Source organism: Anaeroglomus insulsum (genome assembly GCF_050689095.1).
In the GTDB taxonomy this organism is placed as follows: Bacteria; Planctomycetota; Phycisphaerae; order Sedimentisphaerales; family Anaerohalosphaeraceae; genus Anaeroglomus; species Anaeroglomus insulsum.
In genome coordinates this window covers 1-57671 of record NZ_JBOGCL010000012.1, presented here as the reverse complement: position 1 = coordinate 57671, position 57671 = coordinate 1, and the positions used below count along the sequence as shown (strand labels likewise).

The following is a 57671-nucleotide window of genomic DNA, read 5'->3' as shown; positions in this document are numbered from 1 at the left end:
ACCATATTGCTGTCTGCAACGATGATTACCACAGAACGTGAAGCACAAAGCTGGCCGATTTTGATGGCAACCCCGCTGACGTCAGGGCAGATTCTGTTTGGCAAGGCCGCCGGTGTGGTTCGCAAAAGTATCCCGGCCTGGTTTCTGCTGGCCGTACATGTGCTGATTTTTACGCTGGTTGGCTATCTGCATCCTGCGGTTGCGCTGCACCTGGGTATTATTGGAGCAGGCATTGGATTTTTTACACTGTGCTCAGGCCTGTTTTTCAGCAGGATATGCCGCAAAACGACCACCGCCGTGATGGCCAATGCGGCACTGGCAGGGGGACTGTGGCTGGGTATCCCGATCTTGGCCGGGTTGACCGGCGAGGAAGAATTGATTGAGCTGGTCTTTGCTTTCCATCCGATTGTGCATGTGGGTATTGCCCTGGCCGGCGGAGGCGGAGAGGTTCATGCGGCCCGCTCCTTTGCATCACTGAATTACGACTGGCCGTCGCTGACCGGAATGGAATGGTCGGGCTTTATGGCAACGACCATCGTGATGGCGGTTACATCCCTGGTGTATGCCTGTGCGGGACTGGGTTTTTATCAAATAACAAAACAGAAATTACGTGACCGTATTTTCGGCTGAGCAAAATGACTCTGAACCATATCGGTGAAATCGCTGTCAAATTAATCAACCCCGTGCGGCTGATGGGTCCTGTTTTGGATAAGGAAATGCGCGTCTCCAGCCGCCGCAAACGAACCTATCTGCTGCGGTCGCTGTATCTGTTGTTGCTGCTTTTGTTTGTCGTCCTGATATGGATGGAGGTAATTGACACAAGCATATATACCAATCCAGTCTATCAGGTATCACGGATGTCCGAGGCTGGCTTGATTATTTCAACCCTGATTGTCTGGTTTCAGTTTCTCGCCGCCCAGATCATCCTGGGCATCTCGCTGAGCACCGCCATCAGCGACGAAATTTACAGCCGGACGCTGGGGGTGCTGATGACCACGCCGATTACCAGCGTCCAGATTGTGCTGGGTAAATTGTTCAGTAAATTATTAATCGTGCTCCAGTTGATCCTGGTTTCTGTCCCGATGCTTGGCATTGTCCGCATATTTGGCGGTATCCCCTGGATGTATATTCTGAGCAGTCTGTATTTGACAATTACCACGGCACTGGTGGTCGGCTCGATTGGCCTGCTGTGCTCCATCTTCTGCCGCCGTGCCTATGTGTCTATGATTGCAACGGTTCTGACGGTGGGGGCGATATTCGGCCTGCCTGCCCTGTTTTTTCTTATTATGATTGAGATCTTTGATTTAGACAGAACGCTGGGGATGCCGTTTATCTTTAACTTTTTCTATGTAACCAATCCTTATGCGACCTATATTTTCAATAGCATTCATTATGTCGAGCCGGGAGGCGTCGGCCAGCAAATCGTGCATCACTGGGTTTTGAATGGAATCGTCATGTTGTGTCTGGCTGCGGTATTGCTGTGCCTGGCCTTTATCCTGGTGCGCAGGGCCGCCCTGGCCCAGATTGCCGGCGATCAAACGGCACAATCCGAGGCAAAACGGCGTCGCACCCGTCCTCCACGGGACATCCCGCTGCGCACGGTATCCGGCAATCCGGTCCTGTGGAAAGAATGCAGTGCACCGCTATTGGGCCGGCGAAAAAAGAGGATGTTTTGTCTGATTGTCGCGGGGCTGGCTCTTGTTTTATTGAGCTATATCCTGCTGGGGGCCATGTCGTTTAAGCCGCTCAATGACGAGCAAACACACCTGTTTTATCTCTATGTATTTCTCGGACTGGGGATGTTGTTTTCCCTGATTATCCCCGCCACAACCATCAGCTCGGAAAAAGAAAGCAATAGCTGGATGATCCTGTTGGCATCACCGCTGACGGCCAGACAAATTGTCTGGTCCAAATATATCGGCAGCATCCGGCGGTGTCTGCCTGCATGGATGTTTTTGTTTTTGCATCTGGTGGTATTTGTCTCCAAAGGGACGATTCATCCTGTTGCACTTCTTCAGATATCCATGTTGTCTATCGGAATGATTGCTTTTTTGACGGGAACGGGTATCTATTTCAGCCATCGTTTCCGACATACGACGACCGCAGTCATCTGGAACATATCATTTGCGGCAGCGATATGGTTATTGATACCCTTTATCAGTATCGTATTTTGCAATATCCTGCCCGGGAGCGTGGGCGATGATCTGGCTGAAATCTATATGGATACCAATCCGTTTGTGCAGGGTGTTACAGTGATTCTGGCCACGATTCAAAGTGATTGGGAGTCAGAATTAAGATACCTATGGATCAATTCCGCCTTACCCTCCGATGTCTGGACAGCCAATCTCTGGATACTCTTTACCATGCTGGGTTATATGATTATCGGCTGGGCCTTTGTCTGGTGGACGTGCCGACGATTGAGAAAACGAATCCTGTAATATGGATAAATGATTACCCATAAACGCAATTGGCTGTACAATACATTTTTTGTGTGATTCTTATTCCGGAGTTGCGGGAACTTTTTTAACGAAAGCCCTCCTTTTTACCCGATAAAAGAAGCAGACTATTTTCTTTATATTAACATTTATAGACCCGGAATTAATAAAATAGCGGGGGCGGACTTTCGCTTGACAGGGATTCCTTTTGTGCGATACTGACGGAACTCTGCGATAATAATGGATTTATGACTAAGAAAATCGCCATTTTGGGTTCAACCGGCTCGATAGGACAAAGTGCCTTGAGTGTAATCGAGGCTCTGGGTCCGGAATACGAAGTCTTTGCGCTGACTGCACATAGTAAAGTCGAAATGCTGGCCGAACAGGCCAGTCGATTTCGTCCTGTGGTTGCTGCGCTGACGAACTCAAAGGGTACCGCCGGAGTAGAGTACCTGAAAAAACGATTTTCGGGTACCATTCTGACCGGCGCTGGGGCTTTGGTTGATATTGCCAGAATGTCTGAGGTAGATATTGTGTTGTTTGGGGTGGTTGGTGCGGCGGGGTTGCCTGCGGTGATGGCAGCAGCACAGGCCGGAAAAGTCCTGGCAATTGCCAACAAAGAGCCGTTAGTCATTGCCGGGCAGATACTTATGGAAACCGCTCGCCGGCATGGTGCAACGATTCTCCCCGTCGACAGTGAACATTCGGCCATTTTTCAATCGCTTCAGGCCGGAAAAGCCAGCGAGGTCAAAAAGATTATTTTAACCGCCTCTGGCGGCCCGTTTCGCAAAGCCACCGCAGAAACCTTTGCCAACGCTACCAAGGAGCAGGCACTGGCTCACCCGACATGGGCGATGGGGCCTAAGATTACCATTGATTCCGCAACCATGATGAATAAGGCTCTTGAGGTCATCGAAGCGGTTCGCCTGTTTGAAACGCCGCCGGAAAAGGTGGACGTACTGGTCCATCCAGAGTCCATTGTTCATTCCATGGTGGAATATGTAGATGGCTCGGTCATCGCACAACTGGGTACTCCGGACATGAAAACTCCGATTCAGTATGCATTGACCTATCCCAAACGTGTTCCGGGAATTGCTAAAGGATTGGATTTAGCGCATTTGGGTCGATTGACGTTTGAATTACCCAATCGGTCAATTTTCCGTTCTCTGGACCTGGGATTTGAGGCTGCCTGCGTTGGGGGATCCGCACCTGCGGTATTCAATGCCGCCAATGAAGCGGCGGTGGAACAGTTTTTATCAGGCCGGATACGGCTGGGGACTATTCTTGAGTTAGTCGAACATTGCCTGCAGGTTCATACCGTCAGGCAGGGGTTGGGGCTTGAGGAGCTAATCGATGTGGATCGCTGGGCAAGAGCGGAAGTGGAACAGGTATTGAAAAACCGCCGACAACTGATGGTATAACCTCAGAGAAGGCATATATTTGGAGAAATTAGCATGACGGAACAGAAACCAACACAGGACCCGAATCAACCCGTCCAGAAAAGTCAAATGGACAAGCTATTCAATATTATTCTGGTTCTGATTATTGTTGCAGGCATTCTCTATCTTGTAATGCAGCGTCCAGCGATGACCGGTAAGATACTTCTCGTGATGCTGGGCTTTGGTGCGGTGGTGATGATTCATGAACTGGGTCATTTTTTGATGGCCAAATTTTGCGGCATCAAAGTAGAGATGTTTTCGATCGGTTTTCCGCCCATTCTGGTGGGTATTCGGAAAACCAGGAAAGGCTTTCGTTTTCGTCTGTTGCCTCAGTCCGGTTCGACGGATATTCTTGAAGAAGGGGATTCCGATACAGAATATTGTATTGGGGCATTGCCTTTTGGAGGCTTCGTCAAAATGCTGGGGCAGTCTGATTCTGGCCCGGTGGAAAAAACCGATGATCCGCGGTCGTTTTTAAATAAACCCATCTGGCAGCGGATTGTTGTGGTGGCAGGCGGTGTCGCATTCAATGCCATTGGTGCGATGATTTTATTTATGGCCTTATTCATGCATGGTTTACAGTTAATGCCTGCCGTCGTGGGCAATGTTATTCCCGGTTCCCCGGCCGATGTGGCCGGACTCAAGGCAGGAGACCGGATTGTCGAAATTGATGATGAAAAGTTCATTGATTTTACAACTGTTATCCTCTCTGCGGCCTTGTCGGACAAGGACCGTGGCGTCAAAATCAAGGTTGATCGGGCCGGCAGTCCTGAATTTGAGACCCGGCTTGTCGCGGCCAAGATGGTTAACGATACCACCGGCATTCGAGCTTTTGGAATTGGTCAGCCGACGACTTTGACTATTAGCCCTGAAATCAAAGATCCGGAGGAGATCGATTATTTATATAAACAATCGGGATTTCGTCCCGGCGACACCATTATTGCGATCAATGGAAAACCACTGACCAAGGCCTGGCAGTTTGACCAGCAGGTTGAATCGTCATTAACCCCCAAAATTGTATTTACAGTATCTCGAACCTATCCGGCTGGAAGCACTCCGACGACAGCCGAAGTCGAAATGTCCTTATTATGCGGTCCTTTGCTGCCCAATTTCCAGAACGAATTTGATTTGGCTCATATCTATTCTATGGTGCCTCGTTTGAAAGTAAAAGATGTATTATTTGAGGCTGCCAAAGGCGGACTGCAGAAAGGCGATATTATTCTGAAGATTGCCGACATTGAAAATCCTACATACAAGGACCTGCGAGACAAAACGACTGCTTATAAGGATAAAGATCTGGACATGGTGGTTCTGCGCACGAATGCTGCAGGTCAGGAGGTGCCGGAGTCGGTGAGAGTGCAGCCGAAGGCTCGTCCCGGAGACAAAGGGCGTGCGACTCTGGGGATTCTTGTTGAACTGGACATGGAACATCCCGTAGTGGCTCAGACGATTTACTCATCGACCGGGCCGGGCGCTTTGGGTATTCCCTCAGGGGCTGTGATTACGGCGGTGGATGGTCAGCCGGTTCAGAGTTTTTATGATGTGATTGCCCTGATTCGCAAGAACAGCGGACAGCATATCAGTATTGATTATCGATTGGGCCAGGATGGCGGCGGCACAGGGCTGGATGTGCCGGAACAAGATGCGCTGCATATCCGCTCTACGCTGCGTGCGGCGGATGTCATGCAATTTGAGACATTGCGGGAGACATTTAAGGCCTCCAATCCCGGCAGGGCTATTGTCTGGGGTGTCAAACGCACCAAACAGTATATCATGCAGTCGGTGATGACCTTGATTGGTTTATTTACCAAAACGGTGCCGGCGTCGTCGCTGAGCGGCCCTGTGGGAATTGCTTCCATCAGTTACAAAATGGCCGGACAGGGGATTCTGGACCTGCTGAATTTCCTGGGATTGGTCAGTTCGTGTCTTGTGGTGATGAATCTGCTGCCGCTGCCGATTGTCGATGGCGGGCTGATTGTTCTGCTGATTATTGAAAAGATTCGCGGTGTTCCCCTGGCCCAGAAAACCCAGGAAATCATCACCTGGATCGGGCTGGTTTTGTTATTGAGTGTATTTCTGTGGGTGACCTATAATGACATCCTGCGCTGGGTCTTGCCCGGCAGATAAGTCGGCTGACAGGATATGAAAATCAGTGTTGTCATTCCGGCCTATAATGCAGCGGCAACCATCGAACGGACGGTGCGAAGTGTGCTGGCTCAGACGCGTCCGGCGGATGAAATTATTATCGTGGATGACGGTTCCGGGGATGATACGGCCCAGATTGCTGGACGCATTGACCAATGTATTCAAGTCATTCGACAGGCCAACGCAGGCTCCAGTGTGGCTCGCAACAGGGGCATTGAAGCCGCTTCGGGCGACTGGATTGCATTTCTGGACGCCGACGATGAATGGCTGCCCGCAAAGCTTCAGATGCAGGAGGCCTTTTTATTGGCCAATCCCGATTTGGTTTGGGAATACGGCAATTATCTGTCCGCTCATACAGGAGTTGTTTCGAAGAAGCCTGTGCTTCCACATCGAGAATCGGAGAATATGGTATTTGATGATTATCTCCAGGCATTCTGTGAGGGATTCTATGCGTGGACCAGTACCTTGATGATTTATCGAGGTGTATTTGGCAAAGCCGGATTGTTTGTGCCCGGGATGAAACGCGGTCAGGATACCGACCTGTGGTTTCGAATTGCCTATCATTATCCCCGGATAGGATATATTTCAGCTCCCTTGGCGATCTATCACCGGGATACACCGAACAGCTCAACCAAGGTCAATATTCATTATCAGTATATGATTGATCACATCCAGCGGCATATTCAACTGTCCCAGCAGGCGGGCAGAAAACAGGCCTACCTGGCTTGTGCCTCCAAAATGCTGCAGGATTGGATTCGCGAGCTTGTTGAGCAGCGGCAATTTGCCCAGGCACAGGACTTGCTGACACGATTTGAACAGTATGTTCCTGTGCGATTCTATCGGGAAATAGTCTGGCGCATCAAACTGCCCTGGGCAGGCAGTGTGGTCGATTGTTATCTAAAATGCAAAGATTGCCTGAAGACCGTTGGCCGCGGGAGAACAATTTAATGGTGATCAGCGTCATCATTCCAGCCTATAATGCCGCCCCTTACCTTGAACGTGCGATACACAGTGTCCTGGTTCAGACCCGGCCGGCAGATGAGATTATTCTGGTGGATGACGGCTCAACCGATAACACGGCTGAAGTTGCAGCCCGATTTGGTGCGAAAGTCAAATTGATTTGTCAGGCCAATGCCGGCGTCAGTGCTGCGCGTAATGCAGGAATCCGCGCCGCCAAAGGCGATTGGATTGCGTTTCTGGATGCCGACGATGAATGGCTTCCGGACCGGCTGCGTCTGCAATGTGAATTGCTGGACCAGCAGAAGGATTTGAGCTGGGTGACAGGCAATTTTCTGTATTGCCGCTGCAGTCAGGGACATCAGACGTATCCGGCACTGGCTGAGACGAAACTGATGAAAGTGATGGAAAGGCTGGGGCCAACAGCTGTATTTGGCTCGTTCTTTGAAGCCTATGCCCTTCAGGCAAACGGAAATACCGATACGATTCTGGTTCGCAAAGATAAACTTTTTGATGCCGGGCTGTTTGTGGAAGGCCAGCGAATCATCGAGGACGAAGATATGTGGATGAAGCTGGGTTACCTGGGATTGCGGCTGGGTTTCATTCCCGAACCGATATCGGTGTATCATATCCAGGTGCCTGAGAGTGCCATGCAGACGATCCCTGATTCAAGCGATGTCGAGGCTTTTTTACAACGCCATTTGGAGCTGGCAAAGAAGACTGGCTGTCCGCAGGGTTATGATTATTGTCTGAAGATGATTTTGGGATATTGGGTATCCAGGCTGCTGACGGCAGGCAAAACCAGGCCGGCGAGGCGATTATTGCGAAAGTATGGTTTCTTGCTGGGATGGTATTGCGCTGTAACGTCCTATATCGGTTCTTATTGTCCGGCGCTGTGGCAATGGAATGAAAAACGAAAACATCCGGTTCGGGAGAGTTAATGGCATCGGTGGACATTATCATCCCGCTCTATAACAAACGGGCAACGATTGAACAGGCCATTCGTTCGGTTCAATCCCAGACGATGACGGACTGGCGATTGATCGTGGTGGATGATGGTTCAACCGATGGCGGAGTCGATATTGTCCGGCGATTGCAGGCCCGGGATTCGCGAATTGAATTGATCCAGCAGCCCAATGCCGGTCCCGGTGCGGCACGGAACGCCGGCATTCGAGCGGCATCGGCGGACTATGTTGCGTTTCTGGATGCCGATGACCAGTGGTATCCTGAGCATTTAAAGACGGCTCTGGAGGCGATGACGCACAATCCTGTTGCCATGGTGGGGACGATGTATTGTCAATGGCCTCGACAGATCAGCAGTCAGAGTCACTGGGTCCACAGAGGCATCCAGCCCGGCGTTTACACTCTCCATGGGGATGAAAACCCCGAATGGGTGGAGAGTTTTATTGTCCTGTTTCATGTGAATACGACATTGATCAAAACCGATATTGCCCGCAGATACGGTTTTTACGAGGCCGGCTGTAAATATGGGGAAGATTTGATATTTTTCGCCAAAGTCATTTTTAATACGGCGTTTATGCTGGTTGGCGGACCGCCCACGGCCCAGTATAATCGACAGCACAGCGAATTGACCGGACATTATGCCTTTGCTTTGCCCCCGATGCTGGTTGATCCGGAGATTCTGCTGGCGGAATGTCCGCCGGAAAAGAGAAATCTGGCCCGACGTGTTCTGGCCCGTTTAGCTCTGCGAACGGCCTATCACAAGGCCAGAAATGGGTATAAAGAGGATGCTCTGAAACTGATTCAATCCCATCCATTGATGAAGGAATTTGTGCCGGCCTGGCGGCAATGTCAATGGGCCGTGCGTTTGAGCTGGATCTTGCCGTATTGGGTTCGTTTCAAATGCTGGCTTGAGCCCAAAGTGCGGTCGATTATCAAATCACAGAGTACTTCAATATCAAGGACTCAATGAATTCAGCGGCCTGAACCATGGAAAACACATATCACATTACAGTTGTGATTCCGGCCTACAATGCCGCCCGTTATATTGAACGAGCGATTCGCAGCGTGCTGGCCCAGACTTATCCGGCCGATGAAGTCATTGTCGTCAATGACGGCTCGATTGACACGACCTCCGAAAAGGTGCGGCAATTTGGCGACCGGATCAAGCTGATTGAACAGACCAACGCCGGGGTCAGCGCCGCCCGAAACGCCGGTATCCAGGCCGCTTCGGGGGAATGGATCGCCTTTCTTGATGCCGATGATGAATGGCTGCCGAATCATCTCGAAAGGCACTGTACCCTCCTGTCGCAGAATCCGTTTCTCGTCTGGAGCACGGGTAATTACCTGACCTGTTCGTGTCTGGAACAGCGGCAGGCGGCATTTGTGACACCGCAGTATGCCAATCGAATACTGGGTTCAAAACCCTATCTTGACGATTATCTGGTCGGCTGCCAAAAAGAGATGGGAGGGTGTTCCGACACCATGGTTATTCAGCGTCGGATTCTGATGGAGGCAGGGCTTTTTGCCGTCGGCGTCGGACGAGGAGAAGACCTGGATTTATGGTGGCGAATTGCCTATCGCCATCCGCAAGTCGGTTTTGTTGCTGAGCCGACGGCCATCTACCATGTTGGAGTTACCGAGAGCAGTACCAAAAAAACAGGTGAGATCACGGAGTTTATAAATCCCCTCCGGCGCCATCTTGAATTATCTCGCCTGGCCGGACGGCAGGAGGCATTTGTACCTGTGGCACAGCACTATCTTCGGCTCTGGATTCGAAGCATGTTGTTCGATGAACGGAGCGGGGATATTCGACGGCTGATAAGCGAATTTCCGCATTTATATTCATTTGGATACAAGGTCTGTATCCATCTGCTGACTCTGTTTCCCAGTCTGACGGCGGCAGGGTGCCGGATGATTTCCAAAGTGGTTCGCACGCTGCATCTTCGCCGAAGGCTTGTAGCACCTCCCCGAAAAATCAAATCCGAAAATTAATGTGTGGACGTGGTGTTGAGAACACGAACATAGACAGACTCCATTTTTTCAATGAATTGATCGGTGGAAAACTGAGATGTAAATGCGTGGGCATTTTCAATAAGCTGTTGACGCAATGAGGGGTTTTGAGTCAGGGTCATAATCTTGGACGTGATTTCAGCAGGTGAAATCTGTTCCAGAATCAGGGCGTTGGAGCCATTTCCGGCAATTTCTCCGAGGCCGTCAACACGGCTGCAGATAAGCGGGATTTTCATACGCATCATTTCAATAGCCGCTAATCCAAAAGACTCAAATCGTGAGGGCATGCATCCAATATCCATTGCATTCAGAATCTCTGCCACATTTGTACGAAATCCAAGGAATCGTATGGCATCATCCAGCCCGGCTTGTTGTGTGCGTTTTTGCAGAGAAGCAAGGATTGATCCGTCGCCGACAAATACCGCTCGATAACGCGGATTCATTTGCAGCAGGGATATCATCGCATCCAGGAGTACATCGACCCCCTTGATGCGTTCCATACGGCCGACGAATCCGATGACAATGTGCTCATCGGTAAAATGCAGGTCGCTGCGAATTTGTTTTCGGATTTCAGGGTTGGGTTTGAATTCATCCAGATCGATGCTGTTATAAATTGTGGACAGCATCGATGGACAGCGGCCGACAATATTGCTGATCCGACAGGCTGCCGCATTGGATACAGCAATAATGGCGGCCGCTCGCCGGTACAAGAAGCGAAACAAAACACGATACAGGTCGTATTGAAATCCCGGCAGCAAAATCGAACCATGTTCATGTACAACGACAGGGATATCGAGGAAAAAAGTGCTGAATAATCCTGCAACAGCGTCTTTGTGAAGATGAGTGTGGATGATATCAATCTTATGTTCACGACAGATACGCAGGATATCCAAAAATTTCCGGGGATCATAATTCCGATACGAATTGGATATCACCCGTGTTGCGATGGAAACAGTCTGATTCCCGGATCGCAGCGGATACACAAAATGTTCAAACTGGTCAGGATTGCTGTGTTTGACGATCCGCTGAAGCACAACCTGTGCCCCGCCCAGGCCGAGACTGCCGATAATGTGAAGAACGCGTATCATGATTTTAGGTTATCCAATATGTCTGATCATCGGCTTCTTGTTTTCTCAATACGTATCACTCATTTAAATCCGTTATGCCGCACCTGAAAACGATCTGTCCTGAGAATTTACTGTGTCTGGGGTTTCTGTTCTGCCAGGCGAATAAATACCGCCTTATATTGCTCGACAATTTTACGGATATCATGATTTTCCTGTGCATATTTCCGTCCGTTTTTGCCGATTTCGACATATCGCTGGCTATCCAACAGAAATGCCAGCCCGGTTTTCATTTTGTCCATATCTCCCCGGCAGCATAACCCGCAATTGTACCGCGTCAAAAACTCATCCGGGTTGACCGCAAACGATAAAATCGCCGTTCCTGCCGCCGCAGCCTGAACAAACGTATTGGGAAAACCTTCGGAGTCAGAGGTGTTAACAAGCACTTTTGCATTTTGAAAATACATGCCGATTTCGTCGAAATTGACGCGTTCCAGAAAGGTGAGATTTGAAATCTGCTGTGCCTGGTGTTTTAGTGTTGAATACGAGAGGTCTTGAGTTGCAGGCGGGCAAATCATCACACATTGCTGGTCGGGAAAATGACGGGCCAATTCAAGAAAACGATAAGGGCCTTTGATTCCATCGCTTCGCCCAACCCATAAAATACTTGTTTTATTCTGGTTCTCTATCCGCGGCAGAGGCAGGCCGTTGGGTATCTGTACCGAATCAATATTTAAAGAGGCCTTCAAGCCGGCCTGATCCTGTTGATTTTGGGAGACTACCATCCTGGCATTCCGCAGTCCCCAGGCGAAGGATTTCCCAACCCAGTAATGGTCTTTTATATACTGACCATTTGTTTCCAGCATACTGGCAGTACGATAGACGAAGCTTTTCCGATATAGCTTGCAAAAGCCTGCTGTCAGTGCCACCCCAGGAGAAGCAGATTCAAGAACATAGATATCTGCATTGATTTTTTTCATCGCTTGCCAGAGTGTCCACGCGCCCACCAGTGGATTTTGATGGACTTTCAAGCTCTTAAGAACGTGGATATTCCGGAGATACTGTTCGGTCGGCTGGCCATAATCCGCTGTAATAAAATGAACTCCAAATTCGCTGTCTTTGGCCAATTCTGTTCCCAGCAGATATAAATCCACCTCGGCACCGCCGAAGGTGGCCGGACAGGAAGGATCCAGCAGCGGGTATGCTTTGGGACAGACAAAGCATACATGAATTCTGGTTTTATTGGTCGTTTGTTTCATAGGGCCTGCCATGATCATACACCATAAGCTACTTCCTGCCGCAGTGTACCGTATGCCACCATGCGTTGAAAACAAAAATCAGCCACAGCCGGCGGGCGTGGTCTTTCCGGCGGTTCAAATGTTCTGTAAGTAATTGGCAGACATGATCATACCGCACAAAGCCATGCTCATAATAAGCCCGGTTCCGGAGATACTCTGCCAACAACTCGGACTGCCTGAGCCATCCGGAAATCGGGACGGTGAAGCCTCTTTTTTTACGGTGAATAATTGCCGCCGGCAGCAGCTCTGCTGCTATCTGTTTGAGGAGCCATTTGGTCCTGAAATACCGTATTTTGTACGCATCCGGAAGCGACAGCACCATTGGCACGAGCCGATAATCCAGAAACGGTACCCGTACCTCCAGCGAATACATCATCGATGCCAAATCCACCTTTTTCAGGATATCTTCGGGCAAATACCCCGCAAAATCATTCAACTGCATCCCCGTCAGATCCCTGCGTCCGGCAGGATGGATAAACGCATCGGCCCTGACAAACTGGTGCCCCAAAAGTCTTTCCCGGTCACGATCGGTAAATGTCGCCATCCAATTCAGATGTCGCCACTCCGGATTGTCGTGATAATCCTCGACAAATTTCTGTATTTTGAATGCCAGATGAAGTTTTTTATCCGATGGCGGCAGCAGGTTGACCAGAGGTCGGCTCAGCCGAACTGCTCCGGCCGGGACATACTGTGCAAGCTGCCAGGCCTTATACGAATCATATCCCCCGAAGACCTCATCCCCAGCATCGCCGGAAAGAGACACCGTTACCGACTTGCGGGTCATCTGCGACAGCAGTGCCGTCGGCAGCAGCGAAGCATCTCCCAGCGGTTCATCCATACAGCTGATGACATGCTTAATGAACGGTTCGTCAATGGCTAAGTATTCAACGTGGTGCTGTGTCTGGATATACTCAGCGACTTGTTTGGAGAACGGTACTTCATCGTACGATTCATCCCGGAAGCCGATTGAAAACGTCTGAAAGTTCTGGCGCTGTCGGGCGATAATGGCGGAGATAACCGACGAATCCACCCCCCCCGACAGAAAACTGCCCACCGGTACATCCGCAACCAATCGTCTGCGGACCGCGTCCGGAAGAATGCTTTTTATCGCCTCCAGCCGTTCTGAAAGGCCCAGTTGGCGGCATGTTTCCACTCGCTCGGGTAAATCGAAATAGGTGCTTGTGTGCAGTTGCCGAGTCTGCAGATCAAAGATCAGATTTTCTGCTGGTTTCAGTTTATAACACTGCTGATAAATCGTTCGATCGGAACCTATGTATTTCTGATAAAAGAAATAATTGACGGCTGTCGTATCGATTGTCAGAGATTTCACCAGCGGCCGAATGGCCTTCAGTTCCGAAGCAAAAATAAACCGGCTTCCATCAAAATAATAATACAGCGGCTTGACGCCGAACCGGTCGCGGGACAGCAGCAGTATTTTTTTTTGTGCATCATAAATGCAGAATGCCCACATACCGTTAAAGCGATTGACGCAATCGGCCCCCCAGTGATGATACGCCAGCAGGATGACCTCCGTGTCGGTGCCCGAATGGAACCGGTACCCCGCCGATTCGAGTTCCTTCCGCAATTCCAGATAATTATAGACTTCGCCATTGTAAACAATCTGGAGATGCTCAAACTGCATGGGCTGATGGCCGCGCGGGGATGTGTCGATAATTGACAGCCGCCGATGACCGAGACTGACCCGCTCATCGCAATAAAACCCGGCATCATCAGGCCCGCGATGTCGGATGGCATCGGTCATCTGCCTGATCTGCTCAGGATGATTCCAGTTAAAGCCGGCGATCCCGCACATTCAGTGAATCCCCCTGGCTGTACCCTGTCGCTGATGGATAAGCCGCTGATACTGTTCGATATAGCTGTCGGCCACTGCCGACCAGGAAAAGTGTTCGGCAGTCTTGCGGCCCGCATGGGCCATCGCCCGATAGGTTTCTGTGTCCGAGGTAATGGTCTTTATCGCTGCTGCAAAGCCCTCCATATCCGGATAATTGATGATGATGCCGTTTTCACCAATCAGTTCTTCCACCCCTTCGCAGGCGGTCGTAACCACCGGCAGGCCCGAGGCAATCGCCTCCAGCATGGCATTGCTCATCCCCTCGTGTTCGCTGGCCATTACAAAGATATCGTTTGCCCGGTACAGCTCAGGCATTTGATCGCGTGGTACCAGGCCCTTGAAAATGACCCGCTCGGATAAATTCATGGCTGCCGCCTTGTGCTGCAGTGGACCAAGCAGGTTGCCTTGTCCCACGACATTAAGCTGGATATCCAGCCCCTGCTTGACGGCATATCCCACCGCATCCATCAGCCAGTCAATGCGTTTGCGGCTGATCAGACGTCCCACGCTGAGCAGGTTCACCGGCCTGCCGGGCAGGGGATTGGGTCTTGGATGATACTGATGAATATCTACCCCGTTGGGGATGTTGGCAATGTCCAGTTCCGGCATAAACTGCCTGGCCAGATCACGCAGCCCGGTGCTGTTGGCCGCAATCAGGGAAGCCTTTTTCCATATCCTGCGAAATAACCCCCCCAGCAGGATATAATCCAGTCCGAGCCGCACATTGTAGCCGGGCACGTCAGAACCACGCAGCGAAAGAATATACGGAATACGGTCGGCGGTCTGGTAGCACAGCCAGCCGGTAGGGAAAGCAAAAAAAGCATGAACTAAATCATACGGGTTTTCATCCAGCAGCCGCAGGTACTGTCGTCGTGACTTGAAAAGCCATTCGATGACCTCCAGCTTGCGCCAATAATGCGGATTGGTTTTGTGAATGCCGATTTTGAAAATGCGAATGGAAGGTGCGAACTGTTCCTGAATGAATCCTGCCTGGCAGCTGCTGGTCAGCACATCAACCTGCAAATCCCCTCGGCGTGCATATTCGCCCAGCAGACAGTGATGGGCATGACCCGCGCCGCCGCCGATCGGCGGAAATTCATAATTCAGCATCAAAATCTTCATGGTTTTTCTGCCGACGGCTTGCGCTCAAATAAAACATGCATATTGCCGTAAACCCCGATGACCTTATAGTGCCCCATCACATAGTCCCGCAGAGGCTTCATGGCTTCAAATCGCAGGTATTCCTCCGGCGAAATAGCGGCATACTGTTGTTTTAAAAAGGCCGAAAACGAGGCTTCAAACCGTTGTACCGTCTGCGGGTCTGTGGATAGAAATCCCGGATAGCCCCCCGCCAATTCTTTGGGGGCCTGGGGCCATAATTCCAGCGGCGGGACTTTCCAGGGGAATTCGCGTTTGCGCGTATCCACGATAAACCGCGGCGGATTTTTCTCAAACGCGTTCACAAGTTCTTTGACTTCGTTTTCCAGCATCTGAGGCGTATAGATATGCATATGCGATTCAAATGCCTTGGGCGATGAGCTGAGCCGTCCGGCCTTGACGTAAATCCCCGGATACCAGCCCCAGACATAAATCGTGTCCTGCGGGGTGGTGTGAGCCTTGATATAGTCGGCCAGCGTTTCCCACGCCTGAATCGCTCTGCCCTGCCGACGGGCTTTGGTTTCGTTCCAGAGCTGAGCATAGCCGCGCGAGGGGGTGCTGTACGGTTCTCCCGAAAACGGGCTGTGGGTAATTCCCGCAAAGATGGGAAAGGCCATAAAAACAAAGACCAGCCCCGCCGCCGGACAGAGGCATCTCCCCAGCAGACTGCTTGCCGGGTTCCAGTTGATCATACAGCGCCAGACGGCGTATCCACCCAGCGTTGCTGCGGAAGCACATAACGGCAGATAATACTGCTCATAGGAGCGAGGACTAATCCAGACAAAGGCCATATCCAGTATCCACCAGACCGCCAAAAACCACACCAGCCAGTCCTGCGGTGCCAGCGGCATTCGACTGTGATGTTTGCGCCATCGCAGCAGGAGCCGTGCAGTCGCTGTGCCGACCGACAGCAGAGCCAGGGTAATCGGCAGTTTCAGCTCTTTATAATACCGCAGCACCATAGGGGCCTGTTCCTTAAGCCCCATATATTGCCGGCTGCCGGTCAAATAAATATCATTGGTGCCCAGAGTTTTCCAAAGTTTACGGCTGAAAGACTGAGCTTGAGTAGCAGCCCAATAGGGTACGCCGATGGGGGGGGTGGCTTTGAGATACTCGGCAAGATCATGGAGTCTTTGGGTGCCCCGATACGGCCATGACCGGACCAGGACCAGCGTCATGCACAGAACATACATCAGGCATATCGCAGCCAGACCCGATTTCCAATAATGTGCCGGAACCGTTTTGATTTTTGAGATCAGTTGATACTTCTGCCAGGTCGTCCACATCATCTTTCCTGCCAGAATGAGGCCTGCGGTGACGATGGCCAGTTGAATCAGCAGTACGGGTGTGGTCTTGAGAATCTGTACGGTATGGGGTGCGGATTTCTGGTATAAGAACACGACCAGGGGACACAGCCCGAGAATCGCTCCGCCTGCCAGAAGAAGAAGTCTGGTTGCCAGTTGATCAAGGCTTTGATATCGGAATACGGTGATCAGTACGACGAAAAATCCTGCCGCGGTGATAATCGAAAGACCGGTTGGCTTGAAATAAAAGGGCCAGACTATAAAAGCTCCGGCTGCCGCCCACAGCCAGGGTTTTCGGGTTTGGACCGCCAGCATCAGACAGCAGGCAGCCAGGACCATAAAGGCGATCATATATTGTTCTTTGACGTTGCCGTATTTGGCAATCAATGGGGCTGACAGATAAATGGAGGCGACCGCTGTTGAAAGCTGTGCGGCGATTTTGCCAAAACATCTGCGTGCCGTAAAGAACAGAAGTCCTAACGCCCCCAGCTGCAGCAGCATTTGGATGATTTCCGGCCCCAGCTCACGGAAGCCAAACAGAGCGACACCGAGATAATTGACCAGCAGCGTTGCCGGTTGGGCGGAGATGATTTCATCCCCCCAGATTGTGGCTCCCTGATAAATATGCCACGCCGAGTAGGTATATGCTCCCCCGTCATAGGGATCAGGCTGATTGAATTCAAAGTACTTGCCCAAGCAGAACGGAATTCCTGCCAGCAGCAGGACTGCAGCCAGTTCCACAGTCCAAATCGGAAATCGCTTGGAGCCGGGTAACATCGATTCAGAGTGCTGGACGGGCTGTCTTGCTTTGCGCCGACTCATAGACATTCCTGTGTAAAAAAGGCGTTATATTTCTTCCTCTCGCTGCGGCGTTGACCCATATATCTTGTCGATGATATAGGTGGGGCGGTCCTGGGATTCATGATAGGTTCGTACAAGGATCTCGGCCAGCAGTCCCATCAGGACAAACTGGACTGATGTGGTTATCAAAATCAGCGACACAATCAGCAGCGGATTCCGATTCATGGACAGATGTTCGGGGGAGATATATTTATAGTATAAGACCCCAAGAAATCCCACAAGGGAACCTGCAAAACAAACTCCGCCTAATCCTCCGAATACATAAATCGGCTTGGTCGAGAACGAGGACAAAAATTTAATCGTGATCAGGTCCAGTATTACTTTAAAAGTGCGATTCAGCCCATATTTGGTTTTACCGTGGGTCCGGGGGCGATGGTTAACCGGCATTTCCGTCACGTTCTCGCCACCCCAGCTTGCCAGGGCGGGGATAAACCGATGCATTTCCCCATACAGCCGAATCGGGGCCAGGGATTCAGCCCGATAAGCCTTGAGAGTACAGCCGTAATCATGCAGCTTGACACCGGTGATTTTGCCTATCAGCCAGTTGGCGATTCGGGATGGCAGCGTCCGGGTCATCGGATTATCCTGCCGGTCTTTCCGCCAGCCGCTGACAATGTCATACCCTTCGTTCAGTTTGCTGACCAGGGCGGGAATGTCAGCCGGGTCATTTTGGCCGTCCCCGTCCAGCGGAACAACGATATTTCCCCTGGCATATTTAAAACCGGCACTTAATGCCGCAGTTTGACCAAAATTTCTGCGAAAGCGAATCACACGGGTATTAGGGTCTTTTTGGGCGATATCAATCAGGCGAGACAGACTGTTATCGGAGCTGCCATCATCGATATAAATAATTTCATAGCTGAACCGCCCCTTAAGAACCTGCGTAATTTCAGAATGAAGGGGGCCGATGTTGTCCGCCTCGTTAAATACGGGTATCACTATTGATATCAGGGTTTTGCCTGATTCTGTCATCAAAAAACTCCGCTAAAAAAACGTCATAAAGTACGGCAATGATTTTACTTAGATATCAGGTTCTTGTAAAGTTCTATCCGGTTAAGAACCGAAAACAAAGTTGTTTATCTTTTATAATATGCTACAGTATATAACTTGTTTATCGACAAAAAAGGGATATTAAAAAATGTTTTTTGTGAGGACCAAAACAATGATTATGGCACAACGTTTGGTTTCAGTTTGGACAATCCTGATAATGGTTTCTGGTTTGGTGCTGACAGGTTGTCAAAAGGAAACGGCGTCGGCTGCGGTTACACCATCTCAACCAGCCACTGTTCAAGCAGCAGACACTCCGGGCAAGGTTGATAAACCGACTCCTAATACTCTTACTCCAGAGCTTCAGCCTGCAGCGACGTCGGCAGAGGCACCTTCAATACAAATCGAAAAAGCCGAGTATGATTTTGGAGTGATTGGGCCCGAAACGTATAACAAATGTCAGTATAAGTTTTCAAATACCGGCAAAGGTGTATTGAAGATAGACCATATCCAAAGCACGTGCGGCTGTACGGTCCCCGAACTGACTAAAAAAGAATATGCTCCGGGTGAGAATGGTGTGATTGACGTTACTTTTCATTCCCCATCTTATTCCGGCCCGACTTCAAAACATTTGTATATTGTCAGTAATGACCCTGTAAACCCACGGGCAGAGTTGGTTATCAAGGCTACGGTAGAGGTAAAAGTGGTTGTCGATCCGAATCGGATTGAATTGTATCTCAACAAAGACAACGCTGGAATTCCACAAATCAAGGTCAAATGCCTCGACAATGTGCCGTTTGCCATAACCAGTTTCACCTCAAATGGACAGGCCATATCGGCTGAATTCGACTCCAGAAAGAAAGCGACAGAGCATGTTCTTTCTCCGAAAGTGGATATTTCCAAGCTCCAGGAGCTTACCACAGGGGTTATTCAAATTGGCGTGGATCACCCCCAGGCCAAACAAGTCTTGATCAGCTATACCGCCTTGCCGGCCTTTGAGCTCCGTCCGCCGCGAATTGTGCTGCAGAATGCCGAACCCGGCGTCGCCATCACACGTGAGGTCTGGATTGTTAATAATTATGGTCAACCCTTTGAAATCGAAAGCATCCAATCGCGAAGCGGATATATGAAGGTCCTCAATCAGAAGAAAGATGATAAAGATAATTTAGGTCTCGAAATTGAGATCACACCGCCTAAACAGGAAGGTCCTGTTCGCCGATATATTACCGACGAATTGAATATTAAGATCAAAAATGGACCGACTTTGACGGTTCGCTGCAGTGGGTGGTTTAAACTCTGAGAATGCTTCCGGGATGAATAATCCGAAATGGAACCTTCTGAGCTGACAACTGTCTAATTGAGATAGCGAGGCAGTCAAGGAATTGCCATAAAAGAAGGTAACTTTCGGGGTAACAATATGTTACGAACATTACGCATAACCAGTTTCATCAGTGTGATCGCGGCGGTGGGGGCGGTGGTGTTTGTGATGATTTTTGGCTGGCGGCAAAACGCCGAGGTCCAGGCTTTTCTGGAACAGCCGTCGATTGTCGAACAGATGAAAAAGACCGCTAACAATACCACTGCCCAGAAAGTGGATGCGGTTTCTCCGTTAGTGACACAGGCCGCGGCATTTGCCCTGCGGATTGATCCGCCTCCGCCGCCCCCTCCGCCTCCACAGCCCAAAGCGGTTGTTGAAACCCCTCAGCCTCCGGCCCAGCCGCCGGTAACACCCCAAGGGGCAGGAATTACTCCGCCGCCGAAGACCGTCAAATTTGATTTGGTAGCGACTGCCAAATACAAAAGTCATCCTGAAAAGTCTCTGGCTTTGCTGAATATGGTGTCGGAAGGCTACAAATGGTATCGTCAGGGTGAGACGGTCGGGCGATTTACGATTCATGAGGTTAAAGAGGGCAGTATTGTTCTCTATCAAGATGGTAAAAAAGATACAGAATTATTTGTTCCCCCCCCGACACCTGTCAAGTCGCTGCTAAAAGCTGACCAGAAAGCAACGACTGTCGCAAGAGGGCCGTCTTCGGTTTCTGAACAGCCGGCGGCGGGAGCGGCCCAGCCTGCAACAAGCCAGCCGGCAGCAGGAGCAGGGCCGGTTTTATCGGACGCAGGCAGCAGGGATTCAACAGGCACCGTGCGTATAACGCATACGGCCAGCCCGACTCCAACCTCTGTTGTTCCCATCCGTCAACCCCGACAGCCTGAGCCAGAGCCGACCATTGAAGACAGAAAACAATCCTTGAATGAAAGTATTGCCGGAATCAAACAATTGATGGGAGAAGCTCGGGAAGGCCAGACGGAGGCTGAACGCCAGGAGGAAAACAAGGCCTGGATTGAACTGTTGAAAATCCTGGAACAGGAAAAAGTCAACCTTGAAAAAGAAGCCGCTGCAGAAGCCAGCAAGCCGGCTGATTCTGCTCAAAGCAAGGCCAAGTAAATCCGGAAACGACGAGGTGAGGTAAAAAAGCGAAAAAGCCATAGAAAATCGTTGCAAATAAGGATAGATGCTTCGGTTTTTTGACGAAAAATAATGATGCGAGACGAGTGTTTCGCAGGGACGAAAGGACTCGGTTATAAAAGCCGGAACCAGCCGGCTTCTTTTTTGTCTATTAAGGATAGCTCTAATAGGAAAGAATCGGCCTCAAGAAGCACAAGAGGGATTCAACCGAAGTGTGATGGCAGCAGAATTAAGGACCTGTAAAGCCCTTTATGATATAGGGCAAGGATCAACCCTGGAGTGGTATATGGTTTTGAAAAAAGGTTTATGGATGCAGTCGAAACGGAGATCGATAGCGGGGATTCTGGTTGTACTGGCAGGGATGGTGCTTTTGTCGGTCCTGCCGACGAATGTGCGGGGGGAGTCTGCTCTTCGCAGCCGGGTCTATGGGTTCCGCAACACAGACAACACCCGGGCTGTCCAATTGGTGAATCAGCTTGGCATCAATGTTACGATGGATGTCCACTCGCCGTCGGTGGTGGTATTGACCAGCGATGATGCGGCTGAGCTGAGTCGGGCTTACAATCTGATGGAAGTGTTAGACCGTAAAGAACCGGTTGAGATGAAAGTCCTTGCCCAGATTCCCGAACAAGAGTCCAAAGCCCTGCTGAACCAGCTTCAGAGCAAGCTCAAGAAGCTGCTGCCGGGGACATTGCTTGATCCGCCTGCCAAAGGAGGCAGTACCAAGCCTGTCATTATCGATATATATAAAGGCCAGCTTCTGGCCATGGCGCCTGCCGCTGAGATGGCCCAGGTGGAGGCCGCCTGGCAAGCCCAGCAAGCTCAGTATCCGACGATCAGCGCCACACCGCCGGCTGCCATTGCAACGGAGCCAGTGAAAGCCGCAGAGCCGAATCAGCCCGTTGAAGTCCCGGTTACACCCGTGTCGCGTCCGGCAGAGCCCAATGCGGTGTTGTCTGAACCCCAGCCGTCGGATAATCAAATGCCGCAGACAGAGAACCAGGAGCCAGAAGGCGACGAGTCTGATCTGGCCGTTACTCCTATTCCCATGGCGGGGCAGTCAACTCTGATCCCGGTGGATGCCAATGACCTTGAGCCGGCTGAGGATGAAGATGATGCGGCATTGAAAAAGATTGTTGAGCAATTGATGAAACAAGCGGCTGAAGAGGAAAAAAAAGCAGCTGACGCGGAAGCGGCCGCTGTGAAATCCCAGCAGCCGGAGTCCTCCAAGCAGCCAGAACCCACCCCGAAGAAAATCGAGACCGCCGTTGCCGACAAAGCTGCTGATACTGCCGCCGAGCAGTCCGTTTCGACTCCGCCGGCGATTTCCAAAGAAGAGGAGGAACTGGAGCTGACCATTACGCTGCCGGAAAAGGTGGAAATCAAACAGCTCCTGGAGCTGGTGGGCAAGCAGCTGGGATTGAATTATATGTATGATGACACCCAGGTACGCGGCGAAGTGATGCTCAAGATTCATGACGGCAGAATCAAAGTCCGGGACTGTTATGCCCTGCTGGAGTCTGTCCTGCGGTACAGGGGGTTTGTGATGACCCGTCGCGGCAATCTTGTGACGATTCTGCCGGTGGCACAGATGCCGCAGTTCGGCGACCCCAAGATCCGCAGGGAAGATGAACCGATCGAGCGAGGGGATGTGATTATCAGCAGTGTCTTTGAGCTCAAACATATCAATGTCAACAATGCCAACAATATTCTTCGGCAGATGAATCTCGGTGTGGCCAATCCGCCTCCGATCCTGATTGCGGAAACCAATACAATGATCATTACGGACTATGCCTATCGGATGGATAAAATTGCTGAGGTTTTGCGGCTGATTGATGTGCCGGGTAGGCCGAAGAAATTTATGCATCGTCAGCTTCAATATATGCAGGCTGGCGAGCTGATTCCGCGGCTTCAAAAGCTGGCCTCTCAGCTTCAGAACCTGAACATAACCGTCGGCACCAGCCCGGCTGCGACTGTTCCGACGGTTCGGCCGGCAGTGGTGCCCGGCCAGCCGACTCAGCCTGGCCAGCCGGTACAGCCGCAGCCTGTGCCGCAGGCGGTGACCACCAGCGGCTCAAGTGAGAATACCGTTTATCTGGATGCAGATGAGCGAACCAATCGAGTCCTGATGATCGGCAATGACGAACAGCTTAAAATGGTCGAAAACCTGATCGACAGTCTTGATGTCAAACAGTATAACCTGCGGCGGGTCAAGGAATATGAGATTAAAAATGTCGATGCTGCCGAGGTGATTAATGTGCTCAATGAACTGGGGCTGGCCAAAGTCAGCGTCAGCAAGCAGTCTTCGCAGCAGGCGACCGGCATCAGCCGGCCCACGGTACCGGGCCAGCCGGTGCAGCAGGTGGTCCCTCAGGCCGCTACCCAGCAGACCACCACGGGGGCGGATCAGCCGTTTATTTCCATTCGTCCCAACACCAATTCGCTGCTGGTCAATGCGACGGCTGAACAGCACGAAGATATTGAGCTGGTCATCAAGCATATCGACGTCGAGCAGAAAGACCAGCGTACCATCCGGGAGTATGAAATTCAGAATGTCGATGCGATGGAAATCGTCAGTACTCTGGGTGATCTGGGGATCATCTCCAAGGACTCTGTGTCTTCCATAACCAGTTCCAAAGGTTCGATGTACGGCAGCAGTTCCACGTCGCGAATGAGTTCTTCGTATGGAGCTACCAGCGGCACTTCCCGCACGATACCGGGGCAAATGACCCAGCCGGGTGTTCAGCAGCCCGGCCAGGAACAGACGGCATTTCTGAGTTTGCCGACAGCTGAGGGCGGCACGGTCAGAGAATTGGTGACTTCTGAACCGCAGATTTCGATCCTTGAATCCACCAATTCACTGCTGATTCATGCCACGCCGCGTCAGCATGCGGCGGTCTCACTGGTGATTTCCCATGTGGACCGGATTCTGGAACAGGTGACCACGCCCTATGTGGTCTATCAACTGGAAAACCAGAAGCCCGACGAGCTGGTTGCGACGCTTGAGGATTTGATTTCCGAAACCCAGGAACGAGCCGCAAGGACGACGGCGACCAGTTCTCCGGATGCCAAGATTCAGACCGCACAGACCTCCAGCCCTTCGCCGAGTCTGCCGAATTTGCAGGGCGAACGTATTCGCATTATTGCGGATAAAGCCTCCAATTCGCTGATTGTCTATGCCAATAAGAAAAATCAGCTCTGGATATCGGAGTTAATCAAGGAACTGGATGCCTATCGTCCCCAGGTGCTGCTGGATTGCACGCTGGTGGAGATTACCAAGGATGATCAGTTTACGATGGATTTGGATGTCATCTCCAAGAAATATGGTCTTACGACGCCGTTTAAACAACTGACCAATCCGATTACCGGTACCAAAGCGGTGACCAATACGGGCGGCACCGCACTGGAAGGTACGTTCAGTTCCGGCTCTGAAACCAATCCGTTTACAGCGTTTTATGGAGATAACAATATCCAGGCCCTTTTAACCCTGATGGACAAGAAGAATTACGGTCGGGTTCTGGCGCGTCCGTCGATCTTAGTCAAAGATAATGAAGAGGGCGTTATTAAATCGGAGAAAGTCACTTATGTGGCGGAACAAAAAAGCTCGGTGATTACCGGGGAAGGGGGGCAGCTTTCTGAGAGTACGGATGTGTCCTTCAAAGACTATACGGCCGGCATCACCCTGACGATCACGCCGCACATTTCTTCGGAAAAAATCATGCAGCTTGAAATTGAGCTGGATCGAACGGACTTTATTCCCGGAGAGTCGACGACCAAGATAGGCAATACGGAATACCCCAAACCTCTGGATACCACCAGCAGTAATGTCAAGACATGGTCGATTGTGCCATCGGGAGCAACGATTATTCTGGGTGGGATTGAAACTGTCACGCAGAATAAAACCAATACCAAGATTCCTATTCTGGGAGATATTCCTCTGGTTGGTCTTTTGTTCCGCGGCATCAATCAGACGGACAATCAGTCCAAGCTGTATATATTTGTCAAGGCCAATATTGTCAAACCGGGCGACGAACTGACGGGAATGTCTGATATTGAGCGGATTTCGCAGAAAAAACGCAGGGCGTTTGAAGAAGATGAATCCCGATTCCAGGGACTGGATGCTCTGCCTGGTTTCAAACCGAATCCGATGTATCCCGGCAAAGTGCTGGAAGACGACGAATACATTGAACATCTCAAGCAAAAGCAGGCCGATTCGCCGAGCCATTCAGTGACGGTGGAGGTTCGATAACAACCGACTTCAATGACTCGATACAAGATCCCAGAGAAACCATGAAAGAACTGCTGATACAAACCGCCCAACAGACCGGCATCCTGGATGCGGGGGCACTGAAGCGTTATTTCGACGAGCATGCCGAAGACAAGCGGCGGGTCGATCAGCTTCTGCTGATGGCCCCCAGCTTTACCGAGGATGCGGTTCTGAAGCTGTTTGCTGCGGCCCTGAAGATGGACTATATCGACGAAATTCACGGCAGCGATGTCCCCAAGTCGTTTGTCGAGGCGGTGCCTGCCACCTATGCCCAGCATCATTATCTGATTGGCCTGGAACGGCCCGAGGATCATGGTTCTCTGACGGTGGTCGTGTCGTCACCGCTGGCGGTGGCGATTGTGGATAATGTGTCCAAGATGCTGGCCCGGCCGGTGCGGACGGCGCTGGCAACGCGGGCCGCGATTACGGCGGCGATCGATATTGCCTACGAACAGAAAAATACGGTCATCGAGGAAGTTGCCGAGGAGCTGGACCAGCAGAATCTTGACCAGTTGGTCGATGAAGCCCAGAGCAGCGACGACCTGCTGGACGTGGTCAACCGCCCGCCGGTGATTCGCCTGGTCAATGATATTCTGTTTCGTGCCCTGCAGATGCGGGCCAGCGATATTCACATTCACCCTTACGAAACCAAAATTCAGGTGCGGTATCGTGTGGATGGCATTTTGTATGACACCTTGTCGCTGAACCGCAACGTTCTGTCGCTGATTATCTCGCGTATCAAGGTGATGGCCGGGATGGATATTGCCGAACGACGTATGCCGCAGGATGGCCGGTGCAGCGTGCGTGTCGGTCAGCGTGAAATCGACCTGCGTGTCAGTACCGTGCCGACCAGCTATGGTGAACGGGCGGTGCTGCGTATTCTGGATAAAAGCACGGGCGTTTTGTCGCTGGAGGAACTGGGCTTCTGGGAAGAAGACCGCGAAGTCTTTGACCGGATGATTAACCGTTCGCATGGTGTGATTTTTGTGACCGGGCCGACCGGCAGCGGGAAAAGTACGACACTGTATGCCTGTCTGAACCGGATTGATTCCAAGGTCAAGAATATCATGACCGTCGAAGATCCGATTGAATACCAGCTTGAAGGCATCAGTCAGATGCAGGTATCCAGCAAGAAAGGCATGACCTTTGTCAATTCGCTGCGGCATATCCTGCGTCAGGACCCGGATGTCATCATGGTTGGTGAAGTCCGTGACCGGGAAACTGCGGCCATGGCAATTCAGTCGTCGCTGACAGGCCACCTTGTATTTTCGACGCTTCATACCAACGATGCGGCCGGTGCAGTCAGCCGTTTGCTGGATTTTGGCGTCGAGCCGTACCTGGTCAGTTCGTCTTTGATTTGTGTGCTGGCTCAGCGTCTGGTCCGGCGGATTTGTCCGGACTGCAAGCAGGCCTATGTTCCGCCGCTGCACGAGCTACGGGAATTGGGAATTGCCGAAAACGCCGATGGAACGCATTTTTATACCGGAGCAGGCTGTGCCAAGTGTTTTGAGACGGGCTATCGCGGGCGAACCGGAATCTATGAACTGATGACGGTGACCGAAGAAATTCGCGAGATGATTTATCAGCGACAAAGTGCCGGAGCCATCAAGAAAAAGGCCCTTGAGCAGGGGATGCAGACCCTGCGCATGGATGGTGCCCGCAAGGTGCTGTCCGGCACGACTACGATTGCTGAAGTGTTGCGCGTGACACAGGCGGACGCGGGATAGAGAGTTTAAATTGTACATTTGAAATTGTAAAATGAACAAAAATGAATTGAAATTCCGAACAGGCCAGTTTGCACATCGCTGTGTGAAATTGGCAATATCTCTACCCAATTCAATATACAATATACAATATACAATATAAAATGCCCAGATTCAGTTACATTGCCATTAACTCCGCCAAAAAGACCGACAAAGGCATCATTACGGCTGAAAGCGCCTTTGCGGCCCGCAAGCATCTTCGAGCCAAGGGGCTGCACCCTACCGATATTCGGGAGGTGGCGGCCAGCGAAGCGAGACGCCGGTTTTCGCTGTTCGGCAAAAGTGCCCGCGGAGCGGTGACGGCATTTACCAAGGAACTGTCCACCATGCTGTCGGCGGGGATCAAACTGACTGACGCATTGACGGTACTGATTACCCAGATTGGCGACAATGGATTGCGGGTTGCCGTGACTGACATTCGTGATCGGGTTGTCACCGGCGAATCTTTTGCCGAAACGCTGACCGAGTATGGGCAGTATTTCGATGTGATTTATGTCAGTATGATGCGGGTTGGCGAGGTGACCGGGACGCTTGATAAAAGTCTGGCCACTACGGCTGCGTTTATGGAAAAACGTCAGCGTCTGGAGGCCAAGATGACGACGGCGATGATTTATCCGGCCCTGTTGATTGTTGGTTCGATCGGGGCTGTGCTGATTATCACCATCAAAGTGATTCCGATTATTGCCGAACAGATATCGAAAACCGGACAGGATTTGCCCTGGATTACCAAGGCCCTGGTTTCCACCTCGGAAATTTTGACCAGCTGGTGGGTGGTCCCGATTCTGGCGGGTTTGTTTGGTATCGGCTGGGGATATAAGAAGATAATGAAGACCGCCAAAGGGTCTTATGTACGGGATAAATTGCTTTTGAGTCTGCCGGGGATTGGGCCGCTGGTCAAACAGCGGATAGTGTCTCGTTTCGCATCGACTCTGGCGACATTGCTGGGGGCGGGTTTGTCGATGGCCGAGAGCCTGCGGGTGGTTTCGCAGGTGACTGGCAACCAGATTATGAACGACGCGGTCAAGCAGGCCCGCGACCGGATTCTGGCTGGTGCGGATATTGCCACCCCCCTGCGCGACAGCGGGGTGATTGACCCGTCGGTGGCTCATATGGTGGCTGTCGGCGAAAAAAGCGGCGAACTGGAACAGATGCTCAAGATTATCAGTGAGAATCTGGATGCCTCCAGTGACCTGGTCATTGAGCGGCTCAGTGCGGCTATTGAGCCGGTGATTATTGTGGTGATGGCGCTGATTATTGGCGTCATTGCCTATGCGACGATGATGCCGCTGATTAAATTCTCGGCAGGACAATTTTAATGGATGATTATCGATGGATGATTCTTGATTTGCACTTGTCAATCTGCAATCCAAAAAATCATCAATACAGAAATGAGGTGACTATGAAAAGTAAAACATGGAATCGGAGGTCTCACGGATTTACGCTGGTGGAGGTGATGGCAGTCATTGTCATCATCGGTCTTTTGGCGGCAGTTGCGGCTCGCAATTTTATTGGACGCATCGAGGTGGGCAAGGTGACCACAACCAAAGCATCCTTAAAAGTGCTTCATCAGGCTGTGGTGGATTTTAAAATGGATACAGGTCGATATCCCACTGAAGAAGCCGGGCTGATTGAGCTGATTGAAAAGCCCACGGATGTCGAGGGCTGGGCGCCGGATGGTTATCTGGAAAGCACGACATTGCCGAAAGACGGCTGGAAGAACGACTTTGTCTATCAATTAAACCCCGAAAGTGGCAAGCCTTTTGTGATTATCAGCTATGGCGCCGATGGCAAGGAAGGCGGCGAAGGCTATGATGCTGACTTGTACAGCACCGATACGAATTAATTCGCGATGGCGATATCGTTGTGCTGCGGGATTGGTTCTGGTTGAGCTGCTTGTCGGATTGGCACTGATTGGTTTGATTCTGTCGATTGCCACGATAAGCTTTTCATCGGTGTACGGCAGAAGCTACTTTCGCCAGCGGGCCTATATGCTGGTTCAGGCCTTTCAGTCGGCTTATCATGCTGCTCAACAGAGCGATCGCCGTTATGCGGTGGTGCTGAATTTTTCCGACGGCGTGTGGGTCTTGCGGCAGTTTAGCCGTCTGGATTTTGAGGGCATCCCCGAGGAAGAAGCGATTATTAAGACCGGGACCTTTGACGACCGGTTTTATCTGGATTATGTCTATTATGATGACCAGGATGACACCCGCTTTCCCAAAGACGGCCAGATGGTTACTGAGGCCCGCTTCTATGCCGGCCATAGCGGCTGGCAGCACGGCGGCAAGGTGGTATTGCGGGATGAAGACGGCAATCCCTGGTCGATTTTGATTTATCGTGCCGGCAAGCCGGTTGAGCTGGTCGAAGGCGACGTGGCGATGTATTTGCCGCTGGAGCCGTCGCAGATGCCGTTCTGAGTGATGGAGTTCCAAACGGAGCTGACGCTTCCAGCTTCAGATGATACCCAAAACCGAAGCAGGATGTTTCGGCTGTGTTGCAATCAATCCTGTCATTTGCGTTCCCTGCTGCTGTCGGGCCGCATCGAAACAGGAAAATACAAGCAGAATTTTTAGCGTGTCGGATGAGTGTTTTGCATAGACATCAAGACCCATCGAGAAAGCCGGGCTTTACTCTTGTCGAAGTGGCCGCGGCGCTGGTTATTTTGTCGATGCTCATCAGTTCGGCACTGGTGGTTATGAGCCGGATAACATCGGGGATGGTTGATTTGCAGTCCGAGACCCAGGCATTTTCCATTGCCCGCCAGAATCTGGAAAAACTGCTGTCGGCGACGACGGTCTCCGACATGACCGAATACGGCATCGTGGAAACCAATCCCGATATGGACTGGGAACTTGTTGTCGAGCCGTTCTATGAGCCGATCAGCAACCGGATGTGGATTCGCGGCCTCAGCTCCGCCAGCTACACGAACAGTGCGGGCGAACGCAAGACCGTCGAACTGACCTGCTGGCTGACCGGCCTGACCGCTCAGCAAGTTCGCCAAATCCTGGAACAGCAGAAGCGTCAGGAAGAATTTATGAAGCAGTATTCCGAGTCTGAAGAAGGCCAGCAGCTTGCCAGGCAGCGGGCCCTGACCCGGGCCTATCTGGAGCAAAATGACCTTGATGTGGCTGCCTATGACGAATTCATCGAGCGTCTTGATCGCCGTCGGCTGGATTATATCGCCGATCATGGTTTCGATGGGGGGTATTATGACTTTCTGGAGCAGTTAAGTCAGGAAGAAAGTGATTACCTGTATCGTCTGGGTGTGGATTATAATAAATACATGCAATTTTATGACAAATATAAAGATGTTGTTGTGCCCGAGGAAATAGCGTCAGGCACAGAACCCCAAGAGAATGACCCCCAGAAGCCGGAGGATACCTCAAGTGAGTCTGATTCAAAGAAGGAACCAGAATCCGACGATACCAACGAGACGGCACTGGATGAGGAATTGATTCGAAAACTGATTGAAATATTCGGTTGGACCAGAGAACAGGCTGTTCGATTCTTGACTCAATGAGTGTTGGACTAAAACAATTTGATCGCCCCCGACAGATCGGTTTTTCCCTTGTGGAAATTCTGGTGGTGCTGACGTTGTCGGCGATGATTCTGGCCTCGACGATGATGATTTATGGTCGGGTGCGGACCAGTGCTGCTGTCATTAACGCCCGGCTGGACAGGTATGGCCTGCCTGAAGAGATTCTCCAGAAAATTGCCGAGGATATTGACCGTCTGGCATCGCCGGGCTTTGATGCGGTTATCACCATTCGCAACAAGCTCGAAAACGGCTACAATTCCGCCCAGTTGGTCATTGAAAACCGCTATTACGGCAACGGCACGCCGCCGGCGCCTGGGGTTTATGAACGTATTGTCTGGCAGACGTCCTATATCCCCGAAGAAGACCGGCTGACTCTGTACCGCTTTCATGGCGGTCTGAATCTCGAAGACAAACTCGTCAGCGGTGTCAAAACCGACGAAGATCGCCAGAAGCTGGAAGTGTTTGTGCCGGTCTGCCCCGGCCTGACGCATTTGTTTATCGGTGCCCTTGACGAAGGCGAAGAGCCCCTTCCGAACTGGACGAACCAGAAAATGCCCTATGGGATTGTTCTGGGGATTTCGTTTGCCCCGCTGGTCCAGCTTCAGGACGGCTCGTATTATCTGCCGGAAGAAAGCATCGTCTGGCGAACGGTGGCAGTGGATCGGACCCGCCCGATTGCCTACAAATTTGTCGCCAAGACGTTTGATACCGCCGACCCCAACGGGATGTCGGAAAACGCTGATCCTAACACGTCCGGCGGGAAGACGCCGTCCACACGTTCGTCATCGACCTCATCTTCAGGGAGGAGCCGATGAAAACCTGCTTATTCATACAATCCTGTTCGCGGCGGCATCATCCCGGCTTTGCCCTGGCGATTACACTGGTGGTGCTGGTTGTGCTGTCGGTAACGACGACCATTCTGGCGGTGCGGGTGGCCCAGGTCCGTCAGCGTCAGCGTTACATCATGGACTACCAGAAGGCCCGCTATGGTCTGGATTCGGCGATGAAGTACATCCTGGCGGTTATGCCCGAAAAAACCATCTCCCTGGTTGATCGCAAGGATGCCCCGGACTTTTCCGATTTATTCTGGCTGACTCGCGAGCAGTATCTGGACTACATTCGTGCCTGGATTGAAACGGCAGAGCCGGAGCAGATCGAAAAGTACCTCAAGCCCGCAGAGCAAACCGAGGAGGTTTCTGAAGATACTGCATCCCTTTTTGCCAAACTGATTGCCAAAATCATGAGCCAGGACCAGCAGGCCGACCCCAATCGTCCGAATGGTGATGAACCCGCGCAGGACGTTCAGTATGTGGATCCGGAACAGATTATTGTCCCCGGCCCATACGGTCCTCCCTGGCCCTATGTCATGGAACCGATCGAGCTGACCATTGGTGACAGCCGGATTACGATTACCATCGAAGATGAAAACGCCAAGATGCCGTTAAGCTGGGCGGTAACCAGCAATATCAATGTCAACAAGCAGGCCCGTGCGGCCATGCTGAACTTTTCCGAATGGATGACCATGGATGAGCAGACGGTGGAAAATCTGTTCACCGAGTTGAACGAACTGGGCAAACGCAAAGTGTTCCAGTTGAATCCGACGCCTGTGATGCTGGCTGTGCAGCCGACCCAGCCGCAGCAGGCGCAGGCTCAGACCCGTCAGTTTACCACCTCCCGCACCACCCCGCGTCGGGCGACGACCCAGCCGGCGGTTCAACCGCAACCGCAAACCCAGCAGCAGGCTCGTCCTGCGGTGGGCCATGCCGCCGATTTTGCCAAGCTGTTTCACAGTTCTTTGCTGGATCTGGAGACCCTGTCGGTACCGCTGCCGGACAAGGCTTTCAATGATGAAAGTCCCCTGAAATATCTTGCCTTGTGGGGCAGTCAGCGGGTCAATGTCAATACCGCCCCCCGGCAGGTTCTGGAAGCGGCCTTTACCTTCGGCGGAAAGCCCGAAGAAATCGCCGACAAAATTATTCGTCTGCGCAGGGAAAAACCGTTTAAGACGCTGGCCGATCTGCGGGATCAGATGTTTGGCGAGCTGAATATCATTGATCGGGCGGCCCCCTATATTGATGTTAAAAGCAATTTCTTTTCGATCCGGATTACCAGTCGCTGCGGCAACGCCACAACCTCGGCGGTTGCGGCAGTGATTAAGGAAGGCAAACAAGTCGAACGGCTGATTATTTTATACGGCCGTTGATAAACCAGGAGTGCACAGCGTGGAACAACAAAATAGTATTGGTATCTATCTTATGCCGGAAGGGGCGTATTGTGCTGCCGTTTCCGCCAAAGGTTCCGGTGCCGGGATGCGATGCATATTTGTTCCGATTGGCGGAACCGAACAGGGACAGGTCGTCCTGACGGCGATGGCTCGCGAGATTCTGCGGCAGGCAGGCCCGTTTGACCAGGCTGCCGTGGCGGTTCGCAGCAACCTGATCAGTCAGTATTATCATCATTCGGAATTTGCCGAGGCCAAACAGGTCGAAAGTACCATTCGTTTTGATACCGAAGAAGTTGCCGCCACGGATGCATCGACCCTGGCGATAGCCTTCGAAATCACCGCTTCCGGTCCTGGCGGATCGGATGTGACGATCTTTACGGCAAGCCGGCAGACTCTGACAGATATTCTGCTGGATATCCAGGCGGGGGGACTGGACCCGTCTGTGATGGAGCCGGATGTGGTATGTCTGACCCGCTGCCTGGAACGTATTGACGGTTTTCGTGAGCCGGGTGCTATGTACCTGCTGGTTTTTGGCAGGACCTGTTATCTGGTTACTCCGGTTCATCCGGACTTTGCCCCCCGCGTTCGCACGTTTTTATTGCCCGAAGATCCGGACAAAACCGGGTCGCTTGCCCGGCAGATTATCCTGACTATCGCGGGCCTCAGCGAGATGGTGGCCGTCAAAAAACTGGTGCTGGTCGGTTACAGTGAAGGGATTGATAAGGCTCAGATGAATGCTCTCACCGGCCTGGCTGTCGAGACCGTGGATTTATCCAGACTGCTGACGCTGGAAATTCCGCACGACGTCAAACCCGATCAGCTCAACGGCTTTCTTTTTGCTGCCGGTTCGGCACTAGCCCTGACCGGCCGAACGCATCGTGCTGATTTTCGGCGTGATTTCATGCCTTATCAGGGCCGCCGCAGGATTCTCCAGCGAAGCCTTCAGGTTGTCAGCGTATCTGTGACTATCTTGTTTCTGGCGATGGGCCTGTATTTCCAGGTCAAGGCATGGCGAAACAGGGAGGATTATTCCCGGCTGCAGCAGAAGCTCAACGAGTCCTATAGTGCTGCGATGTACGGTGCCAAACGTCCGTCCAGTGAACCCATCTTGTCCAAGCTGCGGCGTACACTCAATACCGTCAAACAGCAGGCCTCGGGCATCCTGGATGAAAGCTCCGTGACCGGGCGACTGACCTATGTCCTTGAGTCAATCAATAATAGCCCTAAAACGGTGGATGTGAATATCAAAACCATAACCATCAGCGACCGGCTGATTACGATCGTCGGTGATACCAACAGCCGCACCAGCACACGAGAGTTGTTTGATGCCTTCAAAAAGCATAAGATGCTGGAAGTCACTGACGAACGGTTTAATACCGCCAAGAATCGGGATGAATTTGTCTTGACCCTCAAAGCCAAGGAGTCGCAATCGAAATGAAAGACTATATGAAAAATCCGATGGTCTATACCGTAGCAGTGCCGCTGCTGGCCGGATTGTGGCTGCTGTATACGTGGGCGGTGGCCTTTCCGGGGTCTGTCAAACTGTTGAATCAGGGAAAAGCCGATTACGAGGAAGCTGAAAAGCTGTTGGGCCAGATTCTGACGCTCGAACCGCAGCGGCTGTCCTATCAGCAGGAAAAGGGCAAGGCCAGCGAGTTTGATTATACCAATGTCATCGACCAGTTTACCAAGCAGTTTGCCATCGCCCCCGGCGATTACACGCTCAGTGTTCGTGGTGCCACTCGAAAGGCAGGGCAAACGATTAAGGGGGCTGACTTGTCGATTAAAACGATCGACATCGAAAAACTCAGTAAATTTATCTCGGCTTTGCTGATTCGCTGGCCGGAACTGGAATGCGAACGGCTGGCGGTGGAAAAGCTGCCCACCGGGAAAAACAACTGGAAAGTGACCCTCCGTCTGACTTATAAATATTAGGACGTCCACGCATCTGTATCAGGAGACCCTGTATGGCTAAGCCCAACCCGAAAAAAGCATCGCAAATTTGTATCCTGACTGTGACCGGCAGGGACAAGGTCGGAATTATCGCCCGGATAGCCGTGGCCATGTCCAAAGCCAATATCAATATTGTCGATGTCAGCCAGAAGATTATGAACGATTATTTTGTGATGAGTCTGGCCTGCGATATTGCCGAGGCGACACTCGATATGCCTGACATCCACAAGCAGCTCCAGAAAATCGCCAAGGACATGGAACTGAACATTACCTTCCAGCATGAAAATATCTTCAAAATGATGCACCGGGTATAAAGGAAAACCAATGTCAATTACAGTAGAAGAAATTTTCGAAACGGTCAATATGACCCTTCGGCAGCATTTTGATATCCGTACCGTCACCCTCGGCATCAATTTAAAAGACTGCATGGATCGTGACCTCGACCATTTCTGCGGGCGCATTCACCACCGCGTCAGCGAAAAAGGCATTCAATTGAACGCGATTGCCGATCGCATTGAGCACAAATACGGCATCCCGATTACCAACCGTCGTGTGGCGGTTACGCCGGCCTCGATTCTGCTGGAGCCGCTGCCGCGGACCCAGACCGTTGCGGTCCGGCTGGCTAAAACCCTGGACAACGCTGCTGCCAAAGCGGACATCGATTTTATCGGCGGCTTTGGCGCTCTCGTTCACAAAGGGGCCACCAGTGCGGATGAGAATCTGATGCTGTCGCTGCCGGCGGCATTGTCCCAGACTAAACGTGTCTGTGCCTTTTTCAATCTGGCCAGCACCCAGACCGGGATGAACATGACCGTCATCGAACAGTTTGGCCATATTCTCAAAGACCTTGCCCGCCGAAGCAAAACCGGTATCGGCTGTGCCAAAGTGGCTGTCTTTGCCAATGTTCCCGAAGACAATCCATTTATGGCCGGTGCTCATCACGGTATGGGGGAGCCGGATTATTCGCTCAATATCGGCATCTCCGGCCCCGGCGTCGTCAAGGCTGTCATCGAACAAAATCCCGACTGCGACCTGACGGAATTATCCGAAGTGATTAAGCGGACAGTATTTAAAATTACCCGTGCCGGTGAACTGATTGGTCGGGAAGTGGCGGAAATGATGGGTGTGCCCTTTGGTATTGTGGATATTTCACTGGCTGCGACGCCTGCGGCGGGCGATTCGGTTGCTGAAATCATCGAAGCCATGGGTGTGTCGCGAATGGGGCGTCCCGGCAGCACGGCAGCCCTGGCCCTGTTAATTGATGCCGTCAAAAAAGGCGGCTCCATGGCCTCCGGGAATGTGGGCGGCCTGTCGGGGACCTTTATTCCGGTCAGCGAAGACGCCGGGATGATTCGTGCCGTGAAAGAAGGGGCCTTGACCCTTGAAAAACTGGAGGCCCTGACCAGCGTTTGTTCTGTGGGAATGGATATGTTTGCCGTACCCGGCAGCACCCCCGCCGAGGTCATCAGTGCGATCATCGCTGACGAATTAGCGATTGGTGTCGCAAATAATAAGACCACCAGTGTCCGCATTATTCCTGTTCCCGGCAAACGTGCCGGGCAGATGGTGCATTTTGGCGGTCTTTTGGGGTCAGCACCCATTATGCCTGTCGCAAAAATAGCCAGCCCTAAATTTATTGCACGCAAAGGGCGAATGCCGGCTCCAATTTGTGCTTTAAGAAATTAACACAGTTTAATAATGTGATTTCTTTCACAGCATTTAATGGAGATATAGTGGCGTTGTAGGGGGTCAGTATAAATACCTAATTTAAACCACCCGAGCAGAAAACCATTGAGTTTTCTGCTCGTTTTTTTTATCATAACCATAGTCAGGCTTCGCATATCAAGGATTGGTTGACCTCGCAGTACACAGCAGAAGGATATACGGAGATAGTATTGCCGGAGGGACCCATGATCAGAGCAAGACGATATCACCACAAGGAACCGTGGTTGTTTTGCCATAAGTTCGTTTTGCATGTCTTGTTTCCAATCCTTTTTTCACAGGAGGGTTTATTATGAACAGAATCCTATCCATCATTTTGCTTGCTTTCATGCTGATTAGCCTGGTGGGTATCACGGCATTAGTCGCCCAGGAAGGTCAGCGGGTTGATCTATCCGTGCAGCCCGTTCCCGAAATGCAGCCTGAAGGCGATAATCGTTCACCTTCACAGGACGAGGTTGAAGAGATAGCTGCAGCATCCGAACCTCAGGGCATTGAGGGGGGAACCTTTGTTGCTGTTGCCGATAACGACCGCTATCCGGGCACAATCGCCGGCAAGCGATATCATGTCTGCGAAGACGGGACAGTCGAAGAGGTTATTGACACCGAAGACAAAACGAATTGGCGTTACGGCAAGATACACCCGCGGCTGCTGGCGGATGAAATCGGCAAGCCTCAGAAGAAAGTCCTCATCCAATTGCACAATGGCTTTGCCTTTCAGGCTGCCGAACCCGTGCGTCTGAGTTATCAGGCCTCCATCGAGACCTTAAGCGATCAAATCCGCCAGAAGATTCGTCAGCATCAGCAGCTTCGTACCCGGCAGGGGGCCGAGGAGTCTGTTGATACCGAACTTGACCCTTATCCCCGGCAGCTTCGAGATGAATTGGTTGTGTTGCATCGGCAACTTGACCAACAATTGGATCAGAAGCGCACGCATATCGCTCAGGTGATTTGTCAGCAAATGGCTCCGCGTATGGATGCGATCCGCCAATGGCTTCAGATGCGTCAGTGCAGAATTGATTCTGAGAGTGCTCTGGCCGGCTGCTTTGGCTGTGAGATGACCCCGGCGGACATTGAAGCCGCCGCATTGCTGGCTGATGTCGAAAACCTCACTCCGGACTCGGAATGCTCCTATGACCTCGACCAAAGCAACTGTATGCTGGGATCTTCGGGCTTCTGGAACGCCGGCTATGACGGAGGGGCCTACGACGTGGCCATCATCGACAGCGGCATTCGTGAGACACATACCTATTTGAAATACCGCAATCCGCCGGATAGCAATCCCCGCGATATCTACAAAAAGACCCCGGGGTATGATAGCAGCCATGGCACTCGTACCGCCGGCGTAGTGGCCAGCACGCACTCAACATTTAAAGGCGTTGCCTTTGGCCTTGATAAGATATTTGATGCCCGCAGTGGTTCGATGGCGACTTCGATGGCATCGATCGACTGGGTTCTCAACCATTCCTCCGGTGACAGCCCTGAAGCCATTAACCACAGCTTCAGTTATTATGAGTATGATGACGAATTTGGCGACTATGAGCGTTTTCTGGATGCGGTCGTTTATGCGATGGACACGATGGTGACCAAATCCGCCGGCAACGCAGGCCTGGTGGAACTGGGTTATCCCCAGTCTGCCAATGTCATGTCCGTCGCCAATCTGAGCATCTATGATACCTGTACCACCAGCGATGATGTCATCCGCTCCTCCAGCAGCCGTGGTCCCACGGATTCCGGCCGCCGCAAACCCGACATTACTGCTCCCGGCGCTGACACCTGGAGTACGGACACGGCAAGCAATACGGCGTTTGCCAATCACGGCGGCACCAGTGCTGCAGCACCCCATGTCGCCGGTGCGATCCTGCTGCTTCAGGATGCCGGCGTGACCAGCCCCATCGCTCAGAAGGCCATTTTGATTAATACCGCCACCACCTGGTCGGATAATGATACGCTGGATACCTATGGAGACGATGGCCCTGTTGACGGTGACCGCTGGGACAAAAGTTACGGGTGGGGTGTGATGAACCTGGCTCATGCCAATTTTCATCGTACGGATTTTTTTATTGACAGTGTGGTTGCTCGCAACGACACACCTGCTGCCGACGATTACAAATTGTACAAAGGCTATATGTATGCCAATGAAAAGGCCACTGTGGTCTGGAATCGCCGCGTCGCGTACAATGGTTCATCCAATCCAACGACTTATTATGCCACGACCGATATCAATCTTCGCGCCTACGATGAAACCACGGGATCTCAGTTTGACAGTGACCTTGTCCATAGCGGCAACAACGTTCACCAGATTTCTACCAGCACCGCTCGCAGTGTCATCATCAAGGTCTATTGCTGGAGCAGCAGCATCAGCGGGGCTTCTTCAGAAACATTTGCCCTGGCCACTGAAGAAAACTTTCAACGTGTTTCGCCGCCGTCATTTTCCACGACTCTAACCATGCCGTCTCTGATTTATTTCAATACCCAGTTTGTTGTCAAGGCCAATATCACTAATACCGGCGGCGTGATGGCTCAGAATGTCTCGGTTGATCTGACTCTTCCGGCCGGATTTTCCCTCGTCTCAGGCGCCGACCCGCAAATCGTCGGCGATATTCAGGCCGGACAAACCGCACAGGCCACCTGGACGGTTCAATCCGGTGGTACGATGGGGACGTTTACCATCTCAACTGCCATCAGCAGTTCCTGCTATGCGGAGACCTATACCGGTTTTGCATCCCGGACGATCACCGTCAGTTCATCGGCCCTGCCGAACCTGACTTATACCACAGAAACCGGCTGGAGCTATCCGATTGTCCCCCGAAATCTCGGCGATTCAGGCGGGACGGACTGTCTGATTACCGCAACCCTGCCGGGCAATACCGACGACACCTATTTCAACTGGGTCGTCCGCAATGCCGGTTCCGTGGCTGCGGGGGCCTACCAGATGCGGCTGTATGTGGATGACCGTCTCTTTGAATCAAGCAATCTGACCAGTCACCCCGCAATGCACAATTACCGATGGCTTAATCAGCTGTATCCCGGCAATACCATTACCGGCGGAAGACATACGGTATCGTACTGGCTGGATGTCAACGATACCGTCGGAGAAACCAATGAAACCGACAACGAATGGGCCAGACAATTTATCTGGAGTCCCTATGCCCTGTCTGATGATACTCCCTTATTACGCAACGCCCCGCCGGTCAGTGATGGCGGGTGGGACCGCTTGACCGGTACCAAATGGTATAATAACGATGGCTTTAGTTTTGTCCTGGGGTATTCCGGATCAAACAAGTGGTGGTCGGCCGTCGGCATCCTGCCTGCCGCGGATACGGCCAACTACGATTTGCGATTATGGGACATCGGCAGTTATACCGGAAGCGAGGGCGGCTTCGGCAGCGGCTATCTCGAATATTCCACCTATGGCGGCAGTGCCTCCGATTTTGTTATCGTCAACGATAACAAAGCAGCGGCCGGCACCTATTATGTCGGGGTTATCAATGCCAATACAGCCGCCTCCCAATATCGCATCGAAGAAAGCACCAGTTTGCCGCTGGGCCGTCGTCCCGGTACCGAGTGGAATGGCCCCTATGTCCAGGCCATGACCAATGTCCTGGATATGTACGAGGTTTATCTGCCGACGGGTACCTATTATATCCTGCTGGACCAGACTGCCGGCTCCTGTGATCTGGGCATGAGTCTCTACGCCCCGTCAACCGTTACCGCCCGCAAGAATGAATACCTGACCGATGCCTATGCCAACAATCTGGCCGAGGGTGCAGATGAATCTTTCCAATTAACCATTACCACTGCCGGATATTATGGCCTGGCTGTCTGGAAGGTCGATTCTTCCGATTACAACAAGTCGACGACCTACCGAATCGCAGTTGGCAATCCTGCGGTAAAACTGTTATCTCCCAACGGCGGCGAAGTGATACCCGCCAATACCCTCAGGACCATTACCTGGGATAATTTCGGCAATCTGGACCACACGGTCCGTCTGGAACTGAGCCGCAATAACGGTACCACCTGGACTCCTATCATCAACAGCACGGATAACGACGGCAGTTATACCTGGAATGTTCCGCTGCCCGGCTCCACACAATGTCTGATTCGTGTAACCAGCAATGCCGATCCGGCCTATACCGATATCAGCGATGCCGTCTTCACCATTGACGGCAGTGGAATTCCTGCCGATATCCATGTTCGCCAGGATTCTGCGAACATCCTCTCCGGGGGAAGTTTTGATTTTGCCCGGGTTAATCTCGGATTCTATCGCGATGTCGAATTTACCATCAACAACCTCGGCGGCGTCAATCTGAATCTGACCGGTTCGCCGTATGTCCAGATTACCGGCCCTGATGCAGCCGCCTTTGTTGTTACTGCCCAGCCTGCCACACCGATTGGTTCCATGGAAAGCAATTCCTTCACGATTCGCTTTTCACCTGCGGCGGTGCGGACGTACCTGGCAACGGTTCAAATCGCCAGTTCCGATCCGGATGAAAATCCCTACACCTTCACCTTGAAAGGGATCGGTTCTCTGCCGTGGACCTTCTATGTGGATGACGATGCTCCCTCCGATCCCGGCCCAAACAACCCCGGACTCAGCGATCCGCTCGAAGACGGCAGCAGCGACCATCCCTTCGACACGATACAGGAGGCCATCCAGGCCGCCTCTCATGCTGATACCGTGATTGTCCGCATCGGAACCTACAACGAAAATATCAACTTCCTCGGCAAGAATATCACCGTCGAAAGCACTAATCCGCTGAACTGGACCACTGTGTCCAGCACTGTTATTGATGCCAAAGGCATCGGGTCCGTTGTGACCTTTGTCTCCGGTGAAACCAGCCAGTGCGTCCTGTCCGGATTCAATATCCGCAACGGCGGCGGCACCGAAGTCACATTTGTCGGAATGCCCACCGTCGCCGGCGGCGGCATCTTCGCCAAAGACAGCAATCCAACCATTGCCAACAGCATCATTGCTTACAATAATGCCGAACTGGGCGGCGGTCTCTATGCGTCCAGTGCCGATGTGGATCTGCTCAATTGCCATCTCTACAGAAACCGCGCCACCAATTATCACGGCGGCGGCCTCTATCTGACCGATAATTCCAACGTCTCGATAGAAGCCTGCAAGCTCTACACCAATACAGCGGTTTCCGCCGGTGGCGCTATTGCCATCCAAATGGGATCCAATGCAGGCATTGAGGATTGCGATATCTATCTTAATACGGCTGATTCCGGCGGCGGTATCTATGTTGCCAACTCCGCCAAGACTTCGCTGAACCACTGCCGTATCTTCAACAATTCCGTAACCGGAAGAAATGGCAAGGGCGGCGGTATAAAACTGTGGAGCGCCCCCATCAAGGTCTATAACACGACCTTCTACGGCAACAGTGCCGCTGTCGAAGGCGGTGCCGTTCAGTGTGCTTATACAGACGGAGTCCTCCTCAATAGCTGCATCTTCTGGAACAACACCGCACCGTCCGGCCCCAATGTCTATCTCCGGTACACCGAAAGCAGTGTATCCTATGCCTCCGTTATGACGATTAAATACAGTGATGTCATGAACGGTCTGGCAAGCTGTGTGGTCGATGCCGGCTGCACGCTGAATTATGATCGCTCCAACTTCGACAAAGACCCGCTGTTTGCCACGCCGGGGGGCGATTTCCACCTCCTGTCCAAAGCCGGACGATGGAACCCGACGTTGAACGCCTGGGTCAAGGACGCTACGACCAGTGCCTGTATCGATGCCGGCGACCCGACCCTGAAGTGGGCCGCCGAACTCTGGCCGCACGGCAAACGCATCAATGTCGGCGGCTACGGCGGTACCCCGCAGGCCAGCATGTCTCCCTCATCCGTGGGTCTGCTGTGCGACTTTGACAACGACGGCCTCGTTGAAATCGACGATCTCCGCCGGATGGCCGATGTCTGGCTGGAAGCCGATCTCCTGCTGGAAGAAAACACCACCCGCAGCGGACGTGTCGATCTGGCCGATTTCAGTCTGTGCTCAAGCCAATGGCTGCTGACCGAATAACAGCAGTACAGGCAGAGTTTAACATATTGGTGTCGCCCCCCGGATGGTGTGCCGTCCGGGGGGATTTTTATTTCTTTGTCGCAATCCGCTGTTACCTTGACCGCCGCCGACACGTCCTTGCTATGGTGTATCTGCAAAAGGCTTGACAATGATTCAAAAAGGAATTGTTTTGACGGTTTTGATGACGGCATTTACCGCCGTCCTGTATCGCGAGCTGCCTGCGATGGATTATTACGCCGATACCTGGCCGGCCGTCGATGCCCTCGGTCGCACACTCCCCGACCACGCCGAATGCGGTGACCCCAAAGAAAACCGCACCGTTGGCATCTTCTATTTCCTCTGGCTGGGCAACCACGGCAGCTATGGCCCCTGGGACATCACCGAATTGCTCAAGGCCAACCCCGACGCCCCCCAATACGGCGCCCCCGGCCAGTTTCATTTCTGGGGCAAACCCGAGCTGGGCTATTACACCTCCGACAGCGATTACGCCATCATTACCCACGCCCGCCAGCTTTCCCAGGCCGGCATTGATGTCCTGATCTTCGATGCGACCAACACCTTCACCTATCACCAAACCTATCTGAAAGTGTGCAAACTCTACACATGGATTCGTCAGCAGGGTGAGCCGACCCCGCAAATCTGCTTTGTTACCCACAGTGCCAGCAAACAGACCATCGAAACACTCTACGACGAGTTTTATTCCAAAAATCTCTATCCCGAACTATGGTTCCGGTGGAAAGGCAAACCGCTCATGCTCGGCGACCAAGCCGATTTCCCAAAGCTTGCTCCCGCTGTCCGCGATTTCTTCACTCTGCGTCACTGCTGGGCCTGGACTGCCGGCAAAGACACCTGGAACTGGGTCGAAAACTGGCCCCAGCAGTACAGCTGGACCGAATCCAAAGACAAGCCCGAAGAATTATCCGTCGCTGTTGCCCAGCACCCGGTATCCAACATCGGCCGCAGCCATTTCAACAATAAACAGCCGCCAACCGACCGCTACGGCCTGACCCGCTTTACCGACAAGGGCCTGTATTTCTCCCAGCAGATTCAGCGGGCCCTGGAAGTTGCGCCCGAATTTGCCTTCATCACCGGCTGGAATGAATGGGTTGCTCAGCGATTTATAAAAGAAGAAACCAACGGAGCTGACCAAATGCTGGGCAGGCCTCTCAAGACCGGCGACACCTTCTTCGTGGATCAGTACAATCAGGAATACAGCCGCGACATCGAACCCATGGAAGACGGCCATACCGATAATTATTATTATCAGATGATTGGCTTCATCCGAAAATACAAAGGTGTCCGTCCTGTCCCCGTTGCCGGCCCCGAAACGACCATCGCTATCGACGGCCGCTTCGACGACTGGACCGGCGTTACCCCTGACTATGCCGACAGCCGCCTGGATTGCATGACCCGCAACGAAAAAGGCTTCGGCGATGCCGGCCCCTACATCAACACCACCGGCCGCAACAATTTTATCTGCCTCAAAGTCGCCTCCGATGCCCAAAACCTCTATTTCTATGCCCGCTGCGAAAAGCCCATCACCCCCCATACCGATCCCAACTGGATGCTGTTGTTTATCAATAGCGACGAAAATCCCGACACCGGCTGGGAAGGCTACGACTATCGCATCAACGGCAAAGTCGTCGATGCCGCCTCGACCACCCTGCAATCCGCCCGGCCCGACGGACTCTGGCAGGATAAGACAACGTTACGCTATTGCGTCAGAGGCAATGAAATGGAACTCCGCCTGCCCAAAGACCAGATAGGACTCTCCAGCCCGAAATTCAGCTTTCAATTCCACTGGGCCGACAACATCCAAAAACCCGGCGACATCCTCGAATTTGCCCGCAGCGGCGACAGCGCCCCCGAACGCCGCTTCAACTACCACTACATCCGAAAATAAGAAATGAGTTACAGGATGATGTATGTATCTACCATCAATGCTGCTTTACCGGCTTTGGGTAGGCTATGTCCGCAGGACAATGAATTCGATAAAAATGCTTATCTTGCACGATGCAGAATCCCTTTTTCCATGTCCTGGATTCTGCATGGAAACAAAAAATGGGTCACAACGCAATCCGAAGCATCAATACGATGCCTCGCTGCTGCGATTGGTCACACTGGCATACTGAGGACGCGATTCTTCAACGCAGTTCATCAAATCCACGGCCTCGGGATATTTGCCGCTTTCAACCAGAGGATCCAGCAGCAGTCTGGCGTGCTGATAGTTGCCTTGCTCAATATATTGACGTGCGTAGTCGAGTTTTGCCTGTTCAATGGTCTTTTGCCACCGTTGTTCGGCGGACTGCTGATACGCGGCCTTCATATCACAGCCTGTGAGGGCCACAACCACAAGGACCATCACGGCCACAAAGGTCGTTTTGACTGTCGAGAGTTTCATAATTTCTCTCCTTGTCTTGATTGCCGATAAAGCCATGACGGTATCTGCAGAACGCTGCCTCTTTTCGCCCTTGGCAAAACAAAGCAGCTTGGCTGGTATCATCATGTTCATCGGCTGAAAAACCTTTGTTACTGTTTGGCTGTCGTTTTCTGAAAGTAGTATCTCTACCCGTATGACGCTTTACTATACTATACTAAATAAACAGGCACAAAGTTACACCAGTTTGAAAAAAGTCCACAAATCCAGGGCTGCTGTATCTGTTTTCGACCATCAATCCCCGTTTTCTTTGCAAAAAAGGCCTTCATAAATGAGTTTTAAGGCGATTTAAAAGACAAAATAAACGGTTGTATCGATAAGATAAATTCCTTTATAATAGCCTTAAAATAACCCCCACGTTATCGGACGAACAGTGGATTATAAAATGGTTTTGTTAAGGGGAAATGAAGGTGAATCGCAGAACGTTCCTGAAAAACACCGGACTTGGATTGCTGGGATTGACCGTTTTAGGCAATTCCACACTATATGCAGATTCCGACCAGCGTCGTCCCCCCAACATCTTGTTTATCTTTTCCGATGACCATGCATTGCAGGCCCTGGGCTGTTATCCAACGCGACTTCAGGACTTTATCCGTCGCCATCACATTACCCCATCCATCGACCGAATTGCAGCCGAAGGTGCTGTCTTCGAACACAGCTTCTGCTGCAATTCCATCTGCGGCCCCAGTCGGGCCGCTGTGCTGACCGGCAAACACAGCCACATCAACGGATTCATTGATAATTCAAACAAGCCCTTTGACGGCAGCCAATGGACATTCCCCAAAGCATTTCAGGCCGCCGGCTATCAAACCGCGCTGTTTGGCAAATGGCATCTGATCAGTAACCCCACTGGATTTGATCGCTGGGAAATATTGCCCGATCAGGGACAGTATTATAATCCTGTCTTCATTTCACCTGCAGGCCGAAAGCAGCAGTATGGTTATGTGACTGACATCATCACCGACAAGACGATCGACTGGCTCTCGCACCGTGATACCACAAAGCCATTTATGGTTATGTGTCAGCACAAGGCTCCGCATCGCCCATGGCTGCCGCCGTTGCAGTATCTGGACCTGCTCAAAGACCAGACTGTCCCCGAACCCGAAACCCTGTTTGATGATTATCAGAATCGAGCTTCGCCTGCTTCGCAACAGGAAATGACCATTGATCAGCACATGACGCTCACCTCCGACCTGAAGGTATTGCCCACGACCATCAGCAATCCCAATCAAATCCCCGGCGAGATTGCCCGCATGACCCCCCAGCAGCGTAAGGCCTGGGATGCCTATTATAACCTGCGAAACGAGGCCTTCCGCAAAGCCAATCTGCAGGGCAAAGAACTGGTGCAGTGGAAATATCAGCAATACCTCAAGGATTATCTGGGATGCATCAAATCCATCGACGACAATGTCGGTCGGCTTCTGGCCTGGCTGGATGAATCCGGCCTGTCGGATAATACCATCGTCATCTACTGTGCCGACCAGGGCTTCTATCTGGGCGAACACGGCTGGTATGACAAGCGATGGATGTACGAAGAGTCGCTGGCGATGCCATTCATTATTCGCTGGCCCGGCGTCGTCAAGGCTGGCAGTCGTTTCAAACCTATGATACAAAACATCGATTATGCCCCCACGTTTCTGGAGATTGCGGGATTGACGATACCACCAGAAATACAAGGTCGATCCTTTGTATCAATACTGAAAGGGCAGATTCCAGACGATTGGCGCAAGAGTGTGTACTATCATTACTATGAATTCCCTCAACCGCATCATGTGGCGCCGCACCGCGGAGTCCGTACCGAGCAATACAAACTGGTGCATTACTACCGAACCGATGAATGGGAGTGCTTCGACCTCAAGACGGATCCCCAGGAAATGCGAAGTGTCTATGCCGACCCAGCCTATGCCGAGATAGTCCAGGAACTCAAGCAGGAACTGGCCCGGCTGGAAAAGCAATATCAGGTTCCGCCGCTGGCACAGAAACAGAATACATAGTATCGCCAATACGATAGGTGGATGATTTGGTTAAAAGTCTTGACATTTTTGTGTAATCAGCATATGATATTATTTCAAACAAATGTTTGAAATGTGCGTTTTTCAGTGAGAGGATTTTCTTATGGATCAACATACTCCAGCAACTCAGCGTGATGCCGGTAAAGATTCTGTTCGTGAACGCCTTCTGGATGCTGCCGAGGTGCTGTTTTGTGAACGAGGATTTGACGGCGTCTCCGTTCGCGACCTGACCGGCCGGGCCAATTGCAATGTCGCGGCAGTGAATTATTACTTCGGCGGTAAAGACAAGTTGTATCAGGAGATGTTCAAACGTCAGGTACAGGATATATCTTGTCGTCAAATTGCACGCATTAATGAGGCCATGAGTGTTCCCAATCCGACGCTCGAATCCGTTTTGCGGGAGATTATCCTTATCCCGCTGCTGGCCGCTTACGAAAAACAGCAGCGTGGCCAGATTATGCGGCTGATGGTGCGGGAGGTGTTGAACAAAACGGTACATGGTGAGGCAATCCTTGAGGCGTTCCATACCCAGATGATGACCCATGCGGTGCAGGCCCTTCGCACCCTTGTCCCTCAGCTTGATGATAAACAGGCCCGCCTGGCCGTCTTTTCTGTGGATTCATTGAAAATCCACCCCTTCTTGTTTATGGACGAGTTCTTTGCCGTCAATCCCGGGATTCATTTTGAGGAGTTGGTCAACCATATTATCTTCTTCGCCGCCGCAGGCATTCGGGCCATGGCTGCCAGGTAATCAATACCTCCAGATAGGATTCAAGCATTCAGTACAATTAATTGGGTTCGTTTGGTTATTTGATGCCTTCATGCAGGTCGAGGTGGGGGGATAAAAGCCGGGAGTGTCTGCTTGCAAAAGGCAGGCCGGGCGGCTATAATACATCCTTCTATGAACCTAAGTGATTCACATACGACCCGTTAGGACAAATGTATGACAGTCGAAGTTGCCCAACAAATGGAGATTCTCAAGCGTGGTACCGTCGAGGTTTTCCGAGAGGATGAGCTGGCCCAGCGTATTGCCGAGGCTCGCAAAACCGGCCGCCCTCTGCGTGCCAAACTCGGCATGGACCCGACGGCGCCGGATATTCATCTGGGGCATACGGTGGTGTTACGTAAGTTACGTCAATTCCAGGATTTAGGGCATAAGGCGGTCCTGATTATTGGCGATTATACCGCCCGTATCGGCGACCCGACGGGGCAGAATACAACCCGGCCAATGCTTAGTCCCGAACAGATCAAAACCAATGCCCAGACGTATTTCCAGCAGGCCGGAAAAATTCTGGATATGTCGCCGGACAAAGTCGAGGTCCGGTTCAACAGCGAATGGCTGGCCGACCTGAAACTGGCCGATATTATCAAGCTGACGGCATCGATGACTGTGGCCCGGATGCTCGAACGGGATACGTTTGAAATCCGCTATAAAAAGGGGGATCCTATCGGAATTCACGAGTTTTTGTATCCGCTGATGCAGGGGTATGATTCGGTGGCGATCAACAGCGATGTTGAGTTGGGCGGCACGGACCAGACGTTTAACAACCTGGTCGGGCGGGATTTGCAGCGTATCGCGGGGCAGCCTGCTCAGATTGTCATTACAATGCCGATTCTGGTGGGGCTTGACGGCGTTCAGAAGATGAGCAAGTCCAAGGGCAATTACATTGGCGTAACCGACAGCCCTGCGGATATGTTCGGCAAGACCATGAGCATTCCAGACAATCTGATGGAAAATTACTTTACTCTGCTGACCGATGTGCCTGTGGAAAAAATTAAAGAACTGACTGACCCGAACAAGACCCACCCCAAGCAGGCCAAGGTTCTGCTGGGCAAGATGATTGTTGAGCAGTTTTATGATAAGCAGGCTGCCGAGGATGCGGCGGCAGGTTTTGAGAAGGTCTTTGCCCAGAACCAGTTGCCGGATGATATGCCTGAGGTGACCATTGGGGCCGAACCGGTTATGGCGTCCAAACTGCTGCTTCACTGCAAGCTGGTTGACAGCGGCGGTGAGGGCAAACGGATGATTCTGCAGGGTGGTGTCAAGATTAATGAAGCCAAAGTCGCCGACCCAAGTGAGATGATTACTCCCGCCAACGGGATGATTGTTCAGGTTGGTAAACGGAAATTTGCGAAACTTGTCATAGGTTAAGGACGGCGGATATGAAATTGCCGGTGATTGATAATACAAAACGATATGTTGGGCTGTATGTGGTGGATTTCGGCGGGCATAGTGCAGTGGGATTTACGGCGCTGGAGGTTGCCGAGCTGCTGGAAAGCGAGCAATTCGCTGATATTAAGGTCTACAAAATTCACAATGCCTACCCGGACGGTACGATGGAACTGGTGGGGGTACCGAATGAGACATTCGAGCTTGAGGCCGGGATGTTCTTTTATGCCGGCGATGAGACGACTGCGCGGGATGATTTCAAGCGTCTGACAAATATCGCGGTGACCTCTTCTGCTCCGTCTCGTGCGAAGGTGCATCTGGCCCGGCTTTCGGATAATGCATTTGTTACGGCGCTGATTTATCCTGCCGAGTACGATGACCAGTTTAGCCGGTGGCTGCTGGATAACCGTTATATGACTCAGGGTGTTGCTGAGGGAGGGACTGGGGCTGTGCAGCGGTACTATGATATCCCCAAAGAGATCCTCGATCAGAGGCAGCTGTTTGCAGCCGACTCCTTTGAGCAGCTGACTGGTGTTGAGCTTCTAGCTGCCACGCGCCGCGTTATGGTACGGTAAAGGATGTCAGTGATGAGGCCGTCTGTCTGTCAATCTAAAAAAACAGGTTGGCTGGGGAGGATTGCCGGGCTTTTGGGGGGAATCTTTGGCACAGGGAGATTGCCAGTCCGCCAGAAAGACCTGCAGCGTCTGGATTTCCCGACGTCTTCGCAAAAGATAGGGGTTACTTTTACCGAAACAATTCGGGCGGTATTCCGGATGCGGTGGATTCGAAAGAAGTAGATGTAAGCCTTTGTTTTTCAATGGTTTATAAAAATATTCTGAAAATGTTAATTAAAATATCACACTTGGCCGAAGTACCAAGTGCAAGAGTTTTCTCCCCTCCGGAAAACATCAGGAAAACCCAAAAGTTTCCTGATGTTTTCTTTTGCGCCTGGAAAGGCTTATTTTTTTGTTTGCTGAACAAGAATCATTCTTATATAGTAATCTTTAGAGGTAGAGGTACTATTCTCTAAATTAAAGCACTATGATATCCAGAACCAGCAAAGAACTATTGGAGCAGTTTCGTGCCCAATGCAAGGCCCGGGGACTGAGCATTACACCTCAACGAACTGCGATTTACGAGGCGCTGATCAGCTCCCAGGACCATCCTCGCACAGAAGATATTTATCATCGCGTCAAGACGGCCTTTCCGGATATGTCCATTGATACAGTCTATCGGACGCTGTGCCTGTTTGCGGAGATCGGATTTGTGCATCTGGTTGAAGGCTACGGCGAGGCCAAACGCTATGATCCGGATACAAAATGTCATCATCATTTCCGGTGTCTGCGGTGCGGGCGGATATTGGATTTCACGGAGCCGCGGTTTGATGCGCTTGAGGTGCCGGAGCGTTTCAAACACAATTGTGCTGTTTCGAATATTAAGGTGGTACTGGAGGGTGTTTGCGACCAGTGTCTCCAAAAGACCATAGAATCGTAATGTAAAGGTGGGAATCCCTGTAAAACGCGTTGGATTGATTACCGGGAGCCGCTATAATATCCGTACCAGGTCGAGTATGGGTAGTCAGGATAAAAAAATGATAACCACGAAACTGAATCATGGAGGTAAACGATGAGTCCGAGTTCAAGGGAACAAGCCAAACAGAAAGTCATCGAAGTGTTAAACAAGGCCCGCGCCATGGAGCTTCAGGCCATTCATCAGTATATGAACCAGCATTATAATCTGGACAACATGGATTACGGCGAGCTGGCGGCGAATATGAAGCTGATTGCCATTGACGAAATGCGTCATGCCGAGATGTTTGCCGAACGCATCAAGGAATTGGGCGGTGAGCCGACAACTGAGCCGCTGGAAAAGCCGGTCAAGGCCCAGAAGATTGAAGTGATCTATCCGTTTGATTCCAAACTGGAAGACGACACCATTGCCGATTACAACCAGTTTCTGCTGGTCTGCCGCGAAAATGGCGACAGTATCAGTATGAAGCTGTTTGAGACCATCATTGACGAGGAGCAGGCTCATTTTAATTACTTCGACAATGTCAATGAGCATATCAATACCCTTGGGGCGGCGTATCTGGCCAAGATTGCCGGAACACCCGCCGAGACCGGCCCGGCCTCCAAAGGCTTTGTGGTTCAGGGCGGTCAGGCATAATGAACGACTATCGAACCGCCATGCCGGTCCTGCGGGATAGGGCATGGCGGTGCTTTTGCTGCGGTGATTAATCCCCCTAAGGCAGGAGACAGACAATGCGACATGGATGGATAGCACTGGGTATTGGAATTGGGATTCTGCTGGCAGGATGTCGGCCTGTGGAGCCGCCGCGACCGGCTATTCGGCTGGTGTGGGATTTTGAACAGGAGACACTCGGGACGCTGCCTGTCCCCTGGATGGCTGCCGAGACAGCCGGAAAGCAGATGCCGGCCACGTGGGAAATTGTGGGGGATAGCTGGGGCAAGGCAATCGGGCTGACCCAGACCCGCAATACCGGCCAGACCTGTAATTTGCTGCTGGCGATGAACAGCCGGCTGGCCAACCTGCGGCTGTCAGCCAAGATCAAGGCTGTCAGGGGGACAAACCAGCAGGGCGGCGGCATTGTCTGGCGGGCCCTGAACGGGGATAATTATTATGCTGCGCAGTGGGATGCTCTCACCCAGCAGGTGCGGTTGTATTGCGTCATTCAGGGGCAACGCCAGATGCTGCAGTCGGTCCGTGTGCAGGCGGATCCGACGACCTGGCATACGCTGAACATCGAGCATTTCCGCGAACGCATCACAATTACGATGGATGACCGTTTTGTCATGAAGCAGCAGGACGATATGCTGCCGCTGCCGGGGATGATCGGGCTGTGGACCCAGGCCGATGCGGTGACGATGTTTGACGAAATCCGGGTGGATGAAATTAAATAGGCCGGCAGCAGTACCGTGATAGATAACCGGGGTGCAACACAAGCACGCGGGCGGAAGCTGTATCATTGTGCCGCGAGGATCGCCACAGGATACATCGAAAAGGTACTTCGCCGCGACTCGGGCGGACAACATCATTCAGGGGCAGTATCTTATACTTGACCGCGGCAAATTGGTGCCTGTCAAGCCGGACTTTTCTCCATGACAAAGAGATTCAATGTGCTGACGGTTCTGTATGTCTGAGTCTTAAAAAATGTGGCGAGTTATTTTGTTGTTCCATAACAATAGAGGTTTTTAGCCGTTCGCAGGAACACTTTGTTGTCGGCAATGATGATGGAGGAATCGACGGGTTGTTCGCCGAGATTGTGAGTGCTCAGGACGCGAAACGCTGCAGGGTCGGCGGCGGCGATGGTTACCACGCCTTGTCGGTTCACCAGGTACAGCTTTCCATCGCCGGCGGCAATCGAGGCATAATACATGTCGGCCCTATCCAACTGGGCCGTCCAGTGCACCTGTCCGCTTCTGGGGTTGAGACACGTCAGCGTCTTATTCCTTTCGGCAATCTGGTACACATTTCCCTGATAGACCGCCGCACAGGTGATATCTGATCCCGGCTGGTCCATCCTCCAGACTTGCGACGGCTCATTGGCGGCAAGCTTGTCCAGGTCTAGTGCAAAGGTTCTGTCGCCACGCGGCCAGGAACAAACCAGAATTCCGTCGGCAGCGACAGGGGTCGGAATCTGCCGGTCGATGGTTCGCTTTTTGTCGGTAATATAGGTATAACGCCACAGCTCTTTTCCGGTCTGCGGGTCGTGGCCGGTTACACAGTCTGCCCCGTACACCACCACATGCATCTTGCCGGCTATCGAAACGGGCAGCGGGGTCGTGTATGCGTTGGTTGATTCCTCGCGGGCATCCGTCGGCCGGGTTTGCCTGAAAATGGTCTTGCCATCGGCGGCATTCACACACAACAGATAGGAATCCAGTTCCGCGGCACTGTCGGCGCGGGAGGACTTCACACGGCGCAGGACAGGGATATAAAGCCGCTCCTCCAGCAGCAGCGGGCTGGAACTGAAGCCGAAATCCAGCGTCAGCGGGCCGTAATCGGCGACCAGGTTGCGCTTCCATATTTCCTTGCCAGACGTGTCCAGCTTGACTAAGGTTCCCTCGCCGAATAAAAAGACGGCGCCATCTGCCTGTGCACACGGTGAACACGAGGCCATGGTATTGCCGGATGGAAGTGTCTTGTCAGCACGGGCGGCGGTGTACTGCCAGAGAACCTGGCCGGTTGCGGCGTCCAGGCACATCGCCAACAGCCGGTCAGAGCCGTTTTCCGTCGAGGCCAGATACACCTTGCCGGCGGCGATGACCGGCGTGGCCGAAGACTTGCCCGGCATGGGGGTCTTCCACAAAAGCGTCTGGTTGGGGTCCAGTACCGCCGGCAGATTCTTGGCGTCAGTGGAGCCGTTGAAATAAGGTCCTCGCCATTGCGACCACTCTGCTGCCAACGCAGCCGAACCCAACAGAATCAATGCCCAAATATGCATTCTCATAACGCCGTCTCCACAAAATATGTGATTGCTCTTATTGTTTCGGAATCCTCTGTTTGACGGGGCGAAAATCGAAGCTCCCTATGCGACCTCAATGATTATAGGGTGGTTACTCAGTGTCAGGGGGATCGCCTCTGTCTTTGTTAGTATCTGAACCGGTGATATTCCTTTTGTTGGATGATAGACTTTTATCCGTTCCCTGGGGCTGTCCAGTGTTATGGTGATGGTATCTTCGCCGCCGGTAAAGCGTTCACCCCATACGACCAGACAAAATGTGCCATTTTGTTTTTGCAAAAGCAGGTCGTGTACCGTGTCAGGCTGGTTTGCGATGGCATATGCCAGTTTTCCTGGAGTCGCAAGAGCACTCTTGTCGGCCAGAATTGTTGTCAGGTTATGCAGATAGGTTGCGGCCAGCCGCGGCGTATAATCCGGCCTGTAAAAACCAAAGGTCTGATTGCCGGCCTCATCCGAGCGGTCTCGCAGAAGATAAACGGAGGTATATTTCCAGCCCCGCTTGAATTGAGCCAGATAGACACTCATATACAGCAAGGCCTGAACCTGTTCGGTGATCGTGTCATCCAGGGTGATGCCGGTTTCGGTGGTGACTCTTGGCAATGTCAACAACTCAGAGTCTGAATAGCCGGCATATTGTTTTCGCCAGGTTACGCCGTAATTTCCATATAAACCATCCACTTTGCAGGCCGAGGTGGGGTCTGCGGCAATCCACGTCTGGTTATCGTGCAGTCCCGCCCAGCTCGGATGTGTCATATAATTATGACAATTTGCATAGTCGGCATAGGTTGTCCCGTCCGGCATCAGACAGCCGGCATTGTTGGGGATGGTCAGGAATTGCAGTCCGACGTTATCTGTCTGGGCGCCGCTTTCGCTGATGTTCCAGACGGGATAGTCCTTCAGCACGGAATCTCTTTTGACGGCTTCGTACAAATCCCGCTGCAGTGCCGCGACTGCCATCCATGACGCATCCTTTCCTCCCGTCTGTCCCTGGTAGGTAATTGCCCAGTTGTTCGGCTCATTGTTGCCTTCCAGGGCCAGCAGTGCCCCAACCGCGGCTAATTGCCGGGCACCGTCGAGTAATTTGCCAAGGTCGGTTCCGCCGCTCATCAGGCCGTAGCTGAATCGAACGCCGGTTCGCTTGTGAGCCTCAATCAAATCGCGAATGGGGATGCCGCTTTCATAACCCGCCCGGATCCAGCGTACCCCCAGGTAGCGAACGGCTTTGAGTGTACTGAGCAGGTTTTCTCCTCGTACTGATACCGCCGAACAGATGCCGATGGAGTCGAGAAAATCATTGGCACTGACAGCAGAGCAGAGGGGGATTGTGTTCTTGCCTTCCGTCGTGTCAGCAGCCGAAATGACTGTCGGCCCTGCTGTCATGATTGCCGCAGCGGTCAGACTCTGCTGCAGGAATGTCCGTCGCGTCAGCGTGGTGCCATTGAACATCCGTCCTTCCTTTCTTAATGTGGAGGCTGGGGTATTAAATGATTATGCCTGCATGACGATGGCTATGGCATTCAATATTGACCGCAACCGGCAGTGAGGCGATATGGCAGGGAGCGGTTTCGATGAATACTCCCAGGGCTGTAGTGTCGCCGCCCAGCCCCTGCGGGCCGAGACCGGTAGCGTTTACTGCGGCAAGCAGTGTTTTTTCCAATTCCGCATAATACGCGTCGGGATTGTGCGAGCCGATTTTGCGAAGCAGGGCCTTTTTGCTCAGCAGACAACATTGCTCAAAATCGCCGCCCAGCCCCACACCGACGACAAACGGCGGGCAGGCATTGGCCCCGGCATTGTTGACAACATCGACAATCCATGCCGCAACATTGTCCGTTTTTTCTGTGGGATTAAACATCCTGAACTGGCTTTTGTTCTCACAGCCGCCGCCTTTGGCCATCACCGTGATATGGATCCGGTCCCCGGGAACCAGCGACACATGAATGACCGCCGGGGTATTGGTGGTGGTGTTCTTGCGAAGATGCAGCGGTTCGGCGACCACGCTTTTGCGCAGGAAACCATCGTTGTATCCCAGCGTTATCCCTTCGTTAATGGCGGTAATCACAGTGGCATCGGTTTTGTCATGAGGCGGCGTTACTGCGATCTGGTTACCCAGTTCCACAAATACAATTGCCAGGCCGGTATCCTGACACAACGGAATCCGCTCTTTTTCGGCAAGGTGATAATTCTCAATCAATTGGTCCAGAATTTGCCTGGCACGAGGATGCGATTCTTTGGCGACGGCATCCTGGAGAGCCTGCTTGACATCTTCCGGCAGTTGATATGCGGCACGAATGGCCAGTTCTTTGACGGCGTCTACGATGACATGATATGGAACATTTCGGGTAATCATTCCGCTTCATCCTTATCAACAGGCATGACCCACCTGGTTTTATCCACCAGTTCAGCGGCGATGGTGTAGGTCTTTCGGCCTTCCTTCAGGTATTTGCGCTCATAATTGGTGCCGACGGTTTCGCCTTCCTGTGCTCCGGCCGGCCGGATAAAATCGATGGGCTTCATGGCACCGCAGGCGAATGCTCGTCCCAGCACCTCGGTCATCTGATGAAAATAATCCTCGTGATCCGTGGCCAGATTAATCTTGCCCGAACAAGTCAGGCAGCGAAGGATTGCCCCCAGATTTACATCGCAGAAAAACCGCCGTTTATGATGTCTTTTTTTGGGCCATGGATCAGGAAAGTAAATATGAAAGCAATCTACGGACTGGTCCGGGAAATAATCGTGCACCAGCTCAGCGGCATCGGCCCGAATCAGTCGGACATTACTCAGGCCCCAGCGTCCCATGCGATCCACGGCATAACGATAATATTTATTGGCCCATTCGATACCCAAATAATTTATATCCGGATTGGCGCGTGCTTCGGAGACCAGAAAGGTCCCCTTGCCGGAGCCGATTTCCACATGAACAGAGGCGGAACGTCCGAAAATAGCGGCAAAATCAATCCTGTTATCGATATCTTCAAATGAAACAGCGATGTCTGAAAAATCTCTTAATTTTCTAAATTGCATTTTACTAGCCTGAATTTTCCTTTAAAATACGAGTGTCTGGCTGGTTGCCCATGGTCAAATGGGTCCCCCCGTCTTTATTAGCAGGGAGCCGATAATAGGGATTTTGCAGAAAAAACTATTAAAGTCAAGGATTGTATCGTTCGATACGGCTAATTGGTGAGAACTGTCTAAAATTGGCTTACGTAAACACGATGTGGGAAGTTGGATATTGGCCGGAAAACCGACCAGCAATCCCCTAAATACAGAGGTAGTCCGGCGAAATAGAGGTGAGGCTATATGATCAGGCCGGCATTGACATTACGAAGGCGACGCGTGCTGGTGGATGTGGATGTCCAGCATGATCTGTTTTTGGCCAATGGGAAAGCCTGTGTCAGGAATCATCGGCGCGTTCTGGCCAATATTCGTCGAACGATGGCTTGGGCACGTCGTGAACGGATTCGCCAGATATCACTGGGAATGGTTCATGACCCCGACCATCATGGAGCCAACGGTCACAATGGTCAGTACTGTATTGCAGGTTCCGAGGGCGTTCGCAAGATTCATTATACCCTTCGCAAACGTCATGCTGATTTCGGCGATGATGCCGGCACGGACCTGCCGCGTCAGCTTTTACAGGATTACGAGCAGGTAATCCTGTATCGTCACACCGAAGATCCCTTCGAACAGCCGCGTATCGATCGGTTGCTTAGCGAAACGCGTGCGACGGAGTATGTTGTTGTTGGCGGGGTCGTTGAAAAAGCAATCAAAATGCTGGTTCTTGGTTTGTTGATTCGTCGTCGGGCTGTAACCCTGCTGACGGATGCTCTGGGCAGCCATGATAAAGCGGCCGCCGAGGTTGCTCTGCGGCAAATGCATGCCAAGGGGGCCAAACTTACCGACACTAAAACACTGCTGGGGGCTTCTCATCTTCGTATGGTTTACGCCTGTACCTGTGATCGCTGCCGCGGAAAGCTGCAGCAGAAAGCGGGCCTCGAAGAAAGCACTCTGTAGCGATTTTGGTTTGTCTTTAACACAACCTTTATTTTGCCAAATCTTTGATTTCCTCAGCGGTCAAAGCCCGGTTGTAGATCTGGACATTTTCGATCAGCCCGCTAAAGAAGCTCTGGAACGTGT

General features: G+C 52.0%; 43 protein-coding genes (1 of these 43 running past the window's edge). 32 read left to right on the top strand and 11 right to left on the bottom strand.

Translation table 11 applies throughout. The features are described from left to right. The 8 genes from ACQ9LF_RS11260 to ACQ9LF_RS11225 all read left to right on the top strand — a co-directional run. Nucleotides 1-630, top strand: partial view of an ABC transporter permease subunit gene (locus ACQ9LF_RS11260; protein WP_462489505.1) — the 3' end only. The gene continues 1173 nt to the left of window position 1, outside the view; only the last 630 of its 1803 coding nucleotides appear in the window; its start codon lies beyond the left edge, outside the window; the stop codon is at nt 628-630. A gap of 5 nt (nt 631-635) precedes the next feature. Further along, nucleotides 636-2438 (top strand): ABC transporter permease, encoded by a 1803-nt coding sequence (locus ACQ9LF_RS11255; RefSeq protein WP_462489504.1) that lies wholly within the window; start codon nt 636-638, stop codon nt 2436-2438. A gap of 245 nt (nt 2439-2683) precedes the next feature. Then, on the top strand, nt 2684-3856 hold the full coding sequence (locus ACQ9LF_RS11250; protein ID WP_462489503.1) for a 1-deoxy-D-xylulose-5-phosphate reductoisomerase: 1173 nt from the start codon (nt 2684-2686) through the stop codon (nt 3854-3856). Nucleotides 3857-3889: 33 nt separating this feature from the next. After that, the gene (locus tag ACQ9LF_RS11245) at nt 3890-6001 is read left to right on the top strand and encodes a site-2 protease family protein (RefSeq protein ID WP_462489502.1); all 2112 of its coding nucleotides are present in this window, start codon (nt 3890-3892) and stop codon (nt 5999-6001) included. Between the two features lie 15 nt (nt 6002-6016). Continuing rightward, entirely contained in the window at nt 6017-6967 is a 951-nt protein-coding gene (locus ACQ9LF_RS11240) for a glycosyltransferase family 2 protein (protein WP_462489501.1), read from the top strand. Next, on the top strand, nt 6967-7917 hold the full coding sequence (locus ACQ9LF_RS11235; RefSeq protein WP_462489500.1) for a glycosyltransferase family 2 protein: 951 nt from the start codon (nt 6967-6969) through the stop codon (nt 7915-7917). The genes ACQ9LF_RS11240 and ACQ9LF_RS11235 overlap by 1 nt, the downstream gene beginning before the upstream one ends. Continuing rightward, nucleotides 7917-8909, top strand: coding sequence for a glycosyltransferase family 2 protein (locus tag ACQ9LF_RS11230; protein WP_462489499.1), 993 nt, complete (start codon nt 7917-7919; stop codon nt 8907-8909). The genes ACQ9LF_RS11235 and ACQ9LF_RS11230 overlap by 1 nt, the downstream gene beginning before the upstream one ends. 17 nt (nt 8910-8926) lie before the next feature. Further along, a complete protein-coding gene (locus ACQ9LF_RS11225; RefSeq protein ID WP_462489498.1) occupies nt 8927-9931 on the top strand; it encodes a glycosyltransferase family 2 protein in 1005 nt (334 codons plus the stop codon). On the opposite strand, the gene ACQ9LF_RS11220 is transcribed toward ACQ9LF_RS11225, so the two are convergent. The 6 genes from ACQ9LF_RS11220 to ACQ9LF_RS11195 form a co-directional block, all read right to left on the bottom strand. Further along, nucleotides 9928-11037, bottom strand: coding sequence for a glycosyltransferase family 4 protein (locus ACQ9LF_RS11220; RefSeq protein ID WP_462489497.1), 1110 nt, complete (start codon nt 11035-11037; stop codon nt 9928-9930). The two genes, ACQ9LF_RS11225 and ACQ9LF_RS11220, sit on opposite strands and share 4 nt — an antisense overlap. Before the next feature lie 107 nt (nt 11038-11144). Next, nucleotides 11145-12272, bottom strand: coding sequence for a glycosyltransferase family 4 protein (locus ACQ9LF_RS11215; protein WP_462489496.1), 1128 nt, complete (start codon nt 12270-12272; stop codon nt 11145-11147). 28 nt (nt 12273-12300) lie between these two features. Continuing rightward, on the bottom strand, nt 12301-14124 hold the full coding sequence (asnB, locus tag ACQ9LF_RS11210) for an asparagine synthase (glutamine-hydrolyzing) (protein ID WP_462489495.1): 1824 nt from the start codon (nt 14122-14124) through the stop codon (nt 12301-12303). Continuing rightward, on the bottom strand, nt 14125-15285 hold the full coding sequence (locus ACQ9LF_RS11205) for a glycosyltransferase (protein WP_462489494.1): 1161 nt from the start codon (nt 15283-15285) through the stop codon (nt 14125-14127). Next, a complete protein-coding gene (locus tag ACQ9LF_RS11200) occupies nt 15282-17447 on the bottom strand; it encodes a glycosyltransferase family 39 protein (RefSeq protein ID WP_462489493.1) in 2166 nt (721 codons plus the stop codon). The genes ACQ9LF_RS11205 and ACQ9LF_RS11200 overlap by 4 nt, the downstream gene beginning before the upstream one ends. 24 nt (nt 17448-17471) lie before the next feature. Then, nucleotides 17472-18458, bottom strand: a complete 987-nt coding sequence (locus tag ACQ9LF_RS11195; protein ID WP_462489492.1) for a glycosyltransferase family 2 protein — start codon at nt 18456-18458, stop codon at nt 17472-17474. Nucleotides 18459-18708: 250 nt separating this feature from the next. Here ACQ9LF_RS11195 and ACQ9LF_RS11190 point away from each other — a divergent pair, with 250 nt between their 5' ends. The 16 genes from ACQ9LF_RS11190 to ACQ9LF_RS11115 all read left to right on the top strand — a co-directional run bounded on the left by ACQ9LF_RS11190 (nt 18709) and on the right by ACQ9LF_RS11115 (nt 44335). Then, nucleotides 18709-19773: a DUF1573 domain-containing protein gene (locus ACQ9LF_RS11190; RefSeq protein WP_462489584.1), complete on the top strand. Its 1065-nt coding sequence runs from the start codon at nt 18709-18711 to the stop codon at nt 19771-19773. A 117-nt stretch (nt 19774-19890) separates the two neighbouring features. After that, nucleotides 19891-20919 (top strand): hypothetical protein, encoded by a 1029-nt coding sequence (locus ACQ9LF_RS11185; protein ID WP_462489491.1) that lies wholly within the window; start codon nt 19891-19893, stop codon nt 20917-20919. A gap of 331 nt (nt 20920-21250) precedes the next feature. Then, nucleotides 21251-25189 (top strand): secretin N-terminal domain-containing protein, encoded by a 3939-nt coding sequence (locus ACQ9LF_RS11180; RefSeq protein ID WP_462489490.1) that lies wholly within the window; start codon nt 21251-21253, stop codon nt 25187-25189. A 41-nt stretch (nt 25190-25230) separates the two neighbouring features. Next, nucleotides 25231-26934, top strand: a complete 1704-nt coding sequence (gene gspE / locus ACQ9LF_RS11175) for a type II secretion system ATPase GspE (RefSeq protein WP_462489489.1) — start codon at nt 25231-25233, stop codon at nt 26932-26934. Nucleotides 26935-27074: 140 nt separating this feature from the next. After that, complete coding sequence (locus tag ACQ9LF_RS11170) at nt 27075-28286, top strand: type II secretion system F family protein (protein WP_462489488.1); 1212 nt, start codon at nt 27075-27077, stop codon at nt 28284-28286. A gap of 83 nt (nt 28287-28369) precedes the next feature. Beyond that, complete coding sequence (gene gspG, locus ACQ9LF_RS11165; RefSeq protein ID WP_462489487.1) at nt 28370-28813, top strand: type II secretion system major pseudopilin GspG; 444 nt, start codon at nt 28370-28372, stop codon at nt 28811-28813. Then, on the top strand, nt 28779-29384 hold the full coding sequence (locus ACQ9LF_RS11160; RefSeq protein WP_462489486.1) for a hypothetical protein: 606 nt from the start codon (nt 28779-28781) through the stop codon (nt 29382-29384). Before gspG ends, ACQ9LF_RS11160 begins: the two co-directional genes overlap by 35 nt. 173 nt (nt 29385-29557) lie before the next feature. Then, nucleotides 29558-30487, top strand: a complete 930-nt coding sequence (locus tag ACQ9LF_RS11155) for a type II secretion system protein (RefSeq protein ID WP_462489485.1) — start codon at nt 29558-29560, stop codon at nt 30485-30487. After that, nucleotides 30484-31320, top strand: a complete 837-nt coding sequence (locus tag ACQ9LF_RS11150) for a prepilin-type N-terminal cleavage/methylation domain-containing protein (protein WP_462489484.1) — start codon at nt 30484-30486, stop codon at nt 31318-31320. Before ACQ9LF_RS11155 ends, ACQ9LF_RS11150 begins: the two co-directional genes overlap by 4 nt. After that, on the top strand, nt 31317-32708 hold the full coding sequence (locus tag ACQ9LF_RS11145; protein WP_462489483.1) for a hypothetical protein: 1392 nt from the start codon (nt 31317-31319) through the stop codon (nt 32706-32708). Before ACQ9LF_RS11150 ends, ACQ9LF_RS11145 begins: the two co-directional genes overlap by 4 nt. 19 nt (nt 32709-32727) lie before the next feature. Further along, nucleotides 32728-34167, top strand: coding sequence for a hypothetical protein (locus ACQ9LF_RS11140; RefSeq protein ID WP_462489482.1), 1440 nt, complete (start codon nt 32728-32730; stop codon nt 34165-34167). Beyond that, complete coding sequence (locus ACQ9LF_RS11135) at nt 34164-34664, top strand: hypothetical protein (RefSeq protein ID WP_462489481.1); 501 nt, start codon at nt 34164-34166, stop codon at nt 34662-34664. Before ACQ9LF_RS11140 ends, ACQ9LF_RS11135 begins: the two co-directional genes overlap by 4 nt. 32 nt (nt 34665-34696) lie before the next feature. Then, nucleotides 34697-34996 (top strand): ACT domain-containing protein, encoded by a 300-nt coding sequence (locus ACQ9LF_RS11130; protein ID WP_462489480.1) that lies wholly within the window; start codon nt 34697-34699, stop codon nt 34994-34996. A gap of 10 nt (nt 34997-35006) precedes the next feature. Continuing rightward, entirely contained in the window at nt 35007-36368 is a 1362-nt protein-coding gene (locus tag ACQ9LF_RS11125; RefSeq protein WP_462489479.1) for a DUF711 family protein, read from the top strand. 328 nt (nt 36369-36696) lie between these two features. Next, on the top strand, nt 36697-42432 hold the full coding sequence (locus ACQ9LF_RS11120; protein ID WP_462489478.1) for a S8 family serine peptidase: 5736 nt from the start codon (nt 36697-36699) through the stop codon (nt 42430-42432). Nucleotides 42433-42580: 148 nt separating this feature from the next. Beyond that, the gene (locus tag ACQ9LF_RS11115; RefSeq protein WP_462489477.1) at nt 42581-44335 is read left to right on the top strand and encodes a glycoside hydrolase family 71/99 protein; all 1755 of its coding nucleotides are present in this window, start codon (nt 42581-42583) and stop codon (nt 44333-44335) included. Nucleotides 44336-44518: 183 nt separating this feature from the next. On the opposite strand, the gene ACQ9LF_RS11110 is transcribed toward ACQ9LF_RS11115, so the two are convergent. Continuing rightward, nucleotides 44519-44944: a hypothetical protein gene (locus tag ACQ9LF_RS11110; protein WP_462489476.1), complete on the bottom strand. Its 426-nt coding sequence runs from the start codon at nt 44942-44944 to the stop codon at nt 44519-44521. A gap of 329 nt (nt 44945-45273) precedes the next feature. Here ACQ9LF_RS11110 and ACQ9LF_RS11105 point away from each other — a divergent pair, with 329 nt between their 5' ends. The 7 genes from ACQ9LF_RS11105 to ACQ9LF_RS11075 all read left to right on the top strand — a co-directional run bounded on the left by ACQ9LF_RS11105 (nt 45274) and on the right by ACQ9LF_RS11075 (nt 51972). Further along, complete coding sequence (locus tag ACQ9LF_RS11105; RefSeq protein WP_462489475.1) at nt 45274-46863, top strand: sulfatase family protein; 1590 nt, start codon at nt 45274-45276, stop codon at nt 46861-46863. Between the two features lie 121 nt (nt 46864-46984). Next, nucleotides 46985-47632, top strand: a complete 648-nt coding sequence (locus tag ACQ9LF_RS11100) for a TetR/AcrR family transcriptional regulator (RefSeq protein ID WP_462489474.1) — start codon at nt 46985-46987, stop codon at nt 47630-47632. Between the two features lie 192 nt (nt 47633-47824). Next, nucleotides 47825-49033 (top strand): tyrosine--tRNA ligase, encoded by a 1209-nt coding sequence (tyrS, locus tag ACQ9LF_RS11095; protein WP_462489473.1) that lies wholly within the window; start codon nt 47825-47827, stop codon nt 49031-49033. Nucleotides 49034-49044: 11 nt separating this feature from the next. After that, the gene (locus tag ACQ9LF_RS11090) at nt 49045-49626 is read left to right on the top strand and encodes a hypothetical protein (protein WP_462489472.1); all 582 of its coding nucleotides are present in this window, start codon (nt 49045-49047) and stop codon (nt 49624-49626) included. Nucleotides 49627-50092: 466 nt separating this feature from the next. After that, nucleotides 50093-50545 (top strand): Fur family transcriptional regulator, encoded by a 453-nt coding sequence (locus ACQ9LF_RS11085; protein WP_462489471.1) that lies wholly within the window; start codon nt 50093-50095, stop codon nt 50543-50545. 132 nt (nt 50546-50677) lie between these two features. Further along, nucleotides 50678-51217 (top strand): bacterioferritin, encoded by a 540-nt coding sequence (locus tag ACQ9LF_RS11080; RefSeq protein ID WP_462489470.1) that lies wholly within the window; start codon nt 50678-50680, stop codon nt 51215-51217. A gap of 95 nt (nt 51218-51312) precedes the next feature. Next, nucleotides 51313-51972, top strand: coding sequence for a hypothetical protein (locus tag ACQ9LF_RS11075; RefSeq protein WP_462489469.1), 660 nt, complete (start codon nt 51313-51315; stop codon nt 51970-51972). Nucleotides 51973-52232: 260 nt separating this feature from the next. On the opposite strand, the gene ACQ9LF_RS11070 is transcribed toward ACQ9LF_RS11075, so the two are convergent. From ACQ9LF_RS11070 to trmB, 4 genes are all read right to left on the bottom strand, one after another. Further along, nucleotides 52233-53522 (bottom strand): outer membrane protein assembly factor BamB family protein, encoded by a 1290-nt coding sequence (locus tag ACQ9LF_RS11070; RefSeq protein ID WP_462489468.1) that lies wholly within the window; start codon nt 53520-53522, stop codon nt 52233-52235. 78 nt (nt 53523-53600) lie between these two features. Then, nucleotides 53601-54980 carry a glycosyl hydrolase gene (locus ACQ9LF_RS11065; RefSeq protein ID WP_462489467.1) on the bottom strand — a complete coding sequence of 460 codons (1380 nt, stop codon included), beginning with the start codon at nt 54978-54980 and terminating at the stop codon, nt 53601-53603. Between the two features lie 34 nt (nt 54981-55014). Further along, nucleotides 55015-55884, bottom strand: a complete 870-nt coding sequence (locus tag ACQ9LF_RS11060; RefSeq protein WP_462489466.1) for a fumarate hydratase — start codon at nt 55882-55884, stop codon at nt 55015-55017. Beyond that, nucleotides 55881-56558 carry a tRNA (guanosine(46)-N7)-methyltransferase TrmB gene (gene trmB / locus ACQ9LF_RS11055; RefSeq protein ID WP_462489465.1) on the bottom strand — a complete coding sequence of 226 codons (678 nt, stop codon included), beginning with the start codon at nt 56556-56558 and terminating at the stop codon, nt 55881-55883. The genes ACQ9LF_RS11060 and trmB overlap by 4 nt, the downstream gene beginning before the upstream one ends. 276 nt (nt 56559-56834) lie before the next feature. Here trmB and ACQ9LF_RS11050 point away from each other — a divergent pair, with 276 nt between their 5' ends. Beyond that, nucleotides 56835-57548 (top strand): cysteine hydrolase family protein, encoded by a 714-nt coding sequence (locus tag ACQ9LF_RS11050; protein WP_462489464.1) that lies wholly within the window; start codon nt 56835-56837, stop codon nt 57546-57548. The last annotated feature ends 123 nt before the right edge of the window (nt 57549-57671 follow it).

What these genes read in the sequence shown, in the direction of transcription:
- gspG (WP_462489487.1), top strand. Translation starts at nt 28,370, where the DNA reads ATGAAAAGTAAAACATGGAATCGGAGGTCTCACGGATTTACGCTGGTG.
- asnB (WP_462489495.1), bottom strand. Translation starts at nt 14,124, where the DNA reads ATGTGCGGGATCGCCGGCTTTAACTGGAATCATCCTGAGCAGATCAGG.
- ACQ9LF_RS11060 (WP_462489466.1), bottom strand. Translation starts at nt 55,884, where the DNA reads ATGATTACCCGAAATGTTCCATATCATGTCATCGTAGACGCCGTCAAA.
- ACQ9LF_RS11255 (WP_462489504.1), top strand. Translation starts at nt 636, where the DNA reads ATGACTCTGAACCATATCGGTGAAATCGCTGTCAAATTAATCAACCCC.
- ACQ9LF_RS11100 (WP_462489474.1), top strand. Translation starts at nt 46,985, where the DNA reads ATGGATCAACATACTCCAGCAACTCAGCGTGATGCCGGTAAAGATTCT.
- ACQ9LF_RS11065 (WP_462489467.1), bottom strand. Translation starts at nt 54,980, where the DNA reads ATGTTCAATGGCACCACGCTGACGCGACGGACATTCCTGCAGCAGAGT.
- ACQ9LF_RS11090 (WP_462489472.1), top strand. Translation starts at nt 49,045, where the DNA reads ATGAAATTGCCGGTGATTGATAATACAAAACGATATGTTGGGCTGTAT.
- ACQ9LF_RS11230 (WP_462489499.1), top strand. Translation starts at nt 7,917, where the DNA reads ATGGCATCGGTGGACATTATCATCCCGCTCTATAACAAACGGGCAACG.
- ACQ9LF_RS11080 (WP_462489470.1), top strand. Translation starts at nt 50,678, where the DNA reads ATGAGTCCGAGTTCAAGGGAACAAGCCAAACAGAAAGTCATCGAAGTG.
- ACQ9LF_RS11215 (WP_462489496.1), bottom strand. Translation starts at nt 12,272, where the DNA reads ATGAAACAAACGACCAATAAAACCAGAATTCATGTATGCTTTGTCTGT.
- ACQ9LF_RS11170 (WP_462489488.1), top strand. Translation starts at nt 27,075, where the DNA reads ATGCCCAGATTCAGTTACATTGCCATTAACTCCGCCAAAAAGACCGAC.
- ACQ9LF_RS11240 (WP_462489501.1), top strand. Translation starts at nt 6,017, where the DNA reads ATGAAAATCAGTGTTGTCATTCCGGCCTATAATGCAGCGGCAACCATC.
- ACQ9LF_RS11120 (WP_462489478.1), top strand. Translation starts at nt 36,697, where the DNA reads ATGAACAGAATCCTATCCATCATTTTGCTTGCTTTCATGCTGATTAGC.
- ACQ9LF_RS11135 (WP_462489481.1), top strand. Translation starts at nt 34,164, where the DNA reads ATGAAAGACTATATGAAAAATCCGATGGTCTATACCGTAGCAGTGCCG.
- ACQ9LF_RS11070 (WP_462489468.1), bottom strand. Translation starts at nt 53,522, where the DNA reads ATGAGAATGCATATTTGGGCATTGATTCTGTTGGGTTCGGCTGCGTTG.
- ACQ9LF_RS11160 (WP_462489486.1), top strand. Translation starts at nt 28,779, where the DNA reads ATGATGCTGACTTGTACAGCACCGATACGAATTAATTCGCGATGGCGA.
- ACQ9LF_RS11205 (WP_462489494.1), bottom strand. Translation starts at nt 15,285, where the DNA reads ATGAAGATTTTGATGCTGAATTATGAATTTCCGCCGATCGGCGGCGGC.
- tyrS (WP_462489473.1), top strand. Translation starts at nt 47,825, where the DNA reads ATGACAGTCGAAGTTGCCCAACAAATGGAGATTCTCAAGCGTGGTACC.
- ACQ9LF_RS11115 (WP_462489477.1), top strand. Translation starts at nt 42,581, where the DNA reads ATGATTCAAAAAGGAATTGTTTTGACGGTTTTGATGACGGCATTTACC.
- ACQ9LF_RS11150 (WP_462489484.1), top strand. Translation starts at nt 30,484, where the DNA reads ATGAGTGTTGGACTAAAACAATTTGATCGCCCCCGACAGATCGGTTTT.
- gspE (WP_462489489.1), top strand. Translation starts at nt 25,231, where the DNA reads ATGAAAGAACTGCTGATACAAACCGCCCAACAGACCGGCATCCTGGAT.
- ACQ9LF_RS11225 (WP_462489498.1), top strand. Translation starts at nt 8,927, where the DNA reads ATGGAAAACACATATCACATTACAGTTGTGATTCCGGCCTACAATGCC.
- ACQ9LF_RS11185 (WP_462489491.1), top strand. Translation starts at nt 19,891, where the DNA reads ATGTTACGAACATTACGCATAACCAGTTTCATCAGTGTGATCGCGGCG.
- ACQ9LF_RS11195 (WP_462489492.1), bottom strand. Translation starts at nt 18,458, where the DNA reads ATGACAGAATCAGGCAAAACCCTGATATCAATAGTGATACCCGTATTT.
- ACQ9LF_RS11200 (WP_462489493.1), bottom strand. Translation starts at nt 17,447, where the DNA reads ATGAGTCGGCGCAAAGCAAGACAGCCCGTCCAGCACTCTGAATCGATG.
- ACQ9LF_RS11220 (WP_462489497.1), bottom strand. Translation starts at nt 11,037, where the DNA reads ATGATACGCGTTCTTCACATTATCGGCAGTCTCGGCCTGGGCGGGGCA.
- ACQ9LF_RS11250 (WP_462489503.1), top strand. Translation starts at nt 2,684, where the DNA reads ATGACTAAGAAAATCGCCATTTTGGGTTCAACCGGCTCGATAGGACAA.
- ACQ9LF_RS11235 (WP_462489500.1), top strand. Translation starts at nt 6,967, where the DNA reads ATGGTGATCAGCGTCATCATTCCAGCCTATAATGCCGCCCCTTACCTT.
- ACQ9LF_RS11110 (WP_462489476.1), bottom strand. Translation starts at nt 44,944, where the DNA reads ATGAACATGATGATACCAGCCAAGCTGCTTTGTTTTGCCAAGGGCGAA.
- ACQ9LF_RS11145 (WP_462489483.1), top strand. Translation starts at nt 31,317, where the DNA reads ATGAAAACCTGCTTATTCATACAATCCTGTTCGCGGCGGCATCATCCC.
- ACQ9LF_RS11180 (WP_462489490.1), top strand. Translation starts at nt 21,251, where the DNA reads ATGCAGTCGAAACGGAGATCGATAGCGGGGATTCTGGTTGTACTGGCA.
- ACQ9LF_RS11050 (WP_462489464.1), top strand. Translation starts at nt 56,835, where the DNA reads ATGATCAGGCCGGCATTGACATTACGAAGGCGACGCGTGCTGGTGGAT.
- ACQ9LF_RS11105 (WP_462489475.1), top strand. Translation starts at nt 45,274, where the DNA reads ATGAAGGTGAATCGCAGAACGTTCCTGAAAAACACCGGACTTGGATTG.
- ACQ9LF_RS11245 (WP_462489502.1), top strand. Translation starts at nt 3,890, where the DNA reads ATGACGGAACAGAAACCAACACAGGACCCGAATCAACCCGTCCAGAAA.
- ACQ9LF_RS11130 (WP_462489480.1), top strand. Translation starts at nt 34,697, where the DNA reads ATGGCTAAGCCCAACCCGAAAAAAGCATCGCAAATTTGTATCCTGACT.
- ACQ9LF_RS11075 (WP_462489469.1), top strand. Translation starts at nt 51,313, where the DNA reads ATGCGACATGGATGGATAGCACTGGGTATTGGAATTGGGATTCTGCTG.
- ACQ9LF_RS11125 (WP_462489479.1), top strand. Translation starts at nt 35,007, where the DNA reads ATGTCAATTACAGTAGAAGAAATTTTCGAAACGGTCAATATGACCCTT.
- trmB (WP_462489465.1), bottom strand. Translation starts at nt 56,558, where the DNA reads ATGCAATTTAGAAAATTAAGAGATTTTTCAGACATCGCTGTTTCATTT.
- ACQ9LF_RS11085 (WP_462489471.1), top strand. Translation starts at nt 50,093, where the DNA reads ATGATATCCAGAACCAGCAAAGAACTATTGGAGCAGTTTCGTGCCCAA.